This window comes from Streptomyces sp. NPDC014907 (assembly GCF_055562975.1).
The window spans coordinates 1-57,671 of record NZ_JBVHEG010000009.1 but is presented as its reverse complement, the minus strand read 5'-3'; the positions used below and the strand labels follow the sequence as shown (position 1 = coordinate 57,671).

General features: G+C 72.4%; 45 protein-coding genes and 1 pseudogene (1 of these 46 running past the window's edge). 16 read left to right on the top strand and 30 right to left on the bottom strand.

Features of this window, described 5'->3' with window-relative positions; translation table 11 throughout:
- Positions 1 to 291 carry the start of a DeoR/GlpR family DNA-binding transcription regulator gene (locus ACZ3IL_RS22275; protein ID WP_467392582.1) on the bottom strand. 534 nt of this gene lie to the left of the window's left edge, so the window shows 291 of its 825 coding nt (coding positions 1-291); the start codon lies at positions 289 to 291; the stop codon falls past the left edge of the window.
- 134 nt (positions 292 to 425) lie between these two features.
- Here ACZ3IL_RS22275 and ACZ3IL_RS22270 point away from each other — a divergent pair, with 134 nt between their 5' ends.
- Positions 426 to 2,864, top strand: coding sequence for a hypothetical protein (locus ACZ3IL_RS22270; RefSeq protein ID WP_467392580.1), 2,439 nt, complete (start codon positions 426 to 428; stop codon positions 2,862 to 2,864).
- A gap of 14 nt (positions 2,865 to 2,878) precedes the next feature.
- Here the strand turns inward: ACZ3IL_RS22270 and ACZ3IL_RS22265 are convergent, their stop codons facing one another.
- The 5 genes from ACZ3IL_RS22265 to ACZ3IL_RS22245 all read right to left on the bottom strand — a co-directional run bounded on the left by ACZ3IL_RS22265 (position 2,879) and on the right by ACZ3IL_RS22245 (position 9,367).
- Entirely contained in the window at positions 2,879 to 5,308 is a 2,430-nt protein-coding gene (locus ACZ3IL_RS22265; protein ID WP_467392578.1) for a right-handed parallel beta-helix repeat-containing protein, read from the bottom strand.
- A gap of 169 nt (positions 5,309 to 5,477) precedes the next feature.
- Entirely contained in the window at positions 5,478 to 6,086 is a 609-nt protein-coding gene (locus ACZ3IL_RS22260) for an Rv1733c family protein (RefSeq protein WP_467392576.1), read from the bottom strand.
- 132 nt (positions 6,087 to 6,218) lie between these two features.
- On the bottom strand, positions 6,219 to 7,043 hold the full coding sequence (locus ACZ3IL_RS22255; protein WP_467392574.1) for an MOSC domain-containing protein: 825 nt from the start codon (positions 7,041 to 7,043) through the stop codon (positions 6,219 to 6,221).
- 49 nt (positions 7,044 to 7,092) lie between these two features.
- Entirely contained in the window at positions 7,093 to 7,596 is a 504-nt protein-coding gene (locus tag ACZ3IL_RS22250) for a DUF6643 family protein (protein WP_467392572.1), read from the bottom strand.
- 382 nt (positions 7,597 to 7,978) lie between these two features.
- A complete protein-coding gene (locus ACZ3IL_RS22245; protein ID WP_467392571.1) occupies positions 7,979 to 9,367 on the bottom strand; it encodes a glycosyltransferase in 1,389 nt (462 codons plus the stop codon).
- A gap of 58 nt (positions 9,368 to 9,425) precedes the next feature.
- Between ACZ3IL_RS22245 and ACZ3IL_RS22240 the strand changes: the two genes are divergently transcribed.
- The 6 genes from ACZ3IL_RS22240 (at position 9,426) to ACZ3IL_RS22215 (ending at position 16,249) form a co-directional block, all read left to right on the top strand.
- Positions 9,426 to 10,220 carry a glutamate racemase gene (locus ACZ3IL_RS22240; RefSeq protein WP_467392569.1) on the top strand — a complete coding sequence of 265 codons (795 nt, stop codon included), beginning with the start codon at positions 9,426 to 9,428 and terminating at the stop codon, positions 10,218 to 10,220.
- Between the two features lie 61 nt (positions 10,221 to 10,281).
- Complete coding sequence (locus tag ACZ3IL_RS22235) at positions 10,282 to 10,848, top strand: hypothetical protein (protein WP_467392567.1); 567 nt, start codon at positions 10,282 to 10,284, stop codon at positions 10,846 to 10,848.
- Between the two features lie 359 nt (positions 10,849 to 11,207).
- Complete coding sequence (gene lnt, locus ACZ3IL_RS22230) at positions 11,208 to 12,905, top strand: apolipoprotein N-acyltransferase (protein ID WP_467392565.1); 1,698 nt, start codon at positions 11,208 to 11,210, stop codon at positions 12,903 to 12,905.
- Between the two features lie 24 nt (positions 12,906 to 12,929).
- Positions 12,930 to 13,412, top strand: a complete 483-nt coding sequence (locus tag ACZ3IL_RS22225) for an NUDIX hydrolase (RefSeq protein WP_467392563.1) — start codon at positions 12,930 to 12,932, stop codon at positions 13,410 to 13,412.
- 55 nt (positions 13,413 to 13,467) lie between these two features.
- On the top strand, positions 13,468 to 14,289 hold the full coding sequence (locus ACZ3IL_RS22220; RefSeq protein WP_467392561.1) for a 3-hydroxybutyrate dehydrogenase: 822 nt from the start codon (positions 13,468 to 13,470) through the stop codon (positions 14,287 to 14,289).
- 76 nt (positions 14,290 to 14,365) lie between these two features.
- Positions 14,366 to 16,249, top strand: a complete 1,884-nt coding sequence (locus tag ACZ3IL_RS22215) for a helix-turn-helix domain-containing protein (protein WP_467392559.1) — start codon at positions 14,366 to 14,368, stop codon at positions 16,247 to 16,249.
- A 75-nt stretch (positions 16,250 to 16,324) separates the two neighbouring features.
- Here the strand turns inward: ACZ3IL_RS22215 and ACZ3IL_RS22210 are convergent, their stop codons facing one another.
- A complete protein-coding gene (locus ACZ3IL_RS22210; RefSeq protein ID WP_467392557.1) occupies positions 16,325 to 17,692 on the bottom strand; it encodes an MFS transporter in 1,368 nt (455 codons plus the stop codon).
- Between the two features lie 473 nt (positions 17,693 to 18,165).
- Here ACZ3IL_RS22210 and ACZ3IL_RS22205 point away from each other — a divergent pair.
- Positions 18,166 to 18,819 (top strand): annotated as a pseudogene (locus ACZ3IL_RS22205) (transposase); the annotation flags it as partial.
- Between the two features lie 730 nt (positions 18,820 to 19,549).
- Positions 19,550 to 20,239, top strand: a complete 690-nt coding sequence (locus tag ACZ3IL_RS22200) for a DUF1345 domain-containing protein (protein WP_467392555.1) — start codon at positions 19,550 to 19,552, stop codon at positions 20,237 to 20,239.
- A gap of 85 nt (positions 20,240 to 20,324) precedes the next feature.
- On the opposite strand, the gene ACZ3IL_RS22195 is transcribed toward ACZ3IL_RS22200, so the two are convergent.
- Positions 20,325 to 21,386 (bottom strand): zinc-binding dehydrogenase, encoded by a 1,062-nt coding sequence (locus ACZ3IL_RS22195; protein ID WP_467392554.1) that lies wholly within the window; start codon positions 21,384 to 21,386, stop codon positions 20,325 to 20,327.
- A 252-nt stretch (positions 21,387 to 21,638) separates the two neighbouring features.
- Here ACZ3IL_RS22195 and ACZ3IL_RS22190 point away from each other — a divergent pair, with 252 nt between their 5' ends.
- Positions 21,639 to 24,854 carry a bifunctional cytochrome P450/NADPH--P450 reductase gene (locus ACZ3IL_RS22190; protein WP_467392553.1) on the top strand — a complete coding sequence of 1,072 codons (3,216 nt, stop codon included), beginning with the start codon at positions 21,639 to 21,641 and terminating at the stop codon, positions 24,852 to 24,854.
- Between the two features lie 64 nt (positions 24,855 to 24,918).
- Here the strand turns inward: ACZ3IL_RS22190 and ACZ3IL_RS22185 are convergent, their stop codons facing one another.
- From ACZ3IL_RS22185 to ACZ3IL_RS22110, 16 genes are all read right to left on the bottom strand, one after another.
- A complete protein-coding gene (locus ACZ3IL_RS22185; protein ID WP_362317801.1) occupies positions 24,919 to 25,563 on the bottom strand; it encodes a TetR/AcrR family transcriptional regulator in 645 nt (214 codons plus the stop codon).
- A 56-nt stretch (positions 25,564 to 25,619) separates the two neighbouring features.
- Positions 25,620 to 27,803, bottom strand: coding sequence for an ATP-binding SpoIIE family protein phosphatase (locus ACZ3IL_RS22180; protein WP_467392552.1), 2,184 nt, complete (start codon positions 27,801 to 27,803; stop codon positions 25,620 to 25,622).
- 48 nt (positions 27,804 to 27,851) lie between these two features.
- Entirely contained in the window at positions 27,852 to 28,718 is an 867-nt protein-coding gene (locus ACZ3IL_RS22175; RefSeq protein WP_467392551.1) for a phytanoyl-CoA dioxygenase family protein, read from the bottom strand.
- A 252-nt stretch (positions 28,719 to 28,970) separates the two neighbouring features.
- On the bottom strand, positions 28,971 to 29,933 hold the full coding sequence (locus ACZ3IL_RS22170) for an SLC5/6 family protein (protein ID WP_467392549.1): 963 nt from the start codon (positions 29,931 to 29,933) through the stop codon (positions 28,971 to 28,973).
- Positions 29,934 to 30,564: 631 nt separating this feature from the next.
- On the bottom strand, positions 30,565 to 31,665 hold the full coding sequence (locus ACZ3IL_RS22165) for a phosphotransferase family protein (protein WP_467392547.1): 1,101 nt from the start codon (positions 31,663 to 31,665) through the stop codon (positions 30,565 to 30,567).
- The gene (locus tag ACZ3IL_RS22160; protein WP_467392545.1) at positions 31,665 to 32,903 is read right to left on the bottom strand and encodes an acyl-CoA dehydrogenase family protein; all 1,239 of its coding nucleotides are present in this window, start codon (positions 32,901 to 32,903) and stop codon (positions 31,665 to 31,667) included. Before ACZ3IL_RS22160 ends, ACZ3IL_RS22165 begins: the two co-directional genes overlap by 1 nt.
- A gap of 29 nt (positions 32,904 to 32,932) precedes the next feature.
- Positions 32,933 to 33,700: an SDR family oxidoreductase gene (locus ACZ3IL_RS22155; protein ID WP_467392543.1), complete on the bottom strand. Its 768-nt coding sequence runs from the start codon at positions 33,698 to 33,700 to the stop codon at positions 32,933 to 32,935.
- A 3-nt stretch (positions 33,701 to 33,703) separates the two neighbouring features.
- The gene (locus ACZ3IL_RS22150) at positions 33,704 to 35,374 is read right to left on the bottom strand and encodes a class I adenylate-forming enzyme family protein (protein WP_467392541.1); all 1,671 of its coding nucleotides are present in this window, start codon (positions 35,372 to 35,374) and stop codon (positions 33,704 to 33,706) included.
- 42 nt (positions 35,375 to 35,416) lie between these two features.
- Positions 35,417 to 36,973, bottom strand: a complete 1,557-nt coding sequence (locus ACZ3IL_RS22145; protein ID WP_467392539.1) for a long-chain-fatty-acid--CoA ligase — start codon at positions 36,971 to 36,973, stop codon at positions 35,417 to 35,419.
- A 101-nt stretch (positions 36,974 to 37,074) separates the two neighbouring features.
- Complete coding sequence (locus ACZ3IL_RS22140; RefSeq protein ID WP_467392537.1) at positions 37,075 to 38,331, bottom strand: aspartate aminotransferase family protein; 1,257 nt, start codon at positions 38,329 to 38,331, stop codon at positions 37,075 to 37,077.
- 17 nt (positions 38,332 to 38,348) lie between these two features.
- Positions 38,349 to 39,464, bottom strand: a complete 1,116-nt coding sequence (locus tag ACZ3IL_RS22135) for a Zn-dependent alcohol dehydrogenase (RefSeq protein WP_467392535.1) — start codon at positions 39,462 to 39,464, stop codon at positions 38,349 to 38,351.
- 29 nt (positions 39,465 to 39,493) lie between these two features.
- Complete coding sequence (locus tag ACZ3IL_RS22130) at positions 39,494 to 40,852, bottom strand: NAD-dependent succinate-semialdehyde dehydrogenase (RefSeq protein ID WP_467392534.1); 1,359 nt, start codon at positions 40,850 to 40,852, stop codon at positions 39,494 to 39,496.
- Positions 40,853 to 40,878: 26 nt separating this feature from the next.
- A complete protein-coding gene (locus tag ACZ3IL_RS22125; RefSeq protein WP_467392532.1) occupies positions 40,879 to 41,583 on the bottom strand; it encodes a transporter in 705 nt (234 codons plus the stop codon).
- Positions 41,580 to 42,974: a flavin monoamine oxidase family protein gene (locus ACZ3IL_RS22120; protein ID WP_467392530.1), complete on the bottom strand. Its 1,395-nt coding sequence runs from the start codon at positions 42,972 to 42,974 to the stop codon at positions 41,580 to 41,582. Before ACZ3IL_RS22120 ends, ACZ3IL_RS22125 begins: the two co-directional genes overlap by 4 nt.
- Positions 42,958 to 43,893, bottom strand: a complete 936-nt coding sequence (locus ACZ3IL_RS22115; RefSeq protein WP_467392529.1) for an alpha/beta fold hydrolase — start codon at positions 43,891 to 43,893, stop codon at positions 42,958 to 42,960. Before ACZ3IL_RS22115 ends, ACZ3IL_RS22120 begins: the two co-directional genes overlap by 17 nt.
- Complete coding sequence (locus ACZ3IL_RS22110; RefSeq protein ID WP_467392527.1) at positions 43,886 to 45,421, bottom strand: flavin-containing monooxygenase; 1,536 nt, start codon at positions 45,419 to 45,421, stop codon at positions 43,886 to 43,888. Before ACZ3IL_RS22110 ends, ACZ3IL_RS22115 begins: the two co-directional genes overlap by 8 nt.
- A gap of 616 nt (positions 45,422 to 46,037) precedes the next feature.
- On the opposite strand from ACZ3IL_RS22110, the gene ACZ3IL_RS22105 reads away from it, so the two are divergent.
- The 4 genes from ACZ3IL_RS22105 (at position 46,038) to ACZ3IL_RS22090 (ending at position 50,001) form a co-directional block, all read left to right on the top strand.
- Positions 46,038 to 47,507, top strand: a complete 1,470-nt coding sequence (locus ACZ3IL_RS22105; RefSeq protein ID WP_467392525.1) for an APC family permease — start codon at positions 46,038 to 46,040, stop codon at positions 47,505 to 47,507.
- Positions 47,508 to 47,774: 267 nt separating this feature from the next.
- Entirely contained in the window at positions 47,775 to 48,314 is a 540-nt protein-coding gene (locus ACZ3IL_RS22100) for a hypothetical protein (RefSeq protein WP_467392523.1), read from the top strand.
- Complete coding sequence (locus ACZ3IL_RS22095; protein WP_467392522.1) at positions 48,242 to 48,586, top strand: hypothetical protein; 345 nt, start codon at positions 48,242 to 48,244, stop codon at positions 48,584 to 48,586. The genes ACZ3IL_RS22100 and ACZ3IL_RS22095 overlap by 73 nt, the downstream gene beginning before the upstream one ends.
- 50 nt (positions 48,587 to 48,636) lie before the next feature.
- A complete protein-coding gene (locus ACZ3IL_RS22090; RefSeq protein WP_467392520.1) occupies positions 48,637 to 50,001 on the top strand; it encodes an NAD(P)/FAD-dependent oxidoreductase in 1,365 nt (454 codons plus the stop codon).
- A 135-nt stretch (positions 50,002 to 50,136) separates the two neighbouring features.
- Here ACZ3IL_RS22090 and ACZ3IL_RS22085 read toward each other — a convergent pair whose 3' ends face one another.
- Entirely contained in the window at positions 50,137 to 50,745 is a 609-nt protein-coding gene (locus ACZ3IL_RS22085) for a helix-turn-helix domain-containing protein (RefSeq protein WP_467392518.1), read from the bottom strand.
- Between the two features lie 532 nt (positions 50,746 to 51,277).
- Between ACZ3IL_RS22085 and ACZ3IL_RS22080 the strand changes: the two genes are divergently transcribed.
- The gene (locus ACZ3IL_RS22080) at positions 51,278 to 52,309 is read left to right on the top strand and encodes a helix-turn-helix domain-containing protein (RefSeq protein ID WP_467392516.1); all 1,032 of its coding nucleotides are present in this window, start codon (positions 51,278 to 51,280) and stop codon (positions 52,307 to 52,309) included.
- A gap of 1,265 nt (positions 52,310 to 53,574) precedes the next feature.
- Here the strand turns inward: ACZ3IL_RS22080 and ACZ3IL_RS22075 are convergent.
- From ACZ3IL_RS22075 to ACZ3IL_RS22060, 4 genes are all read right to left on the bottom strand, one after another.
- Entirely contained in the window at positions 53,575 to 53,976 is a 402-nt protein-coding gene (locus tag ACZ3IL_RS22075; protein ID WP_467392515.1) for a VOC family protein, read from the bottom strand.
- Positions 53,973 to 54,494 carry a cupin domain-containing protein gene (locus ACZ3IL_RS22070; protein WP_467392513.1) on the bottom strand — a complete coding sequence of 174 codons (522 nt, stop codon included), beginning with the start codon at positions 54,492 to 54,494 and terminating at the stop codon, positions 53,973 to 53,975. The genes ACZ3IL_RS22075 and ACZ3IL_RS22070 overlap by 4 nt, the downstream gene beginning before the upstream one ends.
- A 72-nt stretch (positions 54,495 to 54,566) precedes the next feature.
- Positions 54,567 to 55,709: an MFS transporter gene (locus tag ACZ3IL_RS22065; protein WP_467392511.1), complete on the bottom strand. Its 1,143-nt coding sequence runs from the start codon at positions 55,707 to 55,709 to the stop codon at positions 54,567 to 54,569.
- A gap of 263 nt (positions 55,710 to 55,972) precedes the next feature.
- Positions 55,973 to 56,368 carry a nitroreductase family protein gene (locus ACZ3IL_RS22060; RefSeq protein WP_467392509.1) on the bottom strand — a complete coding sequence of 132 codons (396 nt, stop codon included), beginning with the start codon at positions 56,366 to 56,368 and terminating at the stop codon, positions 55,973 to 55,975.
- Between the two features lie 115 nt (positions 56,369 to 56,483).
- On the opposite strand from ACZ3IL_RS22060, the gene ACZ3IL_RS22055 reads away from it, so the two are divergent.
- The gene (locus tag ACZ3IL_RS22055) at positions 56,484 to 56,990 is read left to right on the top strand and encodes a MarR family winged helix-turn-helix transcriptional regulator (protein WP_467392507.1); all 507 of its coding nucleotides are present in this window, start codon (positions 56,484 to 56,486) and stop codon (positions 56,988 to 56,990) included.
- A gap of 245 nt (positions 56,991 to 57,235) precedes the next feature.
- On the opposite strand, the gene ACZ3IL_RS22050 is transcribed toward ACZ3IL_RS22055, so the two are convergent.
- On the bottom strand, positions 57,236 to 57,671 hold a 436-nt coding region (locus tag ACZ3IL_RS22050), incomplete at its 5' end, for an NADPH-dependent F420 reductase (protein WP_467392505.1).

The window sequence follows — 57,671 nt, the reverse complement described above, 5'->3', positions numbered from 1 at the left end:
CACCAGGGCCGCCGCCGCGCGGGCGATCTCGTCCTTGGCGCCCGGTTCGAGCACCGACTTGGCCTCGAAGCCCGGCTCGTGCGTGCTCGTCCCGTCCACCGGGACGGCCCCGCCGTGCACCTTCGCCAGCACGCCCTGCCGGGCCAGCGCGTCCAGGTCGCGCCGGATCGTCATGTCCGAGACGCTCAGGCGCCGGGTCAGCTCGTTGACCCGTACACCACCGCGCCGCCGTACCTCGTCGAGGATCAGGGCGCGCCGCTGCTCCGCGAGGAGATTCTGATGGTCAGTCACCGCCGGGGCCGGTCCTTCCGCAGAAGACGAGGGAACGAGAGTGAATTTCGGCGAGAGGCCGTGCGCGGCCGCACGGCCGTCCGCGATCCTGTCCCCGACGTCGCATCTTCCCACCCCGAGAGGAAGTCCCCCCAGTGCCCCCTGCCACACCCGCCCCGGAGAGCGGGGGCGCGGCCACCGCGGAGAGGGGGAGCGCGGGCGTCCCGGAGAGCGGGGACGCGGCGCTCGAACTCCTCGTCCACGGCGTCGGCGGAACCACCCCCCAGGACATGCTCGACGACCCCAGGACCGTACGGGTCACCGGCGACCGGACCGCCGCCGTGTACCGGCGCGCCGAGGACGCCGACGCCGAGGACCACCCCGAGCGGTACCACGGACGTCCGGTCCCGGAGGCGTACTGCTGGTCCAACCTGACCTCCGGCGACGGCACCCGCGCCCTCTGGCTGCTGCTCCTGCCCTTCATGGTCGTCAACCTCGCGCACTGGATGCGCCCGCCCGGCCGGGACGGGTCGGGGCTCGTCCGGCTCTACGGGGTCCTCGTCCGGCTCCTCGCCCTCACCCTCACCGTCCTGCTCACCGCCGCCGCCTGCGAGGTCGCCCTCGACCTGACGGCCTGGCAGTGCGCCGCCGCCCCCGCCTGCACCGACAACGCGGCCTGGCTGGAGTTCCTCTCCGCCGGGCGCGCCGGCTGGTGGTCCCAGCCCGGCCGCCGCCTCGCCCTCGCCGCCCTCGTGCCGACCGCCCTCGTCGGCCTGCTCTGGTACCTGTCCAACCGGACCTGGAGCGCGTACGAGGCCCAGCGCCCGCCCACCGGCCACGACGCCCCGTCGGCGGAGCCGCGGACCGGCGGGGAGGGAACGCCCGCCGGGTCCCGCGCCGCTCTCGGCCGCCCCGGATTCTGGTACGGCCGCCGCCTCGTCGCCCGGCTCAGGGCCGCCCACACCGCCGCCGGCCTCCTCACCGTCGCCGCCGCCCTCGTCACGGCCGCCGTCCGTCACGACGCCGCGGCCCCCGGCCCCGGGGGCGCCCCCGGCCGCGTCCTCCAGGCCTCCGTCGCCGCCCTCGGCGCCGTCGTGCTCTGGGTGGTGTGCCGGCGCGGACGCAGCGAACGCCGCCTCGACCTGCGGCTCGAACGCGCCCTGGTCTCCTGGCTGCCCGCCACCGCCCTCGCCCTGCTCCTGCTCGCCGCCCTGTACGCCGGCTGGTCCCGTCCCGGCTGGACCTCGTCCGGAACCCTCCCCGGCGACACCGTCTTCAGCGCCCTCACCGTCGTCCAGGGCGGCCTCGTCGTCGCCCTCGGCGCGGCCGCCCTCCTCGTCCAGCGGTCCAGCCGGGACCCCCGCACCGTCCTGCGCGGACTCGGCGGGCCCGCCGTCGCCATGCTCGCCTGCGCCCTCGGCGGGATCATGTCCGGGGGCGTCGCCCAGCGCGTGGCCGACTGGCTCGACGGACCGGCCACCCCCGGCATGGGCGAGCCCGGCCCCCGGATAAGCCCGCCCGTCCTGCTCAGCTGGCAGGCGTCGGTCATCCCCGTCCTGCTCCTGCTGCTCGTCGTGCCCACCGCCCTCCTCGCCGCGCGCACCGTGCTCGCCGCCCGGCGCCTGCGCGCCGAGGTCGAGGCCGACTACGGGACCGCCGGCGAGAACGACCCGGTCCGCACGGAACGGATCGCGACGTGCAGGGCGAGGGCGGGGCTCACCGACTCCGCCCCCGTCCTCGTCGGCGTCGTCTCCGGCGCCACCCTGCTCCTCGGGGCCGTCTCCGTCGCCGGTGCCTGGGCCAGCGGCAACGTACCCGGCCGGGCCTTCGACGGCGCCCACCCCGCCCTCGCCTCGCTGGCCTCCGCCACCCAGTCCCTCGGCTCGTGGATGATCGGCTTCGGCTTCCTGCTCTTCGTCACCTGGGGCCGCCGCGCCTACCGGGACCCCTCCGCCCGCCGCACCATCGGCATCCTCTGGGACGTCGGCACCTTCTGGCCCCGCGCCGCCCACCCCTTCGCCCCGCCCTGCTACGCCGAGCGCGCGGTCCCCGACCTCACCTGGCGCATGAGTTCCTGGACCCGGCGCACCGGCGGCCGGCTCGTCATCTCCGGGCACTCCCAGGGCAGCGTCCTCGCCGCGGCCGCCGTCTGGCAGCTCAGGCCCGCCACCCGCCGCCGGGTCGCCCTGCTCACCTACGGCTCACCCCTGGAGCGGCTCTACGGACGCTGGTTCCCGGCCTACTTCGGCCCCGGCGCGCTGCGCTCCCTGAACCGCACGGTGCACTGCTGGAGCAACCTCCACCGCGCCACGGACCCGATCGGCGGGCCCGTCCGGGTCCTCGGCGAGGACGGGCGGCCCGCCGTCGACGCGCCGGTCCTGCTCGACCCGGTCGCCTACGGCCGCACCCGCGACCATCCGCTGCCCGAACCGATCCTGGGCCACTCCGACTACCAGGCCGACCCGGCGTTCGTCCGCTGCCGCTCCGCCCTCCTCGACCGGCTGCCGCCCGCCGTGCCCCACCAGCGCGATCCCGGGGAGCCGGACGGCCGGGCGGACCCGGCGCGGGGAGGCCCGGACGGACCGCCCGCGTAGAGCGCGACCGGGACTCAGGGAAGCTCGGGAAGGTCCTCCGGGTGGAGCAGGGTCAGGTCGTCCGTGCTCGGGTCCTCGAGCGCGGCGACCCGGCCCGCGTGCCGCTCCACCATCGACTCGAACGTCTGCCGCGCCGTACGGCCGTTGCCGAAGGCCGGCCCCTTGGGCAGCTTCGTGAAGTAGACGAGCAGCGCCTCGTCCGTGCCCGGCGCCAGCCGGTACTCGTGCTCGTCCGCCTGCTGCCCGACGATCCGCAGCAGCTCCTCCGGCGCGTAGTCGCCGAAGGTGATGGTCCGGGAGAAGCGCGAGGCCACCCCCGGGTTCACGGTGAGGAAGCGCTCCATCTCCGCCGTGTACCCGGCGACGATGACCACCACCGCGTCCCGGTGGTCCTCCATCAGCTTCACCAGCGTGTCGATCGCCTCGCGGCCGAAGTCGCGTCCCGAGTCCTCCGGCGAGAGCGCGTACGCCTCGTCGACGAACAGCACCCCGCCGCGCGCCCGGTCGAAGGCCTCCTGGGTGCGGATCGCCGTCGAGCCGATGTGCTCGCCCACCAGGTCCACCCGGGACACCTCGACCAGGTGCCCGCGCTCCAGGACCCCGAGCGAGGCGAGGATCTCGCCGTACAGCCGGGCCACCGTCGTCTTGCCCGTGCCCGGGTTCCCGGTGAAGACCAGGTGGCGGCGGACCGAGGCCGCCTTCAGCCCGGCCTCCTGGCGCCTGCGCCCCACCTCGATCATGTTGGTGAGGGTGCGCACCTCGTGCTTGACGCTCTCCAGGCCCACCAGGGCGTCCAGTTCGCCGAGCACGTCCTGCGACGACCGGGCCTCCCGGACGGGGGCCGGCTCCGGTACGGCCGCCGGAGCCCGGGAGGCCGGTACGGAGCCGAGCGGTACGGCCGTCCGCGCGGCCGTCAGGACCGCCCCGCCGGCCGGCGGGGCACCGGCCGCGGAGAAGTCGGGCACGGAGGAGCGGACCGCGCTCTCGTCGCTCGTGCACTCCTCGGCGACCGCGCCCTCCTCGGGGAACTCGTAACCGCCGCGCGCGCACCGCTCCGTGCGGCACTTGCGCAGGGTCGTCCGGCAGCCGTCCGTGACGTGGAAGCCGTACCCGCCGCTGCCGGTCACCCGGCAGCCGTGGAAGGAGCCGCGCCCCTCCGCCGACACGTAGAAACCGGCCTCGGCGGGCGAGGTGACCGTGCAGCGGTCGATCGTGGGGTCGGCGCCCTTGGTGACGATGACGCCGGTCTGCACGGAGTCGATGGCGCAGCCGGCGAGGGTGCCGCCGCTGCCGTGGTCCCGGAACCAGGCGCCCGTGGACGCCTCCCGGATGCGGCAGTCGTCGAGCTGGGCCGTCGCCCCGTCGCTCACCGACACCGCCGTGTTCCGCACCTGCGACAGGTCGCTGTCGACCACGTCCACGCGCGAACCCCGGTCCAGGACGAACAGCGCGTCGGGGACGTCGTGCACCCGGCAGGCGTCGAGGACGGCGGTCGCCCCGTCGCTCACCCACACCGCCGGGTAGTCGCCCGTGCTGTCGTGGATCTCGCACTGGTTGGCGTCCACCCGGGTCCCCGGGTCCCACACCGACAGGCCGTTGCGGCCGAAGCGGCGGACGGTCGACCGGGTGAGCGTCAGGACCGAGCGCGAGCGCAGGTCGACCGCGTTCTCCGGGACGTCGTGGATGTCGCAGTCGGAGAGGGTGAGGACGGCGTCGGTGTCGAGGGTGATGCCGTCCGCCGTCGTGCGGTGCACCGAGGAGTCGGTGAGGTGGGCGGTGGCCCGGGACGCGATCTGGAGACCGGCGCCCTTGATCTCGTACACCTCGCAGCCCACGCCCTCCAGGGCGCTGCCCTCGCCGGTGACGGCGATCCCGGCGCCGGAGGCGTGGTGCACCCGGCAGCGCTCCAGACGCGGGTGCGCCCCGCCCCGCACCGAGACGCCCGCCTGCCCGGCGGCCACCACCTCGCACTCCTCGAACACGCCGCCCGCGCCGTCGAGCACCGCGATGCCGATCCCCGCCGGGTTGTCGACGGTGCAGCGGCGGACGGTGGGCCGGGCGGCGCCCCGCACCTCGATGCCGGCGGCCGAACGGGTCGTGATCCGCAGGTCGAGCAGTTCGGGCGTGCCGTCCTCGACGAGGAGCGCGGGCGCCGCCACGTCCTGGCCCTCCACGTGCAGGTCCTGGAGGGTGACGGAGGCGCGGAGGGTCAGCGGGACCCCGTCCGGGGGAGCGATCCGGACCGGGCCCGCGCCGCCCTCGGGGCCGCGCAGGGTGACGGCCCGCCGCAGCACGAGGTTCTCCCGGTAGGTCCCCGGCGCGACGGTGAGCACGTCCCCGTCGCCCGCCGCCTCCAGGGCGGCGGCGAGGGAGGGGTACTCACCCGTGCGGCGCCGCCACCGCGATGTGCCGGTGTGCGTCACCTGGACCGTGCCCTGTGCCATGGGTGTGTCCTGCCCCCGCCTCATGCCTCGCCGCTGATCCGATGCCCCACCGTAGCGCGCGCGACGCCGCGGGGATGACGGGTCGCGTACCCCCGGCCGTACCGGAAACGCACAGGTGCGCGGGGCGCGTCACCGCCGGTCCGGAGCGGTCGGGGTCGGTCGCACCCGGTCAACTGCCGGTGCCGGTGCGACCCCAGTCGGGACCGGCCCCGGCCCACGCGCGGTCGAGGCGCGCGTACCGCGGCAGCACGAGGCGGCGCACCACGAGCCGGCGGACCGTCTCCACCAGGAGGCCGGTGAGGAGCGCGGCCATGAACCCCGCGGTGATCGCGTGCGCGCGGGCGGTCGCCGGGTGCACCGGCGGCGCCACCGGACGGCCGTCCCGGTCCGTCCACAGCGTGAAGGTGTCGCCCGGCGCCGAGTGGCTCCGGGCCGTCACCACCGTCCCCGTGCGGACCGAACCGTCCGGAGCGGTCCAGCGGGCCGGCACCGGGCGGCTCAGCCGTTCCTCCCCGGCGGCCCCGGGGGTCCGGACCACGCGCGGCGGCCCTCCGGCCGGGCCCGCCACCCGGGCCGTCGTCGGCGTCCGCTGCTCCTGCTGGGCGCGGATCGCCCGCTGGAGCGAGCCGTACGCGGACGCCCCGGCGGTCCAGCCGGCCAGGGGCACCGCGACGCAGAGCAGGACGGCGGCCGTCAGGGCGACCCAGGCCTCGACGAGGTCCGTGGTCCGGCGCAGGGGGTTGCGCCGCCAGCGCCAGAGTCCGGTGGCTGCGCGCACGTCGGGTCCCCTCGTTGTCCGCCGGTTCTCCAACGAGTGTGCCCCGGGGGCGGGTTCCCCGCCCGCCGGACCGGCCGGGCGTGACGGGCGACCCTCGCCGTACGGGCGGCGTTCGGTCCAGGACGGCGGCGTTCAGTCCAGGATCTCGACGGGGTCCCCGACCCGGACCGTGCCGGTGCGCTCGGGGACGAGGTTCTGGCCGAAGAGGACCCGGTTGCCGCTCCTGCGGTGCAGGGCGAGGGTGCGCAGCGGCTCCTTGCCCCGCTCGGCGGTGGACTGGTCCGTCGTGGTGACGACGCACCGCCCGGAGGGCCGGGCGACGCGGAGGACGACCTCCCCGACGGCGATCCGGCGCCAGCCGTCCTCCGCCCAGGGGGCGGTCCCCCCGATCACCAGATTCGGCCGGAACCTGCTCATCGGCAGCGGTCCCTCGCCGGCGTGGTCCCCCCGGGCGATCAGGGAGTTGAGGGCGTCGAGCGAGGCGGTGGTGGTGACGAGCAGCGGATAGCCGTCGGCGAAGCTCACCGTCTCGCCGGGCCGGGCGTACGCCGGGTCCACCGGGCGCCGGCGCTCGGGCGCGTCCATGTGGACGAGCCCGAAGTCGCCTTCCAGGTACGCCGAGAGCCAGGCCGCGGCGGCGGGACCGGCCGGTACCGCCTCCACGGGCGTGTCGAAGACCTCCACCGTGACGGTGGCCGAGGGACGCGGGACCCCGACCGCCAGCGACGGGCGGCCGGGCGCGGACAGGACGATTCCGCCGTCCGGCGCCGACTCGGCCGCGGCCAGCGCCATCCGGGGGTGACGGCGCTGGGTCACGACCCTGCCCGCCGCGTCGACGACGGCCCAGCGGCGGTCCCCGGCGGGCCCCCAGGGCTGCACCTCGGCCTCCGCGCACGCCAGCGCGCGCATGGCCTTCACCGGGTGGATGTGGACGGAGCGGAGCACGGGAGTCGGCATGGAGCCATGTTCCCAGCCGCCCCGGCCCCGGCCCTCCGGGGAGGGCCGGTCAGTAACCCCCGCCCTGGTAGGGACGGTTGTACGGGTCGTCGTACGGCGTGGCGGCGGGGACCGGCGCGGGCCGGGGCGCCGCCGGGCGCATCGCCTCGTAGCCGGCGGGCGCCGGGCGGGGCTGCTGCGGGTACGGGCCGCCCGGGTAGCCGCGCGGGGCGGACTGCTGCTGCGGGATGTACGGGGCCGGGGCCTGCTGGAGGGGGGCCGGGGCCATCTGCGGCGCGGACTGCGGGTAGCCGTACCCGCCGCCGTGGTGGACGGGCGGGTGGTGCGGGGCGGGCGCCGCCGGAAGGGCGGGCAGTGCCGAGGGGAGCGCCGGCAGGTAGGAGCCGTTTCCGCTGCCGGAGAAGCTGCTGCCGGCGTCGTAGGCGGCGGGCACTCGGATCGGGGCGATCTGAGGCGTGCCCCGCTCCGCGACCAGGGAGTCGTAGATCGGGGTGTCCGGGAAGGACGGCGCGGTGTGGTAACCGCCTCCATAAGAGGAGCGGGGGGAGGTCATGGCCATAAGTTAAGCCCACGATGTGCCGGATGGGGAGACCGATTTGAGGGTTGTTTGGCAGACTTCGCGAAGCGGCGTGCCGCCAATCCGAGCGAAGGCGGTAAAAACGGGCGGCGCGATGTCTCAAGATCGCGTAAATGCCGAGCTGGGAGGGGGTTACCGGCGGGTCGGCCCCTCCTGGACCGTCCGGAGTCCCCCACATGAAGAACGCATAAAGAAAAAGCGCCGGGAGGGCGGGAATGTGATCATGAACATGATGGGGTGTCAATCCCGGATACCCGTGGACGCGCACGCGCCGAATGGGTGCTGCTACTCCCTGTAATGGGCGGCGCCGCCGTTCGTATCGGCAATGCCATTTCCCCTTCCGCCCGTGAGGGCGTCCTCACCGCTCCGGCGCCGCCTCCGGCCGCGCGTACGTCCGGCCCTTCCACGCCGCGCCCCGGCCCCGGTGGTGCCGGACCGCCGAGTCCACGGTCATCAGCAGGTAGAGGAACGCGGTGCACGGCAGCAGCGGGGCGAGCCACAACGGCTGCCGGTAGTAGCGCAGCATCGGCGCGTACGTCCCCGCCATCACCGCCCAGGCCGCGCCGCCGGCCAGGGCCGCCGGCACGTCCCCGGCCACCACGCCCGCCACCAGGGCCGCCGGCGGCACCAGATAGACGAGCGCGAGACCCGCCACCACCGCCACGAGCAGCGGCGGGCTGTGCCGCAGCTGCGTGTACGCGCTCCGGGCGACCATCCCCCACAGCCCGCCGAGCCCCGGATACGGGCGGACGCTGTCGACCCGTTCCGCGAGCCCCAGCCAGATCCGCCCGCCGGTCCGCCGCACCGCCCGCGCCAGCGACACGTCGTCGATCACCGCCTGCCGGATCGCCTCCGGCACCCCCGCCGCCACCGCCGTCTCCGTCCGCAGCAGTACGCACCCGCCCGCCGCGGCCGCCGTCCGGAACCGCGCCCGGTTGATCCGGCGGAAGGGGTAGAGCTGCGCGAAGAAGTAGACGAACGCCGGCACGATCAGGCGCTCCCAGACGCTCTCGACCCGCAGCCGGGCCATCTGCGACACCAGGTCGAGATCGCCCTCCACCGCCGCCGACACGAGGAGCCGCAGGCTGTCCGGCCCGTGGGCGATGTCCGCGTCCGTCAGGAGCAGGAACTCCGGCTCCCGCGCGCGGGCAACGGCCATGCCGTGCCGCAGCGCCCACAGCTTCCCCGTCCAGCCCGGCTCCGGCTCGCCCGGCGACACCACGGTCAGCGGCAGCCCGCCGCACCGGCCGGCCAGTTCGGCCGCCAGCCTCCCCGTGCCGTCCGTGCTCCCGTCGTCCACGAGGACGACCTCGGCCGTCCCCGGATACTCCTGGGCGAGCAGCGACGGCAGACTCAGCGGGAGCACCCCGGCCTCGTCCCGCGCCGGCACGACGACGACCACGCGCGGCCACGCGCGCGCGTGGCCCCCACCGGCCTCGGGCGGCTCCACGCGTACGTGCTCCCCACCGGCCTCCGGCGGCTCCACGCGCGCGTGCTCCCCGTCCACCCCCGGCGGCTCCCCGTGCGCGTGCTCCCCGTCCACCCCCGGCGGCTCCCCGTGCGCGTCCTGCCCGCCGGGCCCCGGCGGCCTCCGGCCCGGCTCCGTCCGCGCGGGCCCGGCGCCGGACGCGGACGTCCTCCGGACGCGCGGCAGCCGCTGGTCCGTGCGCCAGAAGAAGCCCTGGCCCAGCAGCAGCCAGATCCAGGCGGCGAGGGAGACGGTCGCGAACCAGGCGAGGGTGCTCATTCGCGGCAGTCTGCCCCAGAACGCGGGGGGTACGGGGCTCATCGGCTAGGGTGACCGGGTGAAGATCGCGCTCATGGACTCCGGAATCGGCCTCCTCCCGGCGGCGGCCGCGGTGCGACGGCTCCGGCCGGACGCGGATCTGCTCCTCTCCAACGACCCCGACGGCATGCCGTGGGGCCCGCGCACCCCCGAGGACCTCACCGGACGTGCCCTCGCCGTCGCCCTCGCCGCCGCCGAGCACCGTCCGGACGCGCTGATCGTGGCCTGCAACACCGCCACCGTCCACGCCCTGCCCGCCCTGCGCGACCTCCTCGAACCGGACATCCCCGTCATCGGCACCGTGCCCGCCGTCAAGCCCGCCGCCGCGGGCGGCGGCAAGATCGCCATCTGGGCCACTCCGGCCACCACCGGCAGCGCCTACCAGCGCGGGCTCATCCGCGACTTCGCCGACGGCGCCGAGGTCACCGAGGTGCCCTGCCCGGGGCTCGCCGACGCCGTGGAACACGCGGACCGGGAGGCCACCGACCGGGCCGTCACCGCCGCCGCGGCACTCACCCCGGCCGACGTCCGCGCCGTCGTCCTCGGCTGCACCCACTACGAACTGGTCGAGCGGCGCATCCTCGCCGCCCTGGAGGCACGCGGCCGGGCGGACCTCCCGCCGCCGGTCTTCCACGGCTCCGCCGACGCCGTCGCCGCACAGGCGTTGCGCCGGATCGGCGCCGAACCCGCCCCCCACGCCGACCCCACCGGCACCCTCTCCGTCCTGCTCGGCGGACGGCCCGGACGGCTCCCCGCCACCGCTCTCGCCTACGCCGAGGGCCGCGGCCTCGCGGAGACCGTCCCCGCTCACTGAGCGTCGGCGGGCGGCTCCGCTCCGGCGCGCCGCTCCGGACCGGCCCGAGTACGCTTCCGGTATGAGGGAGCGTTCCCGTTACCTGCGCGAGGACGAGCGGGCCCCCGCCGTCTGGACCGGCCGCGCCACCAACCGCTTCCAGTGGGTGGCCGCGACGGCCGGTGCCGCCTGCCTGGCCCTGGGCGTCCTCCTCGCCGTCCAGCTGCGGTGGACCTCGGGCGTCGCGGCGCTCCTCATGGCGGTGATCGGCTGCGTCACGGCCGGACTGCTCGTCCTCTTCGGCACCCTCGCCTTCGTCCACGTGGCGGTGAAGGTGGACGACCGCACCATGGAGGTCCGCTGCGGCCACATGGGCCTGCCGCGCCGCCGCATCCCCCTCTCCCACATCGCCGGAGCCGACTTCGCCCCGCGCGTCACCCCGCGCCAGTGGGGCGGCTGGGGCTACCGCTGGCGCCCGGAGAAGGGCACGGCCGTGGTCGTCCGGCAGGGCGAGGGCCTGGTCCTGCGCCTGAACGACGGACACACCTTCACGGTCACCGTCGACGACGCGGAGTCCGCCGTCCGCGCCATCCGCGACCGCCTGCGCCACCCGGCCCCGCCGGGCCCGTCCGCACCGACCGGGGCGTGAACGCCGGGGCCCGGACCCCGGCACCCGAACCCCGGCACCCGGCCCCTGACACCCGACCCCTGACACCCGGACCCCGACACCCGACCCCCGGCACCTGGAGCCCGCCCGGCGTCCCGGCGCGTGTCGCACCGCTCCCGCCTCCGCTCCGCGGGTGGCGGGCGGACGCTCCCGCACTCCGCCGGTCCGTCACCCCGCGCCCCCGTCCCGTCTCCCCGGACGGTCGGCGGGCGCCCCCGCACGCCACCGGTCCGCACCGCCCTCCCTCCACCGCGCGTGCCCGCGTCCGCGTTCGCCGGAGGCCCCCGCACCGGGCCGCACCGGGCGTCCGGGGCACGGGAACGACCCGTAGACTCCGCAAGGTGAGCACCACCACCCCTGCCGGCGCGTCCGGAGCCGACACCGCCCCCGCCGAGGCGTCCGGAACCGACACCGCGCCGCCCGCGCGGGGCTCCCGTTCGCGGCGGTTCGCGCGGCCCGCGGCGGCCCTGCTGTCCGGCTTCCTGCTCTACCTGAGCTTCCCGCCGCGTCCCCTGTGGTGGCTCGCGCTGCCCGCCTTCGCGCTGCTGGGCCAGACCCTGCGGGGCCGCCGGCTCCGCGCCGGATTCGGCCTCGGGTACCTCGCGGGCCTCGGTTTCCTGCTCCCCCTCCTCGTCTGGACCGGCGAGGAGGTCGGCGCCGTCCCCTGGCTCGCGCTCGCGGCCTTCGAGGCGCTCTTCGTGGCCGTCGCGGGGCTCGGCGTCGCGGCCGTCTCCCGGCTCCCGTGGTGGCCCTTCTTCGCCGCGGGCGTGTGGGTCCTCGCGGAAGGGGCACGCGCGCGCGTGCCCTTCGGCGGCTTCCCCTGGGGCAAGGTCGCCTTCGGGCAGGCGGACGGCGTCTTCCTGCCGCTCGCCGCCGTCGGCGGCACCCCCCTGCTCGGCTTCGCCGTCGTCCTCTGCGGCTTCGGCCTGTGCGAGGCGGTCCGCGTGCTCCTGGCCCGGCGTGCCGCCCGCGCCGTGCCGCGCGCCACGGCCGCCGGCGCCGCCCCGCGTCCCGCCGGCGCCATCGCGCGCGGCCCGCTCCTCGCCGCCGCCCTCTCCGTCCTCGTCCCGGTCACCGGCGCCCTCGCCGCCCTGCCCCTCGTCGACGACTCCGCCGAGGACGGCACCGCCACCGTCGCCGCCGTCCAGGGCAACGTCCCCCGCCTCGGCCTCGACTTCAACGCCCAGCGACGGGCCGTCCTCGACAACCACGCGGCCCGCACCCGCGAGCTCGCCCGGGCCGTCAGGGAGAAGCGCGAGCCGCGCCCCGACTTCGTGCTGTGGCCGGAGAACTCCTCGGACATCGACCCGTACGCGAACGCCGACGCCGCCGCCGTCATCGACGAGGCCGTCCGCGAGATCGGCGCGCCCACCGTCGTCGGCGCGGTCGTCGCCCCCGCCACCGGCAAGCTCCGCAACACCCTCATCCAGTGGGAGCCGGGGCGCGGCCCGGTCGCCACGTACGACAAGCGGCACGTCCAGCCCTTCGGCGAGTACATCCCGATGCGGTCCTTCGTGCGGATCTTCAACAGCGACGTCGACCGGGTGAGCCGCGACTTCGGTCCCGGCACGAAGATCGGCGTCTTCGACCTCGCGGGCACGCGGGTCGGCCTCGCCACCTGCTACGAGGCCGCCTTCGACTGGGCCGTGCGCGACACCGTCACCCACGGCGCGCAGCTGATCACCGTCCCCAGCAACAACGCCACCTTCGGCCGCAGCGAGATGACCCACCAGCAGCTCGCGATGTCCCGGGTGCGCGCCGTCGAGCACAGCCGGTCGGTGGTCGTGCCCGTCACCAGCGGGGTCAGCGCGGTCATCCGCCCCGACGGCGAGATCGTCGCGCAGACGAAGATGTTCACCCCGGACGTCCTGGTCGAGCGGGTGCCGCTGCGCTCCTCGCAGACCCCCGCGACCCGCATGGGCACCCTGCCCGAAGCCCTCCTCGCGGCGCTCGCGGCGGCCGGTCTCGGCCTGTCGGCGTTCCGCGCGGCGCGCGCCCGCCGCACGCGGACGGAACGGACCGCGGCCGGCCGGGGGTGACCGCCCATGATCTAGGGTCGCCCCATGGCTACCCCTGACTTCATCCGCACCCTGCGCGAGACGGCCGGTCACCAACTCCTCTTCCTGCCCGGCGTGAGCGCCGTCGTCTTCGACGACCGGGGCAGGGTGCTGCTGGGCAGGCGCTCCGACAACGGGCGCTGGGCGGTCATCGGCGGCATCGTCGAACCCGGGGAGCAGCCCGCCGACTGCGCGGTGCGCGAGGTCCACGAGGAGACCGCCGTGCGCTGCGAGGTCGAGCGGATCGTGCTCGTCGAGACCCTCAGCAAGCCCGTCGTCTACCCCAACGGCGACCGGTGCCAGTTCCTGGACGTGTCCTTCCGCTGCCGCGCCGTCGGCGGGGAGGCCCGGGTCAACGACGACGAGTCCCTCGAGGTCGGCTGGTTCGACGTGGACGACCTGCCGGAGATGAAGCGCTTCTCGCATCTGAGGATCGAGAAGGCGCTCACCGATGAACCCGCATGGTTCCGCACCACAGCGAACAGCTGAACTATGGGTCCGGAGCACATCGGTGGGGGAGGGGACCCTCCATAGGGTGCGGAGCATGAGCGCTTCCCCCGCCCCCTCCGACCCCGCCGCACCCCTGCCCCGCGCGGCCGGACTCGCCCTCGACCTCACCGGCCGCACCGCGCTCGTCACCGGCGCGGCCGGCGGCATCGGGCGCGCCTGCGCGCTGCGGCTCGCCGCCGCGGGCGCCCGGGTCAGAGCCGTCGACCGGGCCGCCGAGGGCCTGGAGACCCTGGCCCGGGAGGCCTCCGCCCTCCCCGGGGAACTCGAACCGCGGCTCCTCGACCTGACCGACCTGGACGCCGCCGAGACGGCCGCCGCCGGCACGGACGTCCTCGTCAACAACGCCGGGCTCCAGCTCGTACGCCCCATCGAGGAGTTCCCCCCGGACGTCTTCCACACCGTCCTCACCGTGATGCTGGAGGCGCCGTTCCGGCTCGTCCGGGGCGCCCTCCCGCACATGTACGGACAGGGCTGGGGGCGGATCGTGAACATCTCCTCCGTCCACGGGCTGCGCGCCTCCGCCTTCAAGTCCGCCTACGTGGCCGCGAAACACGGCCTGGAGGGCCTCTCCAAGACCGCCGCCCTCGAAGGCGCCCCGCACGGGGTCACCTCCAACTGCGTCAACCCCGGCTACGTCCGCACCCCGCTCGTCGAACGCCAGATCGCCGACCAGGCCGCCGCCCACGGCATCCCGCCGGAGCGCGTCCTCTCGGACGTCCTGCTCAAGGACTCGGCGCTCAAGCGGCTCGTCGAACCGGAGGAGGTCGCCGAGGCCGTCCTCTACCTCTGCGCCCCCCAGGCCTCGTTCATCACCGGCACCTCCCTCACCCTCGACGGCGGCTGGACCGCCCACTGAAGGGCACGCCCCGAGGGGCCCCGCGGCTGTCCACAGGGGTGGTGCGACCACACGTACGGCAGGTATCCCTGTGTCCATGTCCCACGAACACGTCTCCTACCTGGAACTCCTCGCCCGGGGAGCCGCCGCGGAGGCCTACGACCGGCCCGTGCTGCTCGCCCGCGCGAGCGGCGCGGGCCCCGAGGCACTGGCCGAACTGGAAGAGGCCAAGCAGCTCGCCCTGCGCGTCCGGGCGGAGCTGGAGGGCCGCCGCCGCCGCGAGGCGGAGCTGTCCGCGCTCTTCGCCACCGCCCACGACCTCGCGGGACTCCGCGACCTCGACGCGGTCCTGCGCGCCATCGTCCAGCGCGCCCGTTCCCTCCTGGGCACCGAGGTCGCCTACCTCAGCCTCAACGACCCGGCCGCCGGCGACACGTACATGCGGGTCACCGAGGGCTCCGTCTCCGCCCGCTTCCAGCAGCTCCGGCTGGGCATGGGCGAAGGGCTCGGCGGCCTCGTCGCGCAGACCGCCCGCCCCTACGTCACCGACGACTACTTCGACGACGCCCGCTTCCAGCACACCCGGACCATCGACACGGCCGTACGGGACGAGGGCCTCGTCGCCATCCTCGGCGTACCGCTCAGCCTCGGCAGCCAGGTCATCGGCGTGCTGTTCGCGGCCGACCGCAGGGCCAGGGTCTTCGAACGCGAACAGGTCGCCCTGCTCGGCTCCTTCGCCGCGCACGCCGCCGTCGCCATCGACACCGCCAACCTCCTCGCCGAGACCCGCTCGGCGCTCGCGGAGCTGGAACGCGCCAACGACATCATCCGCGAGCACAGCGGCGTCATCGAACGGGCCTCCGAGGTCCACGACCGCCTCTCCGAACTGGTCCTGCACGGCGGCGGCGTCCACGACGTGACCCGTGCCGTGTCCGAAGTCCTCGGCGGGACCGTGGAGTTCACCGGAACGGGCGCCGGTTCCGCGCGCCACGCCGACGGCCACGCGGTCCGCGAGGGAGACGACTGGATCGCCTCGGTCTCCGTCGGCGGCGAGACCCTGGGCGCCCTCGTCCTGCGCGGGCGGCCCGACCTCGACCCCGTCGACCAGCGCACCCTGGAACGCGCCGCCCTGGTCACCTCCCTCCTGCTGCTGGCCCGCCGCTCGGCGGGCGAGGCCGAGCAGCGGGTACGGGGCGAACTCCTCGACGACCTCCTCGACGCGCCCGACCGGGACCGCCGCCTGCTGCGCGAACGCGCCGCCCGGCTCCGCGCCGACAGCGAGGCCCCGCACGTCGTGCTCGCCGCCCGCACCGACCGGACCGGCGCCGCCCCCGACGCCGGACGCGAGAGCGCCGACCGCCGGCGCCTGTGGTCGGCCGCCTCCCACCTCGCCGCCACCCGCCGCGGACTGGCCTCCGCGCGCGACGGCGGCACGGTCCTCCTCCTGCCGCTCGGCCCCGGCGAGACCGCCGCCGAACTCGCCCGCCAGACCGCCGGGGACCTCGGAGGAACCCTGCGCGAACCGGTCTCCGTCGGCGCCTCCGCCCCCGTACGGGAGCCCCTCGACCACCCGGACCGGGTGGCCGTCGCGTACGGGGAGGCCCGCCGCTGTCTCGACGCCCTCCGGCTCCTGCACCGCTCGGGCCAGGGCGCCGCCGCCGAGGACCTCGGCTTCCTCGGCCTGCTGCTCGCCGACGGCCGGGACGTCGACGGCTTCGTGGACCGCACCGTCGGCCAGGTCGTCGCGTACGACCGGCGGCGCGGCACCGAACTGGTCCGCACCCTGGACGCCTACTTCGCGAGCGGCATGAGCCCCGCCCGCACCAAGGACGAACTCCACGTCCACGTCAACACCGTGGCCCAGCGCCTGGAACGGGTCGGCCGGCTCCTCGGCCCCGACTGGCAGTCCCCGGAGCGCGCCCTGGAGATCCAGCTCGCGCTGCGGCTGCACGCCCTCTCGGACGCGGTCGCGAGGAGGTGACGCGCACCGGCCCCGGCCGCGCTCGCGGGGAGCACGACCGGGGCCGGTGCGCAGGCGGTGCGCGGTGCGCCGGGGTCAGGCGTCGGCGCCGACGCGGGAGTCCCGGGGAGCCCGCTCGGCGACCTCGCCGAGGTCGCGGTCGCGGGTCTCGCGGGCGCAGACCACGGCGACGACGGTGAGCAGCGCGGCGGCGATCACGTACAGGGCGATCGGGGTCGAACTGCCGTGGTCGGCGAGCAGCGCGGTCGCGATGAGCGGGGCGGGCGCGCCGGCGGCGACGGAGGAGAACTGGGCGCCGATGGAGGCACCGGAGTAACGCATCCGGGTCGCGAACATCTCGGAGAAGAAGGCGGCCTGCGGCGCGTACATCGCCCCGTGCAGGACCAGGCCGACCGTGACGGCGAGCAGCAGGCTGCCGAAGCCCCCCCGGTCGATGAGCGCGAAGAAGGGGAACATCCAGGCCCCGACGCCGACCGCGCCGATCAGGTACACCGGCCGGCGCCCGATCCGGTCGGACAGCGCGCCCCAGAGCGGGATCACGGCGAAGTGGACGGCGGACCCGATGAGGACGGCGTTCAGGGCGGTCTGCTTGGAGAGCCCGACCTGGGTGGTCGCGTAGACGAGGATGAACGCGGTGATCACGTAGTACGAGATGTTCTCCGCCATGCGGGCGCCCATCGCGATCAGCACGTCCCGCCAGTGGTGGCGCAGGACCGCGACGAGCGGCGTCTTCTCGGCCTGCCCGGCGACGGCCTTGCGCTCCTCGGCCGCGGCGAGGGCCGCCTTGAAGACGGGCGACTCGTCGACGGAGAGCCGGATCCACATCCCGACGACCACCAGGACCCCGGAGAGGAGGAACGGCACGCGCCAGCCCCAGGAGGCGAAGGCGGCGTCGGAGAGGAGCGCGGTCAGCGCGGAGAGCACACCGGTGGCGAGCAACTGCCCGGCCGGCGCGCCGGTCTGCGGCCAGGAGGCCCAGAACCCGCGCCGCCGGGCGTCCCCGTGCTCGGAGACGAGCAGGACGGCCCCGCCCCACTCGCCGCCCAGCGCGAAGCCCTGCACCAGCCGCAGCACGGTCAGCAGCACGGGAGCGGCGGACCCGACGGTCGCGTGCGTGGGCAGCAGCCCGATGGCGAACGTCGCCCCGCCCATCAGGAGCAGGCTCAGCACCAGCAGCTTCTTCCGGCCCAGCCGGTCGCCGTAGTGCCCGAACACCAGGGCCCCGAGCGGCCGGGCGGCGAATCCGACGGCGTACGTCAGGAAGGACAGCAGGGTCCCCACCAGCGGGTCGGACTCGGGGAAGAAGAGCTTGTTGAACACGAGCGCCGCGGCGGACCCGTACAGGAAGAAGTCGTACCACTCGATGGTGGTCCCGATGAGGCTGGCGGCGACGATCTTCTTGAGGGAGTTGGGTGGCGTGGGGGAGGGAGCTGCGGCGGCCATGTGCACCACTTCCAGGCGGGTACGGGGACGTTTCGGTGTCGCCACACCGTAGGAAGCGGCAGGTCAGGGGCGTATGTGGTGGGACACCATAGTTCGAGTGGGCCGTGTGCGCCCGACCGCCATGACCTGCTGCGGCGACCCTGTCGAAGGCGTTCGAGGGGCCTGGTGAGGGACTGTCCGGGTTGCGCCGATCGAGCACGTTTTGGTTGTGCGGTGCTGACTCCCGTGCTGGTTTCGTGCTGACTGAAATCCCATGTCAGCACCCGTGCCGACCCCTCCCGTGCTGACTTGGTGCTGACTGCGCAGCGTTGAACTCCGGCATCTGTGACGGACCGGGTTCCGGTGGATGCGCCAAGACCGGTAGTGGATTGCGATCCTCCATGTGTGGCGCTGCTGGTCCCGTGGGCCGGATAGCCGTTCGCGGAGGCTGGTTCGAGTCGTAGCCCTTGTCGCCGAGCAGGGCCTGGGGGCGTCGGCGGGGCCGGCCATGGGGGATTTCGCTGGAGGACCGGGTGCTTCTGGTGGCTGCGTACTGGCGCACCAGCCTGACCCTGTGGCAGCTCGCTCCGCTCTTCGGTGTCTCGAAGTCCGCGGCTGGCCGCATCGTCAGGCACGTGGGGCCTCTTCTCGCGTTCCGGCCCCGGAAACGGTTTCGCAAGGACGCCGTGCTCCTCGTGGACGGCACCCTGGTCCCCACCCGCGACCACGCGGTGGCGGAGCGGTCCAGGGACTACCGGTACTCGACGAATCACCAGGTCGTCATCGACGCAGGCACCCAACTGGTGGTCGTGGTCGGCCGACCAGTGCCAGGCAACCGCAACGACTGCAAGGCATGGGAGCTGTCCGGGGCGAAGGCCGCCGTCGGGAACACCACAGTGATCGCCGGCAGCGGCTATCGGGGTACCGGGCTCGTCATCCCACACCGCCGCGCCCCCGGACAGAGCGAACCGCCCGTCTGGAAGGAAGAGCACAACGCCTCCCACCGCAAGGTCCGTGCTCGGGTCGAGCATGCCTTCGCCCGGATGAAGACCTGGAAGATCCTGCGCGACTGCCGCCTCGAAGGCGATGGCGTGCACCAGGCGATGCCCGGCATCGCCCATCTGCACAACCTCGCGCGCCGCGACTGACTGCACCCGGCCCGAAGGACTGTCCGTTCAGGATGCGGCGGGCAGGAGCTGGACCAGGCCGACCCAGTTCCCCTCGTCCACCTTGGTCTGCGTGGCGCGGACCCTCCAGCGGCCGGCGGGCAGTGGAACCGACGCCTCGGCGGGCATCCCCCATCGGGGTACTCGCTCGTCCGCCAGCACCAGCGCCTGCGCACCGTTCTCGTCGGTGCGGAGCACACCGGCCAGCTCGTCCACCGCGCAGGCCCGGTCGTGGTCGTCTGGGGCGGGTGGCGTCTCCCGCCGGAAGTCCGCTCTCCGTACACCCGCCCCAGGAGGCCAGGACGGAGACGGGGACGACGATCAGAGGGCCGCCCATCGACTCCACCCGGGCAAGGGAGGGATCGGAGGCATCGTCTGCGGTGGATGAAGAGGTGATCATGCACGTCAGTGCGCCCTCGCCCACTGACAACGCTCCCGCCCTCATCGGAACTCAGTGCGAGGAAAGGCGCAGCGCCTGTGGCAAGCAGCAGTTACGGGACAGCCCTTAGGTCTGCACGTCTGTAACGTCCGAACCTGTGTCGACGCGAGGTTAGTGCGACGCTACCGGCGAACGTGACGGCAGCAAGCGCAACGGAGCTTTATGTTGGCGTGATCGCGGTCTTTCGTGCGATCGCGCTCTGTTCCCCGCCCCTTCGTCGGGCCGAGCAGTTGTCGCCGCATGCGCGGGGACGCTCGAGAGGAGGTACTGCCGGTGCATTCATGGCTCTCCGAGCGCCGCCGGTCCGTGGTGAGTACGGTCCTCGGGGCCTGCGTCGCCGTGCTCCTCGGCCTGCTGGGGGTTCTCGCGCCGGGGTCCGTGTCCGCCTCCAGTGCCGATCTGGGCGTGGTGGCACTGTTCGCCTACCTGATCTGCTACCTGGTGGTCACGCTGAGAGCCTTTTCGGCCGCGCCGCCGGAACGGATCCGCTTCTGGGCCAGGAGGGAGGAGCGGGGGACGGTGCTGCAGCGCTACCTTCTGGGGACCGCGCCGGGACCCGGGGTGTCGGTTCTCATCGCGTCGGCGGCGCTGGTGGTGTCGGCGGTGTGGCGTCCCGGGCATCTGGGTTCCGCCCTCCCGGCGGGCGCGCGGGTTCTGATGGCGCTCGGTCTCGTCGCCGTGGCCTGGATCTGCGTTCTGGTCGCCTTCACGGTGGCGTTCTACGCCGACAACCTCGTGGAGGACGAGACGGCGCTGGACTTCCCGGGCGGGGAGACGGCGGCTTGGGACGACTACGTGTATTTCGCCCTTTCGGTCATGACGACGTTCGGGACGACGGACGTCACGGTGCTGTCGAGGGAAATGCGCCGGACGGTGGCGGCCAACGCGACCATCGCGTTCGTCTTCAACACGGTGATCGTGGCCGGCATGGTCGCAGCACTGGACAGCGGGCAGGGCGTCTGACAGGTGCCGTCGGTCCTCGGGCGATGGTGGGGCGGTGGCCGGTTCGTCCGCGCGTGCGGAGTGAGCCGGCCACCGCCCTTCGTGCTCAGGGGGTGAGCACGAGGCGGATCGGGTCTCCGATCTTCTTCTCCAGCCGGGCGACGGCCTCCGCGGCTTCCGCCAGCGGTACGCGGGCGCTGACGGAGGGGCCGAGGTCGATCCGTCCGGCGGCGGCCAGTCCGACGAGCTGTTCCACGTGCTCCGGCTCGGAGCCGTAGTGGCCGCGGACCTGGTTGACGTTGAAGCAGAATCCGATGCTGTCGGCGATCGTGACCGGCTCAGGGGTGAGTCCGGCGAGGACGAGCGAACCGAAGGGACCGAGGACCGACGCGGCCTGGGCGCGGGCGGCGCCCACGCCGGCGAAGTCGAACGCGACATCGAGGCCGCGCCCGGCCGTCGCCTCCCGCACCGCCTCCGCGAAGTCCGGGGCGAGGGGGTCGAGGGCGACGTCGGCGCCGAAGAGGAGGGCCCGCTCGCGGGCCGAGGGCAGCGGGTCGATCGCGAGGATCGGGGCCGCGCCGACCATCCGGGCGAGCCGCACGGCGTGGGCGCCGAGGCCCCCCGCGCCCCAGATGCCGACCGACTGGGCGGGGCGGACCGCGCCGGTTCCCACGATCGCGGCGTACGGGGTGGAGACCGCGTCGGGGATGATCGCGGCCTGGTCGAAGGGCAGGTCGTCCGGGATGGGCAGCAGCGTGCCCTCGCGGGCGATCGCGTACTGCGCCCAGCCGCCGTCGTAGTCGAGGCCGCGGGTGATCGGCCGGTGGCACGTCGTCCGTCGCAGGCAGCCGCCGCAGTCGCCGCACGCCTCGCCGGCCTGGAGGACCACGCGCTGTCCGGGCGTCCAGTCGCCCTTCACGTCCGGGCCGAGGGTGTGGACGACTCCGGCGACCTCGTGGCCGAGGGTGACGGCACCCGCCTTCGTGACGGCGTCGGTGGGGAAGAAGGGGCTCAGGCTGCCGTCGATCAGATGGATGTCGGACAGGCAGACGCCGGCGGCCCGCACCTCCACGAGGACCTCGCCCGGGCCGGGGACCGGGATCGGGACCTCTTCGACGGCGAAGGTACGGGTGTCCAGGCGCAGCCGCCCGGCCAGCATGGTGTTCATGCGGAGACCTCGATGTGCTCGGTGGAAGAAGCGCGTGCATAGCTCAGGCGCTCGACATGGTCGACTGACCTTGTCGCCAAACCCTGTCCATTGACGAGGTCGCCTGTCAAGCCGCTCCCGCCAGACGTTCACGGGGCGCTCCGAGTTCCTCCCCATGGTTGTGTCATTCAATACAGTCAAGCGACATGTTCACTCGACAAAGTCGCATGTATGTTGACTGGTGACTGCTGGAGTGCAACGAAAGGCACGCTCATGACTCAGGTGTCCGTAGGCGCGGCACGGGCGATCCCCGAGCGCCCCCCGCTGCCCCTCGTAGGCCACGCGTTCAACGTTCCGGCGGGCGCGGACTTCCTGGCCTACCTGCTGAAGGAGTTCAGGGAATTCGGGCCCGTGTACCGGCTGCGGCTCTTCGGGAGGGACACCGTCATGGTCGGCGGTCTGGACCTCGTGACCGAGCTGTCGGACGAGACCCGCTTCCGCAAGCACGTGCACGCCGACCTGGTCGAGGTCCGGGCTCTGGCCGGGGACGGTCTGTTCACCGCCTACAACCACGAGCCGAACTGGCGCAAGGCCCACGACATCCTGATGCCCGCCTTCTCGCTCGGCTCGATGCGCAGCTACCACGCCCCCATGCTTCGGGTCGCCCGGTCGCTGATCGGCAAGTGGGACCGGCTGGCTGGGGTGCAGTCGGTGGACGTGCCCGACGAGATGACCCGGCTGACCTTCGACACGATCGGCCTGTGCGGCTTCGGCTACGACTTCCAGTCCTTCCGCCGCGACGACCCGCACCCGTTCGTCGAGGCGATGTCCCGGGCTCTCGTCTTCGCCCAGGAGAAGGGCGAGTCCATCCCGGGCTCCGAACTGTTCAAGAGGAAGAAGGTCGAGCAGTTCCGCGCGGACGTCGACCTGATGACGGAGCTCGTCGACGACGTGATCAGGGAGCGCCGTGCCTCCGGCGACACCGGCACGGACGATCTGATGGGGCTGATGCTGCACACGAAGGACCCCGTCACCGGCGAGCCGCTGGACGACGTCAACATCCGGCACCAGGTGATCACCTTCCTGATCGCCGGCCACGAGACCACCAGCAGCGCGCTCTCCTTCGCCCTCTATTACCTGACCAAGCACCCGGAGGTCCTCGCCCGGGCCCAGGCCGAGGTGGACGCCCTGTGGGGCGACACCGAATCCCCGGACCCCCAGTACGGCGACATCGGCAAGCTCACCTACATCCGCCAGGTGCTCAACGAGAGCCTGCGGCTGTGGCCGACGGCGCCCGCGTACGCCGTCGAGCCGATCGAGGACACCGTCATCGGCGGCAAGTACCCCGTGCGCAAGGGCGAGTCGCTGATGGTGATCGCCTCGGCCCTGCACCGCGACGCGGCCTGGGGGGAGAACGTCGAGCTGTTCGACCCCGAGCGCTTCGCTCCCGAGCGGGAGGCGACCCGCTCGGTCCACGCCTTCAAGCCGTTCGGCAGCGGCGAGCGGGCCTGCATCGGGCGCCAGTTCGCGCTGCACGAGGCCACCCTGCTGCTCGGCCTGCTGGTGCACCGCTACCGGCTGATCGACCACACCGACTACCAGATGAAGATCAAGTCGACGCTGACGATCAAGCCCGACGGGTTCAGCCTGAGGCTCGCCCGCCGCACCAGCGACGAACGGCGCCTGCCCGTCGCCGCGGCGGTGGACACCGCCGCGGGCCGGACCACGGCCGTGACGCGCCGGGCGGGCGGGACCGCGCTGACGCTGCTCCACGGCTCCAACCTCGGCACCTGCGCCGGCATCGCCCGCGACCTCGGCACGGACGGCGAGGAGCACGGCTTCGCCCCGGTCGTCTCCCCCCTCGACGCGTACACGGAGAGGCTGGCCGGCTCCAAGGGACCGGTCGTCATCGTCGCCGCCTCCTACAACGGTCGCCCGACCGACGACGCCGCCGAGTTCGTCGCCTCCCTGGAGAACCTCGCCCCCGGCTCGCTCACCGGGCTGCGCTACGCCGTCCTCGGTGTCGGCGACCGCAACTGGGCCGCCACCTACCAGCGGATCCCCACCCTGATCGACGAGCGCCTGGCCGCCGCCGGCGCCGTCCCGCTCCTGGAGCGCGGCAGCGCCGACGCCTCCGGCGACTTCGGCGGAGCGGTCGACCAGTGGACGGAAGACCTGTGGAAGGCGCTCCTGGAGGAGTACGGCGAGGCGGTCGCCGGTGAAGCGGCCGCCCCCGCACATGAGGTGGAGGGGGAAGGGCTGTACGAGCTGGAGGACACCTCGGAGTCGGTCCTCGGAGGTCTCGCCGAGCGCCACGGCGTCCAGCCGATGGAGGTCCTCGAAGCGTACGAACTCGTCGACACCGACCACGAGCTGGGCCGCTCCAAGCGGTTCCTGCGACTGCGGCTGCCCCAGGGCGTCACCTACCGCACCGCCGACCACCTCGCCGTCCTGCCGAGCAACCCCGAGGACCTCGTCCGGCGCGTCGCCGACCGTTTCGGCCTCGACCTGGACCGCACCGTCCGGCTGCGCGCCCGCCGCCGGAGCCGGGGCGCCCTGCCCGTGGACCGGCCGCTGACCCTGCGCCGCCTGCTCACCGACTTCGTCGAACTCCAGGACGCGGCCACCCGGGAGCAGGTCGCCGTGCTCGCCGAGCACACCGACTGCCCGCCCGAGAAGCAGCCCCTCACCGCGCTCGCCACCGCCGATCCCGAGACCTTCCGGGAGCAGGTGACCGTCGCGGGGCTCAGTGTCCTGGACCTCCTGGAGCGCCACCGCGCGTGCGAGCTGCCCTTCGAGCGCTTCCTGGAGCTGCTGCCGGTCCTGCGTCCCCGGCACTACTCGATCTCGTCGTCCGCCGCGGCCCGGCCCGGCGAGGCCGACCTGATGGTGTCGCTGCTCGCAGCGCCCCACAGGGCGGGCGAGGGCACCTTCCGGGGCATCGCCTCGCACTTCCTGCAGACCGTGAACGCGGGCGACGTGATCCAGGCCCGGGTCCTGCCGTGCAGCGAGTCATTCCGCCTCCCCGAGGACACCTCCGTGCCGGTGATCCTGGTCAGCGCGGGCACCGGCCTCGCGCCCTTCCGCGGCGCGGTCCTGGACCGCCACCACACGGGCTCGACCGGCACCCTGCTCTGCTACTTCGGCTGCGACCACCCGGACGTGGACTTCCTGCACCGGGAGGAGTTCGAGGCGGCCGAGGCGGACGGCGCCGTCAGCATGCGTCCCACCTTCATGCACGCGCCCGAGAACGGAGCCCGTTTCGTCCAGGACCGCATCGCCCGCGAGAGCGAGGAGGTGTGGTCGGTCCTGGAAGCCGGTGGGCGCGTCTACGTCTGCGGCGACGGTCGTCGCATGGCCCCCGCCGTACGGGAGGCGTTTATGGCGATCTACCGCGAGCGGACCGGTGAGAGTGACGAGCGGGCCGAGGCGTGGCTCGCCGCGCTCGTCGGGTCCGGGCGCTACGTCGAGGACGTCTGGGCCGGCTGATCCTCACGCAGAAACGGTGGTGGGCGCACTTTCCGGGTGCGCCCACCACCGTTTTCGCGTCGCGTCAGGCCATCGGTACGTCAGGGGCCATCGGTACGTCAGGCAGGTCGAGGTCCCCCTTGGCCAGCGCCACGGTCGCGCCCACGAGCGCCCTGAGCCCCGTCCGCTCGGTGGCCTCGTCCGGCAGGCACTGGAGGACCTGCATGGTGAGTCCGTCGAAGCCGGAGAGGAAGAACCGGGCCACCGTCTCCGGGGACTCGGCCAGTTCCTGCCCCGCCCTCTCGGCCGTCTCCGCGATCACCTGCGCGGTCACTTCTATGACCCGCCGGTAGTGGCTCTGCCGGGCCTCGTTGAGACCGGGCACGCGCAGGGCGAACATGGTCAGCTCGCTGAGCAACTGGTGGTGCGACGTCGGCTCGCGCACCGTGCCCCACAGGGCCCCCGCCAGCGCGCTGAAGGTCTCCTCGAAGCCCGCGTCCTCCGGCGCCGCCCGCCGCACCTGCGTCACCAGCTCGTCGGTGATCTGGTCCATGACGGCTCGGTACAGGTCCTCCTTCGTGCCGAAGGTGTAGTGGACGGTGGCCTGCGCGACACCGAGCTCCGCGGCGATGGCGCGGGTACTCCCCGCGGCGACGCCCTCCCGGGTCATGAGGTCGATGGCCGCCTTGATCAACTGAGGGCGGCGCTCCGCCGCGGAAACATGAGCCATAGGCCCACTATATCGACTTAGTCGATCGATCAAGTCGGTTCGGGTCAGGCGTTACGTCACCTCGGCCCCGACGCACCGTCCGCGGGAAGGGCCTGCTCGGCCCAGATGACCTTTCCCTCACGACCGTGCCGCGTCCCCCAGCGCTCCGCACACTGGGCCACGAGGAGCAGGCCGCGGCCGCCTTCGTCGAAGATGCGGGCGCGGCGCAGATGAGGTGCGGTGCTGCTGCCGTCGGAGACCTCGCAGGTGAGCGTCGACTGGAGGATCAGTCGCAGCCGGACGGGGCTCTTGCCGTAGCGGATCGCGTTCGTCACCAGTTCGCTGACGACCAGCTCCGTGGTGAAGGAGAGATCTTCCAGCCCCCAGGTCGCCAGGACGTCGGAGGCGAAGCGGCGGGCCCCGGACACGGCCGCCGGATCGGACGGGAGGTCCATCGTGGCGACGTGGTTCGGGTCGAGGGCATGGGTCCGGGCGACGAGCAGGGCGACATCGTCGGCGGGGCGGCCGGGCAGCAGTGCGGCCAGGAGGCGGTCGCAGGTCTCCTCCAGCGAGTCCGGCGCCGAGGTGAGGACGTCGTGCAGTGTGGCGAGTCCTCGGTCCACGTCATGCGTGCGGCCGGCGATCAGCCCGTCGGTGTGCAGGACCAGCAGGCTGTCCTCCGGCAACTCGAACTCCGAGGTTTCGAAGGGGAGTCCACCCAGGCCGAGAGGCGGTCCGATCGGTACCTCCGGCAAGGCGTCGCTGATCTCCGAGGGGGTCACCACGGTCGGCGGGACGTGGCCGGCACTGGCCAGCGAGCACCTGCGCGAGACGGGGTCGTAGATCGCGTACAGGCAGGTGGCGCTGGTCTCGCCCTCGCCCGGCGACTCCTCGCGCTGCATGCGGATGACCACGTCGTCCAGATGGGTGAGGAGTTCGTCGGGCATGAGGTCGATGTCGGCGAAGGCGCGGACGGCCGTGCGGAGCCGGCCCATGGTGGCGGCGGCGCGCAGGCCGTGACCGACCACGTCGCCGACGACGAGTGCGACGCGGGCCCCCGACAGGGGAATGACGTCGTACCAGTCGCCGCCCACGCCGGCGCGGGATCCGGCGGGCAGGTAACGCGAGGCGGTTTCGACGGCCGCGTGTCGCACCGTGTTCCGCGGCAGCAGGCTCCGCTGGAGGGCGAGCGCGGTGGAACGCTCATGGGTGTACCGGCGGGCGTTGTCGATGGAGACCGCCGCCCTGGAGGCGATCTCCTGCGCCAGCAGGAGATCGTTGTCGTCGAAGGGGGCCGAGATGCGGTGGCGTACGAACTGCACCAGACCGAGGGTGTCCCCACGGGCGTGCAGAGGCACGAGGAGTACGGAGTGAACCCCGAGGTCGCGCAGCACTCGGCCGTGGGACTCCGACGGCGCCACCCACGTGGGCATCCCGGTCCCCGCGATGTGGTGCAGGACGGACCGTCCGGTGGTCAGTGCGCGAACCGGTTCCGAGTCCTCGGGGTAGGTGTGGGTCCCGCCGACGCGGAGCGGGGACTCCGGACAGCCGTCGAGGACGGAGCGCTGGGCGACGCGGCGCTGCGTCAGGGCCTCCGGCGGACCGGTGCCGGTCTCGTCGAGTGCGGAGTCGAAGAGGTCGACGGTGACGAGGTCGGCGAAGTCCTCGGTGCAGACCTCCGTCAGCTCCTCCGCGGTGCGGAAGATGTCGAGCGTGGTCCCGATCCGCTTGCTCGCCCTGTCGGTGAGGGTGAGCCGACGCCGCAGCAGACGGTCGCGTTCCTCCTGGTAGGCGGCGACGACCTCTTCCGAGGAACGGTCCACGTAGTCGAAACCGATCGCGACCAGTCTCACCGTGGCGAGGTTGATCATGTGCCAGTCGCGGGTGAGGCGGGGAGCTTCGGCCTGGAGTTGTTCGAGCAGACTGAGATGGCTGAGGCGGTAGGCACGGAGGAGCCGGCTCACCGGGATTCCCCGCCGGGCGTAGAGGCGGGCGATGTCCAAGGCGGCCGGAGGAGCTTCCGGCATGCTCGCGCCGGGGCGGGCCTCCAGGAGATCCAGTAGTGCGGTGACGTGCTGGGCCGTCTCCTCCAGGGTCAGGACCTCGATGTCCGCGTTCTCCCACAGCTCGGGGAGTTCGCCGTTCAGGCGCTGGAGCAGCAGGCCGGCCAGCTTCTTCACCTGCGGTCTGAGGTGGCGGGCCAGCTGACCAAGGAACGCATCGACCTCGGTTCCCATAGTGCGAATGTACGGGAAAGCCATGGTGTGCGCTCCTCGGACGGCTGTGGCGGCCTCTGATCGACCCGGCTTTCAGAGACCGAGGTAGTCGCCCAGGTCCGCGTAGTCGACCTGCCACAGGCCGGGAGAGCCCGTGGGGTACTGGGAGCGGAAGCCGAGCATGCGCTGGACGCGCGGCGAGAGCGTCTTGGCGAGCTCCCTGTCGACGAGGAAGGGGTACGCCTCCTCGCCGGTGAGGAAGCCCGCGTTGAACGTGAAGGCGAGGCCCCGCCGGTACTCGTCGCCGGTCCGGTTCGCCCCGCCGCCGTGCGCGGTCTTGCCGCTGATGAGGAGGACGTCCCCGGCGTTCATGACGGCGGGAATCGTCTGCTCGGGGGTCCCGCGGTCCTCGAAGTCGCTCCAGTGGTTGCTTCCGGGGATGACGCGGGTGGCGCCGTTCTCCTCCGTGAAGTCGGTCAGGGCGACCAGGAAGTTGATGGTGACTTCCGGCCCGCCGGGCCCCATGCCGATGAACGGGAACCAGTTCTCCAGGTCACGGTGGAGCATCTGCGCCTTGTTGCCGGGGCCGATCTCGATCACCTGGGCGGTGGTCATCCAGTACGTGCCCGACTCCTGGAGGAAGACCAGGTCGCTGACCTCGTGGACCAGGGGGTGGTCGATGACCTCGCCGCGGAACGTGGCGCTGTGCGTCACCAGGTTCGTGAGGCGCTTGGTGTTGCTGCCGTGGAACGCGGCCACGATCTCGTCCTCGTGGGTGGACCCCGGGGCGAGCGCCCGCAGCGGCTGCTCGATCTCGGCGTTGAAGCGGACGATCTGCTCCTGCGTCAGGAAGCCCTTGATGATGACGCCGCCGTCACGGGTCACGATCTCGAGGATCTCCTCCGCCGGCGTGTCGTTCGCCACGGACGTCAGCGACCGGGTCTTCTTCTGTGTCGTCATGCGTGTCCTCTTCCTCGATCCGAAGCACGGTCGACCGGCTGTTCGATCAGCTGCGGACGTGCCGTCGTCGGGGGACTCCCGCGCGGCGTCCTCGCGACGATCAAGTGGGTCCGGTGGTCGGGCGTTTCCGCGGTGTTCCTGTGGTGGTCGTCTCACTGTCGCCAGCCGGTACCGCAGGCGAGAACGACAGCGGGCACCTGCTTCGCCCGGGCCCGGTGCACGATGCACCGTCCGGTCGCGGGCACGGCGGAGCTATCCGCTCACGGCGTCCTTGCCGGAGCCGACGCGAGCCGCGGGGGCGCTACGGGCGGAAGCCGGTCCCGACACCGTGTGCCGGCGGTGTGTGGCCCGCTCCCAGGGACGCGTGCTGCCGAGCCATCCGAGGAGGAAGGCCACCGGTACGGAGACCAGACCGGGGGTGTGGAGCGGGAACAGGTTGAAGTCCTGCTCCGGCAGCAGCGCGTATTTCGTCCCGGACACGGCGGGGGAGGTGAGGGTCAGGAGGGCGCACAGGGACAGCCCTCCGTGGACGAGCCACAGCAGCCCGTGGCGGTTGAATCCGGTCCAGGGGAAGGAATGGACGACCGCGGGGAACACGCACGTGGCCGCGAGGCTCGGCGAGAAGGCGAGGAGGAACTCGATGGGATAGCGGTGTACGGCGGTGGCGAGGAGAAGACTCACGACGCAGAGCACGACGACGGACAGCCGCAGGACCGCCGGCTCTCCGATCCCGATCCGGGCACGGCCCTTCCGCCCGAGCAGGTCGCGGGTCACGGAGACGGCGGCGGCGAAGGTCACGCCCGCCACGGCCGTGAGCACGGCGAGGAAGGCGACACAGGCGTGGTAACTGAGCGTGCCGAGCGGTCCGCCTCCGGCTGAGTGCTTCCACAGTCCAGGGCTGAGGTACTCGTCCGGCGACACGCTCTTGTCCATGGCCGCCGACAGCAGGGATCCGGGACTCCAGTCGAAAAAGCGGAGCGCCGGCAGGGTCACCGCGGCGAGCGTCACCAGGGCCACGGGCACTTTGGCGGCCTGCACGAAACCGGTGCCGCGCAGATCGGCCACCCCTGCGAAGCACGTGACCAGGAAACCCATCAGCACCGTGCACACCACCTGGGCCCGCTCGCTCGGCATGCCGATCAGCAGGGCGGTGGTGATGCCGCCGGCCCGCAGTTGCACCATGAGCAGGGCCACGGCGATGCACAGTGTCACCACGGCGCCGGCGGTCCGTACTCCCGGCCCCCCCGGCGCGCAGGGAGAACAGTTCGCCCAGGGTGTAACGGCGGGTCGCGCGAATCCTGGAGGCGAGGAGCAGGAAGACGCCGAGTGCGAGGGCGCTGTCGACGGAGGCCGGTTCTCGTACCACCAGGTCCCGCCGACGAGGACGACCAGCTGGGTGAACGCCCACGTGATGGCGAGGGTGAGACGGCCGTACACGGAGATCTCTCCGAGAGTCGTGGAGCAGGAGAGCAGGAGAGCGGGAGAGCGGGACGCCGACGGCGAGCGGCAGCGCGTTGACGGTGACCAGCATCCGTGTGTCACGGGGGGGAATGCCGGGAGGAATCGGAGGGCACGGGACCTCTCTCCGGAAGGACAGGGAAGACGGACTCGGTGCGAGGGGGTGCGGGACGGTCGCAGCCGTTGAGGACGGGCGAGGGAGCCGGGCAGCCGTGCTCCGTGCCGGTCGGAAGCCATGCCCGTGGCCGCCGGGGTTCGACGGTGGCGCGGCGCCCGCGGGGAAGGCGCACCAGTTCTACGGCGAACGACGGCCTCGGCGTGACGTCGGAGCAGGACGGCCCGCCCGCGGTGAGGCCGGTGAAGCGCCTCGCACCGCGGACGTCGGGCGTCAGCGGCGGCTGGTCGCGGTCAGGCCGGCGTAGTGCCCGGCCCGCTCCAGGAGCCGGGGGACGCCCGTTTCGAGCGACGGTCCGAAGGTGGTGTCGTGGGGACGCTCGCCGCGCAGCCAGCGGGTGTGGATGGCCTCGCAGAAGATCGCCGCCTTCCACAGGGCGAGGGTCTGGTACCAGGGGAGCGGGGTGAGATCGAGGCCCGTGCGGCGCTGGTAGCGCTCTGCCAGTTGGCGCTGGGTGAGGTAGCCGGGTGAACGGGTCACCTCGGTGAGTTCGAGCGGGGTGGCAGGGCTGCCGGCCTCGGACCAGGTGGCGGTGAGGTACCCCAGGTCCGCGAGCGGGTCGCCGAGCGTGGCCATCTCCCAGTCGAGGATCGCGAGGACCTCGGCCGGGGCCCGCGGGGCGAACATGAGGTTGCCCATGCGGTAGTCGCCGTGCACCACCGAGGCCGCCTGGCTCGTCGGCAGGTTCTGGGCGAGCCAGTCCGCGATGCGCTCCACCGCGGGCAGGCTGCGGGTGGTGTTGACCTCCCAGAGGCCGCGGAACCGCTCGACCTGCCGCCGGAGGTACCCCTCGGGGCGGCCCAGGGAGGCGAGTTCCCCTTCGGTGACATCGATGCCGTGCAGGGCGACCAGGGTGTCGACGACCGCTTCGCTGGTGGCCCGGCGCTGTCCGACGGAGGAGAGGTGGGGCGGGATCGTGTCGGTGATGACCGTGCCGTCGAGCCGGTCCATGAGGTAGAACGGCACGCCCAGGACGTCCTCGTCCTCGCAGACGGCGATGATCTCCGGGACCGGGACTCCGTGCCCGTGAAGCATCCTCTGGATCCGGGCTTCACGAACCATGTCGTGCGTCGACTTCGGCAGCGGCGGGCGGGGCCCACGGCGCAGGACGACGGACTGGTTGCCGCGTTCGATCAGATAGGTGACGTTGGACTGCCCGTCGCCGATGCGCTGCCATGCGATCGGCCCGCTGCCGACGCCGTGCGCGTCGAGGAAGCCGGTGACCGCGTCGACGACGAGCAGGGGAGGGCTGTCGAGACGGCGGGCCTGGTCCCAGCTCGCGACGACCTCGACCCCGTCGGGGACGGAGACCATCACTCGGCCCCGTCCCTGCCGACGACGGCGTCGCCCAGGTATCGCTCTCCGGCCTGGACGGCGGCCCGCCGGCCGGCCGAGGCACGGCGTGCGATGGCCCACCGGTGGGTCTCGTTCGAGCCGTCGTAGATGCGGAACGGACGCACCTCGTTCAGGTACTGGGCCAGCGGGAGTCCGTCGGAGACGCCGTCGCCGCCGCAGATCTGGACGGCACGGTCGATCACCCGGTGGATCGCCTCCGAGCAGTGGACCTTCGCGACCGAGGACATCGCCGAGCCCGCCTTCGGGTCGCCGTGCAGCAGCGCCGCGGTCTTGGTGATGATCGCGTCGGAGGTCTCGATGTCGATGACGGACTCGGCGATCAGGTGCTGCGCCAGGCCGAGCGAGTCGATCGGACCGCCGAACAGCTCCCTCTTCGCGGCCCGGTCCAGCGCGATGTCGTGCGCCCGGCGGGCCAGCCCCAGCCACCGCATGCAGTGCGTGAGCCGCGCGGGCCCGAGCCGTACCTGCGCGTAGCGGAAGCCGAGGCCGACCTCGCCGAGGACCGCGTCGTCGGGGACGAAGCAGCCCTCCAGGTACAGGTGCGGGTGGCCGCCGTCGATGGCGCGGTCCACGGTGTGGATCGCCTCGCCGATCCGGATCCCGGGGTTCGTCAGGTCGACGAGGAACATGGTGGCCCCCTCGGGGGAGCCGTCGACGGCCGGGGTGCGCGCCATGACGATGCAGAACGCGGCACCGGCGGCTCCGCTGGTGAACCGCTTGTGGCCGTCGATGATCCAGCCGCCGTCGGCGCGTACGGCCGTGGTCCGCAGCGCCGCCGGGTCGGATCCCGCTCCGGGGTGGGGCTCGGTCATCCCGAAGCACGACCGGACGTCGCCGGCCGCCAGAGGCGCGAGATAGTGCTTCTTCTGCTCCTCGGTGGCGATGAGGTGGAGCATGTGCATGTTGCCCTCGTCGGGGGCCATGCAGTTGAGCACGCTGGGGCCGATCGGCGAGTACCCGGCCTCCTGGAGTATCGGAGACCAGTGCTCGATGGGCAGGCCCTGCCCGCCGTACTCCTTCGGCACGAGCGGCGCGAAGACACCGGCCTCCTTCGCGGCGGTCTGGAGCCGGTCGCGGGTGGCCCGGTCGAGACGTCCGCCGGGGGCGGGTTCGGCGTCGACGACGGTCTCGCGGATGAACCGGCGCGTGCGCTCACGCAGCTCCGCGAGCTCCGGCGGAAGGTCAGAGGTGGTCATGGCTGTCCTTTGTGGGAGGAGCGAGGTCGTTACGCGGTGCCGCCGGCGACCGTGAGGCCGCCGTCGACGGTGAGGACGTGGCCGGTGACCCAGGAGGAGTCCTCCGAGGCCAGGTACGCCACGGCGGAGGCGATGTCGGACGGCACGCCCAGGCGCCGCAGGGGGTAGTCGGCGGCCACCTCTGCCTCCTTGCCCTCGTACAGGGCCTCGGCGAACCGGGTTTTCACCACGGCGGGGGCCACCGCGTTGACGCGGATCTCCGGGCCGAGTTCGGCGGCCAGGGTCCGGGTCAGATGGGACACCGCCGCCTTGCTCACGCCGTAGAGGCCGATGCCGGGTGACGGGGTGTCGCCGGTGACGGAGGAGAGGTTCACGACGGCGCCCCGACGTTCGGTGAAACCGAGCTTCGGGTGGGCCACGGCGTCCTGCACCCAGGCGAGGGTGGCCAGGACGTTGACCTCCAGCACCTTGCGGGCGACATCGAGGTCCAGGCCGACGACGGGGCCGTAGGCGGGATTGATGCCCGCGTTGTTCACGAGGACGTCGAGCCCGCCGAACTCGCGCGCGACGGTGTCCAGGACCTCGCGGCGGTGGTCGGGATCGTCCGCCCTGCCGGCGACGGTGACGACGCTGCCCGGGGGAAGCGCGGCGGCGGCCTCTTCGAGGGGGCCGGCCTTGCGGGCGGTCAGACATACGCGCGCCCCTTCGGCGACGAGCCGTTCGGCGACGGCGAGACCGATGCCCCGGCTCGCCCCGGTCACGACGGCAATGCGTCCGGAGAAACGATTCTGGCTCATGTATCAGTCCTTCGAGGGGGATATCGCTCCGGTGTCGCGGAGTTCGGCGCGCCGGATCTTGCCGCTCTGGGTCTTGGGCAGGTCGGCGAGGAAAAGGATCGTGCGGGGGCACTTGTAGGCCGCCAGCCGCTCGCGGGAGAAGGCGATCAGCTCCTCCGCGGATGCGGTCAGGCCCGCCTTGAGGGAGACGTAGGCGACGACGGTCTCGCCGCGGTACTCGTCCGGCCGGCCGACGACCGCGGCTTCGAGGACCGAGGGGTGTTCGTACAGGGCGTCCTCGACCTCGCGCGGCCAGACCTTGTACCCGGACACGTTGATCTGGTCCTTGAGCCGGTCCACCAGGTAGACCCAGCCCTCCTCGTCGATCACCGCGACGTCACCGGTACGCAGCCGGCCCTCCGGCATCGCCCGGCGGGTGGCCTCGGGCTTGTCCCAGTAGCCGGGTACCACCTGCGGCCCGCTCAATTCGAGTTCGCCCTGCTCCCCGCTCGGCACCGGATCGCCGTGCGGGTCCACGACGCGCGCGGTGAGACGCGGCAGGGGCTTGCCGATGGACAGCGTCCCGCTCGGAGCGTGCACCGGCGCCCGTTCACCCGGCGGCACGGCGATGACGGCGGACGTCGTCTCGGTCATCCCGTAGCCGTTGTGGAGGTAGACGCCGAACCGTTCCCGGAACCGCTCGACGGTCGCCGGCGGGATCGGAGCGCCCCCGGAGTACAGGGCCTTCACCGACGCGAAGTGCTCCGGTCCGGCCTGCGGCAGCTGGAAGATCGCGTTGTACGCGGTGATGGAGCCGATCGTGTAGGTCACCCCGTACTCGGCGAAGGCGTCCAGGGCGACCTCGGGGTGGAACCGGCCCGCCAGGACGAGCGTGGTGTCGGTGAGCAGGGAGATCGTCGCGTTGACCACCGCGCCGGTGATGTGGAACAGCGGGGCCATGGCGAACACGACGTCCCCGTCGCCCACGCCCATCCACGACGCGCAGGTCGCCACCACGCTCAGGACGTTGCCGTGGGTGTTCATGGCACCCTTCGGCGGCCCCGTCGTCCCCGAGGTGTACGTCAGGAACGCGACGTCGTCACGGACCGGCTCCACGGGCGAGGGGCCGCGGCCCTCGAACTCGCCGATCAGGGCCACCAGGTCGCCGTCCGGCGCGGGGGCCAGGCGTTCCGTCGTCGCGAAGACCCGTGGATCGTTCCGCGACTGGTGGTCCAGCGCCGACGTGCTGACCAGCCACCGCACCGAACTCCCCGCCAGCGTGCCGAGCGTCTCGTGGACGTCCTCGTCCGCGCAGACGACGCCGACCGCCCCGGAGTCGTCGACGATCCGGCGCAGTTCCTGGCGCCGGTACATCGGGTTGAGCCCCAACACCGTGGCGCCCAGCTTCCACAGGGCCAGCAGCACCAGCGCGTACTGCGGAACGTTCTGCAGGTACACCCCGACCCGGTCGCCCCGGCCGGTCCCGCGTGCCTCGAAGGCGGCGGCCAGGGCGTCCGACGCCTCGTCCACCTCCCGCGCGGTCAGGGCACCGTCGAAGTAGCGGAGCGCGGTGCCCTCCGGGTTCTTCGCCACGCGTGCCCTCCAGGCGGCCACGAGCGAGCCGGGTGTCGTGTCCGGCCCCGTACCGGACCCGTCGGGGGACGTGCCCCGCCGCCCGCCGTCATCCACTGTCATCTGCCGTCCTTCCCGTCCGTGTCCACGCGCTCGGCGCGCCGGTCACGTGAGTTCGCGCTTGAGGATCTTTCCGGTGGAGGTCATGGGCAGCGTCCGTACGACCTCGACGATGCGCGGGTACTTGTAGGCGGCCATCTGCTCCCTGCTCCAGGCGACCAGCTCGTCGGGGCGGGCCTCGGCGCCGCGCTCGAGGATGACGAACGCCTTGATCTCCTCGCCGTGACTCTCGTGCGGCACGCCGACGACCGCGGCCAGGCTGATCGCCGGGTGCGTCATCAGGACCTCCTCGATCTCGCGCGGGTAGACGTTGAAGCCACCGCGGATGATCAGGTCCTTCGCCCGGTCGACGATGTAGTAGAAGCCGTCCTTGTCCCTGCGGGCCAGGTCGCCGGTGCGGAACCAGCCGTCCCTGACGGCTTCGGCGGTGGCCTCGGGGCGGCCGTGGTAGCCCTTCATCACGTTGTGGCCCTTGACCGCGATCTCGCCGACGGCGCCGCCCGTGCCGTCGTCCTCGACCTCCGACCAGTCCGCGTCGACGAGCTTGACCTCGACGCCCCAGATCGGCACTCCGATCGACCCGGGACGGGGCTCCCGCGCCGGATCGCTGAAGGTCACCACCGGCGAGGTCTCGGAGAGGCCGTAGCCCTCCAGGACCTGGACGCCCAGTCGCTCCCTGACCTGCTTGATGAGTTCCGCGGGGAGCGCGGCGCCGCCGGAGACTCCGACGCGCAGGTTCCTCGCGATCCTCTCGACGTCGACGTCCTCGGTGAGCGCCTGCAACAGGCCCCACCACATGGTGGGGACACCCGCGAAGACGGTGATGTCCTCCCGCTGCATCAGGGACACCGCCTGCCGGGCGTCGAACCGCGGCAGCAGCACCAGCGTGCTCGCCGTCGAGAAGCCGGCGTTCATCTGGACGGTCGCGCCGAAGGAGTGGAACAGCGGCAGCACGACCAGATGGGTGTCCAGGGCCGGCCGGTTCTCCAAGAGCCGGTTGACCGCGAGGGCGTTGAGCACCAGGTTGGCGTGGCTGAGTTCGGCGCCCTTCGCCTGCCCCGTCGTACCGCTCGTGTAGAGCAGCACGGCCGGTTCGTCCCCCGACGTCCCGATGCCGTCGAACGTCGCCGCGGTGCCCCGCAGCGCGGCGCCCATGGTCTCGACGCCCTCGATCGGGCTCTCCGCCGCGGGATCGGCGGTGATGAGGAAGAAGTGCTCGCAGGCAGGGGTCTCGCTGAACCCGGCGTGCCCCTCCGCCCCCATCGGCAGGCCCTCGCCGCCCTCGAAGCAGAAGTACGCCTTCGCCTCGGAGTCGGCGAGGTGGTAGGCGACCTCCCGGCCCTTGAGCAGGATGTTGAGCGGTACGACGACGGCGCCGGCCTTGAGGATCCCGTAGTAGACGATCGGGAACCAGAGCACGTTCGGACAACTGAGCGCGACCTTGTCGCCGGGCCGGACGCCGCGGTCGACCAGGAGGTTGGCGACCTGATTGGCGGCGGCGTCGATCCGGGCGTAGGTGAGACGCGTCGTGCCGAGGACGACCGCGTCCCGGTCCGGGTGCGTGCGGGCGGAGTCCTCGAGCAGGACCGAGAGGTTCAGCATGGTGCCATTTCCGGAAAGGTGGACCGGGCCGGGCCGCGGAGGAACAGAACACGCGGCCCGGCTCGGAGCGGGTGGGGGTAACGCGTGACTCGATGCGGGCGTCACAACTTCCGCAGGAGCCGGTCGAGGGCCTCGGCCGTCGCCTCGACGTCGGCGGTGGTGTGCGCCGTGCTGAGGAAGACCTTGCCGGACGGCATGAACAGGAAGCCCTGCCGCAGCATCCCTTCGAGGATCACCGCCCAGAGCCCGCTCGTTCCGTGAAGCCCCGTCGTGCCCCCGGCGGGGACGTACTGGAGGAGCGAGCCGACCCGGTTGAGGCCGCCGAAGTCGGGCGACGAACCGAGAACGGCGCCGACGAGGGCTTCGAACTCGGACGAGATCCGTTCGAGTTGCTCGTAGACCTCGGGGTCGGCCAGGACGCGCATCGTCGCCGCGACGGCCGCCAGTGCGACCGGGTTGGCGTTGAAGGTTCCGGCGTGCACGACCCCGGACGTCACCTGGTCGATCAGATCGGACCGGCCTACGACGGCGCTCTGGGTGAAGCCGCCGGCCATCGCCTTCCCGAAGACGGACAGGTCGGGAAGGACGCCGTACTTCTCGGCCGCCCCGCCCCGGGCGATCCGGAATCCGGCTATCACCTCGTCGAAGACGAGGACGACGCCGTGCCGGTCGCAGAGGGCCCGCAGCGTCGACAGGAACTGCGGTGAGGGTGCTTCGACGCCCGCGTTGCTCATCACCGGGTCGACGAGCACGGCCGCGATGTCGCGCTCGACGGCCTCGCTCAGCAAGCGCTCGGCCAGCCGCACGTCGTTGAAGCGCGCCACGACCAGGTCGTCGAGGACGCTGGCCGACTGCCCCGCCCCACCGGGGGTGGCGGGGCGGTCGCAGTCGTCCTCGGACATCCCGGCGTACACGGTGTCGTGCCAGCCGTGGTAGCTCTTGGCGAACTTGAGGACGCGGCGCCGCCCGGTGGCGGCGCGCGCGAGGCGCAGCGCCACCTGCACCGCCTCGGTCCCCGTGTTGCTCCACAGCAGCCGCTCGCCGTGCGGCACGGCCTCGAGGACCGCTTCCGCCGCGAGGTACTCCAGCGGGTGGCCGGTGCCGACGACCTGCATCTTCGTCGCGACCTCGGACACCGCTGACAGCACGCGCGGGTCACCGTGACCGAGGAGGAGCGGCCCCCAGGCCATCACGTAGTCGACGTACCGGTCGCCGTCCAGGTCCCAGACGTGCGCGCCCCGCGCCTCGCGCACGAAGAGCGGATGGGGTGGCATCGCGGCGCGCAGGCCCGACCCCACACCCCCGCCGACGCTGCGGCGGGCTCGCTCGAAGGCCGAGCGGGATGATTCCAGGGCCATGAGATCGCCCCTGCCTTTCAGTACGTGATCACCGAGCGGATGCCGATGCCGCGCTTCATCCGGTCGAACGCCTCGTTGACGTCCTGCAGACCGATCACGCTCGTCACCAGGGAGTCGAGGTCGATGCGGTCGTTCATGTAGTGGTCGATCAGCAGCGGGAAGTCGGAAGCGGGCTTGCTGGAGCCGTAGTTCGAGCCGATGAGCGAGAGCTCCTGATCGGACATGACGAAGGGGTCGATGGAGACCTTCAGGCCGTCCGCCACCTGCCCGGCGACCACCGCCGTGCCGCCCCGGGCCAGGACCTCGTAGGCCGCCTCGATGGTGCGGGGCAGCCCGATGGCCTCGATGGCGATCTCCACACCGCGTCCGTCGGTGAGCTGTCGCACCCGGTCCGCGAAGTCCTCGCGGCCGTTGTTGACCAGGTCGGTCGCGCCGAAGGTGCGCGCCTGCTCCAGCTTCTCGTCGGAGATGTCCGCGGCGATGATCTTCCGTGCGCCGGCGAGCCGGGCCCCCTGGACCGCGTTCAGGCCGACGCCGCCGCAGCCGAGGACCAGTACGGTGTCGCTCGGCCGCACCTTGGCGGTGTTGACGGCCGCGCCGACACCGGTCGTGACGGCGCATCCGACCAGAGCCGCCTGCGGGAACGGGGCGTCGTCCCGGACGGCGATCGCACCCGACTCGGGCACGAGGGCGTATTCGCCGAACGTTCCGAGGCCCGCGAAGCTGAGGACGTCGTCCCCGCCGGCGGACGTGATCCGGGGCCGGCCGTCGAACGACAGGTGGTTCGCCGAGTGCTCGCTCACCATGTCGCAGAGGACGGGCCTGCCGCTGACGCAGTAACGGCAGCGGCGACACGAGGGCGTCCAGGACAGCACGACGTGGTCGCCCTTCTTGAGCGTCGTGACGCCCTCGCCGACGCCCTCGACGATCCCGGCTCCCTCATGGCCGAGGATCATCGGCGTAGGAACCTCCCATTCGCCCAGGAGGACGTGGAAGTCGCTGTGGCACACCCCGCTCGCCCGGAGCCGCACGAGCACCTCGCCGGGCGGAGGCGTCGAGGGGATCGTCACCCGCTCGACGGTCAGCGGTTCGTTCGGCGTCCTGAAGACGGCGGCGTCGAACTCGATCGTCATGAAGGTCTTCCTTCCGTGGTGTGGGGCGGTCACGTCCGAGCGGTGCGGATGAGCTTCTTGTTGGCGAACTCGTCGATGCCCGCCCGCCCCAGCTCGCGGCCGAAACCGGACAACTTGACGCCACCGAAGGGCAGTTCCGCGCCTTCGAGGCCGACGCCGTTGATGAAGACCATGCCGGCCTCGATCCTGTCGGCGACGCGCAGCGCCTGCTCGGCGTCCGTCGTGAACACGTAGGAGCCAAGCCCGTACGGCGTGTCGTTCGCCAGCTCGACGGCCTCGTCCTCGGAACCGACCCGGTAGACGGTCGCGACGGGACCGAAGAGCTCCTCGGCGGCCGACGGCGACGCCGGGGAGAGGCCCGTCAGCACGCCGGGCGGGAAGTACGCCCCCTCGCGCTGCCGTGCGGAGACGAAGGTCGCCCCCTCGTCGACGGCTCGCCCGACCTGCTCCTCGACGTACTCGGCGGCGGCGACCGAGGAGAGCGGCGCCAGTCCGTCGGTCAGCGCGAGCACCTTCTCGGTGAACCTGTCGAGGAAGGCGTCGTAGAGGTCCTCGGCGACGATGAAGCGCTTCCCGGCGTTGCACGCCTGCCCGGCGTTCTCGAACCGCGCCTCGACCGCCGCCCGGACCGTGGCGTCGAGGTCGTCGGTCGACAGCACGATGAACGGGTCCGAGCCGCCCAGTTCGAGCACCACCTTCTTGAGGCTGCGTCCGGCCTTCTCGGCGACCTCCGCGCCGGCCCGCTCCGAACCGGTGAAGGAGACGCCCTGCACGCGGGGGTCCGCGATGGCGCGGCCGATCTGCTCCCCGGTGGCGCGGACGTTGACGTAGCAGCCCTGGGGGAAGCCGGCGTCCGTGAACAGCTCCTGGAGAGCCGCGGACGACTCCGGACACTGCGACGCGTGCTTGAGCACGATGGTGTTGCCCAGCGCGAGGTTGGGCGCGGCGAACCGGGCCACCTGGTAGTACGGGTAGTTCCAGGGCATGATCCCGAGCAGCACGCCGACCGGCCGGCGGCGGACGAAGGCGGTGCCCTCGCCCTCCAGGAGCTCGATCGGCTCGTCAGTGAGGAACTTCTCCGCGTTCTCGGCGTAGTACCGGTAGATCGAGGCACTGAACTCGACCTCCCCGACGGCCTCGTCCACCGGCTTGCCCATCTCCCGGTGGATGATCTCGGCGAGCTCCCGGCTGCGCTCGTCGTGCAGGGTGGCGACGGTGTGCAACAGCCGGGCGCGCTGTGCCACGGAGGTCTGCCTCGACCAGTGCGGGTAGGCGTTCGCCGCCGCGTCGAGCGCCGCGTCGACGGTCTCGTCCGTCGCGGTGGGGTACTCCTTGACCAGCTTGCCGGTGGCGGGGTCCACCACCGCGTACACGTGCCTCTTCGCCATGCTGACTCCTTCGCCGTGATTCGGGTTCATGCGGGGGCCCCGGCCGTGCGGGCCGGGTACGGGTCCAAGGCCGCGTTGCGGTCGTGCAGCGCGCGGTAGGCGCGGAAGTAGACGAATCCCTGGGTGCCCCAGGTCGCCAGCGCGGCGGTGTAGAAGACCGTGCGGTTCGCGTCGTCGAACGGCAGGGGGAAGAAGTCGTACGTGATCGCGATGGTGGTCCCGGCGGCCGTGGCCAGTCCGGTCCAGACCGCCGGCCACCTCGCGCCCGCGCTCCAGAGCCGTTTGACGAAGTAGCAGAGGAACACGGTCGTGAGGAGGTTGACGACGACGTAGAACACGGAGACCCAGAACGCGCCGCGGTCGGTGTGGAGATCCGCGCCGTGGAAGGGGCGGAGGAACAGGGCGGCCACGATCGCGACCCCGAACACGGCGACGTCGACGCCGCGGCTCGGCTTGTAGCGATGGGTGACCTTCATCAGGCCCAGGACCAGGATGAGGGTGATGCCGACCGACCTGGAGAACGCGTCGAAGAAGTACGCCACGTCGTACAGGACGCTGTCGCTCTTGGCCCCGAGCAGCGACCAGAGCAGGAAGTTGGTGCCCGACGTCGCGACGACCATCCACTCGAGACCCAGGAGGTGGTTGCCGTAGCGGCGGATGAATTTCCAGCCGTAGAAGTAACCGGCGAAGATCATCCACAGGTCGGCCAGCAGGAACAGCGTCTCCTTCATCGGGACGCCCCCTCTCGGACGTCGCGAGTCAGCAGGGTGAGGACGCTCTCGGCGGTGCGCTGGCCCGTCAGAACCGCGCCGTTCATGGTTCCGGCCCATTCGCCGGCGGTTTCGGAGCCCGCCCAGTGGACGCGCCCGTGGGGCTCGCCCAGCGCCTTGCCGAAGCTCGTGGTCGCGTAGGGGGCGACGGCGGGGTTGGGGCCTCCCGGGGCGAAGGGCTCCGCTCCCCAGCAGTGGTCCACGTAGTCGATCGGGGTGAGCGCCTGCGGACCGTAGAGGTCGGCGAGCTGCCGGACCACCCGGTCGCGCCGGGCCCCGGGGCCGAAGCCGTCGAAGACGCGCGGATCGCAGAAGGCCATCAGGACGCCCGGCCCGCCGTGAGCGGGGGACACGTCGAAGGTGATGAACACGGTTCCGGTGTCGGTCACCGCCTCGCCGGAGCATCCCTCCGCCCTCCAGAACGGCCTCTCGTAGGCCACGAACGCCTTGCTCAGCACGCCCATGCGCCAGGTCCGCGTGAGCCCTTCGCCCTGCTCGGACAGGGCGGGCTCGAAGGCGATGGCGGCGCGGTGCGCCGGCGAGGCCGTGACGATCGCGTACCGGGCCCGGATCTCGCCGGAGTCGGTGCGGACGGTGACGCCGTCGTCGTCCTGCGCGATGCGGCGCACCGGCGTCTCCAGGCGCACGCGGTCGCCGAGCCGCTCCGCCACCCGCTGGGCGATCTCCTGGGTGGTCTCGACGATCCGGTCCTGCTGCTGGCCGCCCTCGACGTCCAGCATGTGGTCGAGCCCGCCCGCCGAGCGGATGTAGCGCAGTGCGTGCAGCAGGGAGACGTCTCCCGGGGTGCAGCCCCACTGCACCTTGCTGATGACGGTCATCAGCGCACGGGTGCCGGGCAGCGCGTTCTTCCGGTCGAGCCACTCGCCGAACGAGACGGCGTCGAGCCGGCCGGCCCCCGGCGTCTCCCACGCCGCGTCCACGTCGACGGTCGCGACCAGCTTGTTCACCGCCGCCTGCATGCGCGCCATGTCCACCAGGGCCGCGGGGGAGACCTTGGGAATGGTGCCGCTGTAGGTGCGGCGCCGGCCCGCCATCCACAGCACGTTGCGGCCCTGGGCGAACTGGTCGGTGGTGGTGCACCCCACCCGGCTCGCGAGGTCCCGGACGGCGGTGTGGCGCCGGGCCACCCACGTCGCTCCGAGGTCGACCTTCACGCCGGCCACCTCGCCGGAGAGCGAGCGGCCTCCGACGCGGTCGCGGCCTTCCACGACCAGGACGGACCGCCCCGTGCCCACCAGTCGCTCCGCCGCGCTCAGACCGGCGAAACCGGCACCGACGACCACGACGTCGACCGTGGTGCTCCCGGAGCGGGGCTCACGAGATCCGGACATGGCTGCCTCCTTCACCCACGCGGTTCGCGTGCTGCGCGATGTAGGTCGTGACGGGGCCGACGAGGGACTCGGGGAGGTGATGGCCCATGCCGGGAATGACCACGTGCTGTGCCGAGCGGATCGCCTGGACCGTCGCGGCGCCGCCGCTCGGGTTCACCAGTGGATCCCGGTCGCCGTGGATGACCAGCGTCGGGGCGGTGATCCGGCTCAGCTGGGCCGTCCGGTCCCCGGAGCGCTGGATGGCCTGGATCTGGCGTGCCGTGCCGGCCGCCGGGTCGCCGGCGCTGCGGTCCCAGCCGCGCGCCGCGATGGCCGCCTCGGCCGCGTCGTCGATGGGATGGCCCATTCCGGCGACGTGCCGGGTGAGCCTCAGGTGGGCACGGACCGCCGCGGTTCTGTTCCTCGCGGGCGGGGCGGCGAGGAGTCTGATCGTCGACAGAGCGGGCTGACCGACCTTGCGCGCCCCGGTCGTGGAGTAGAGGGAGGTCAGCGACAGGACCCGCTCGGGCGCCGTGGCCGCGATCGTCTGCGCGATCATCCCTCCCATCGACCGCCCGACCAGGTGCACCCGCGCGATCCCGAGATGGTCGAGTACGCCGACGGCGTCCTGGGCCATGTCGGCCAGCGTGTACGCGTCGCCGCGCGGACGCGCGGCGATCTGACGCCAGAGCCCGGGAGGGGGCGCGGCGACGAACGTCGACTGGCCGACGTCACGGTTGTCGATCGCGACGACCCGGAAACCGTGGGCGACGAGGGAACCGACGAACGGGTCGGTCCAGAAGGTGAGGTCTTCGCCCAGTCCCGCGATGAGCAGCATCGCGGGGGCGTTCTTGTCTCCGTGGTCCCGGAAGCAGATCGTCATCCCGGACGGCAGGGTCGCGTACTGGTCGGCGCTCTCGACGGCGCTCGTCTCAGGCACGGGTGGTTCGCCTCCCGTCGGACGCCGGCGCGGCCGCCCGGCGGGTGCCGAACCGGAGGTTCTCGTCGGCCACCGGGCCGCGCAGCGCCCTGGCGTCCTCGGGGTAGGACATCGCCATCCGCCAGGGCTTCTCGGGTCCCTGCTTGGGCAGGAGCTTCTCGCCGCGCTTGGCGTATCCGGCCTGGAGGTCCATGACGGGCCTGCGGTTCGTCCCCGGCGGTGCGACCGGGACCACCGTGTCGTATCCCCGGGCGTCCATGTGCCTGACGAGGTCGATGAAGTAACGGCACATCAGGCTCACCTTGAGCGTCCAGGACGAGGTGGTGTAGCCGATCGCCATCGCCCAGTTCGGCATCCCGCTCAGCAGCATGCCGCGGTAACAGAGCGCGTCCGCGATGTCGACCTGGTGCCCGTCGACCACGAGGGGCATGCCGTCGAAGAGCCGAAGGTTCAGCCCCGTCGCGGTGACGATGATGTCGGCTTCCAGCTCCTCACCCGACGCCAGGACGACTCCGCGCTTGCTGAACCGCGCCACGGCGTCGGTGACGACGGAGGCCCTTCCGTCCTTGATCGCGTCGAAGAAGTCGCCGTTCGGTGCCACGCACACCCGCTGGTCCCACGGGTCGTACGGCGGGTTGAAGTGCTTGTCGACGTCGAACCCCTTGGGAAGGCGCTTGACGTTCTCGCGCCGGATGAAGGCCCGTCCTGCCTTGGGGAAGGTCCGCAGGCCCTTCACGACGGCGTGTTCGGTCCAGATGTTCTTGAACCGCGTCACGGCGTACCCGCGCTCTTCCCCGAGCAGCTTCGTGAGCGCCAGGGCGACCTTGTCGACGCGGGGGAGCGCCATGACGTAGGTGGGGGTGCGCTGCAGCATCGTCACGTGCCGGGCGGCGCCCGCCCCGGTGGTCATGGCCGGCACCAGAGTGATCGCGGTCGCGCCGCTGCCGATGACGACGACCTTCTTGTCGCTGTAGTCGAGTCCCTCGGGCCAGTGCTGCGGATGGACGATCTGGCCCTCGAACTCGTCCCGTCCCTGGAACTCCGGGGAGAACCCCTCGTCGTACCGGTAGTAGCCGGTGGCGGCGAAGACCCATCCCGCGTGGATCGTCCTGGTCCGGGTCGCTCCCGTCGCGGGGTCCGACGTCTGGACGGTGAGGGTCCACCGTGCGTCCGCCGTGGACCACTCCGCGCGGACGACCCGGTGGCCGAGCCTGAGGACGCGCTCCAGGCCGTTCTCCTCGACGGTCTCGTGGAGGTACTCCTTGATGAGGGGGGCGTCGGCGATCGCGGCTTCGTGGCGCCAGGGCTTGAACGCGTATCCGAACGTGTGGAGGTCGGAGTCCGAGCGGATGCCGGGGTAGCGGAACAGGTCCCACGTGCCTCCGATGTCGTCGCGCGCTTCCAGTACGGCGAGCGACTTGTCGGGCAGCTCCCGGCTGAAATAGGTGGCCGCGCCGATCCCGGAGATCCCGGCTCCGATGATCACCACGTCGAACTCCTCGACGGCGTCCAACACCTCAGCTGTCATGGCGTTTCCTCGCTGTTCCTGTGGCGGTTGCCTCACTGTCGCCAGCCAGGACCGCTTGCGAGAACGACAGCGGGCACCTCCTTCGCCGGGGCTCGGTGCACGATGCACAGGCGGGCCGGGCCGCTGCGCCCCTACGGTGTCCGACGTTCGGGCGGGGGCCCCGACCGAGCCCGCGGCCCGGCCCTTCCGGGAGGGCGGCCGGAGACGGCCGTCCAGCGGCGTCTTGCTGGCGCACCATCGCGGGAGCAAGAGCGGGGTGGTAGAGGTTTGCACCCGCTGTTTAGTGGTACTAAACAGCGGGGTCGGGGTCGGGGTCGTGTGCAGAGGTCGAACCCGCTGTCGTCACGACCTCGCCGCGTAGCAGGGCCCACAGGCGTATCGAGCCGCAGAGGGACCGCCGCCGTCACTCCCGCGATCGCCGCCGTCGCTCCCGCGATCGCGGCCGAGCGGAAGCGGCCGGTGACCCGGAACCCGCACGGGGCCACGTCTTCTCGGGCGGGAGGAACCACCTCCTGCCGCTCCGGCCCAGCCACCGCGAGGGACCCGCACCCGTTCGTTCGCGCAGGCGCACCTTCACGCACCCCTTCACCCACCCATGACGAGCCGGTACCGGCCCATGAGCCGAAAGGTGATCGCGATGACCGACCTCTCCAGAACAGGGCACGCCGAAGCACCCGGCGGTGAAGCGGGAGCGGGCAACCCGCTCCACCGTGGGCTCGGCGTGTCGCAGATCGTGTTCATGGTCGTCGCCGCTGCGGCACCGCTCGGCCTCGTGGCCGGCGGGGTGCCGCTCGCCTTCGCCGTGAGCGGCAGCCCGGGGATGCCGCTGTACTTCGCGCTGTCCACCGTGCTGCTGCTGGTCTTCGCGGTCGGCTTCACGCTGATGGCCGGACGGGTACGCGACGCGGGCGCCTTCTACGCCTACGTCCGGGCGGGGCTCGGCCGCATACCCGGCCTCTCGGCCGCGACCCTCGCGCTCTTCTCCTACACGCTGCTTCTCGTCGGGGTGAACGCCTACGTCGGGGTCGCGACGAGCAACGTCATCGAGCGGTACGCCGACGTCGGCTCCCCGTGGTGGGTCTGGGCACTCGTCTCGCTGGGCGTCATCGCCTTCCTCGGCTACCGCGACATCGAGCTGAGCGCCAAGGTGCTCGGTGCCGTGCTGGTGCTGGAATTCCTGCTGCTCCTGGTCCTGGACCTCGGCATCGTGGGCCACGGCGGCGCCCACGGCCTGACGGCCGAGCCGGTGTCACCCTCGATCGTGGGCACCGGCTCCCTGGGCCTCGGCGTCATGTTCGCCCTCTTCGGGTTCATCGGCTTCGAGGCGACGGCCGTGTTCCGCCACGAGGCGAAGGACCCCGACGTCACGGTCCCGCGGGCGACGTACGTCGCGATCCTGGTGATCGGAGCCTTCTACTCGTTCACCGTGTGGGCGATCGTGGTGGGGGCCGGCGTCGACTCGGTGGTCGGAGCCGCGCAGGCCGACCCCGAGGGCCTGGTCCTCACGCTGACGCGGAGCTACGTGGGGTCCGTCTGGGCCGACGCCATGCAGCTCCTGCTGATCACAAGCCAGTTCGCTTGCGTACTGGCCTTCCACAACGTCGTGACGCGCTACCAGTTCGCGCTGTCCCGGGCCGGCGCGCTTCCGGCGCCGCTGAGCGTCGTCCACCCCCGGCACCGCGCGCCGTCGGCGTCCTCGGGCGTCGCCTCGGCGGTCGCGTTCGTCACCACAGTGGTCGTCGCCGTGCTCGACCTCGACCCGATCGGGGACCTCTACACCTGGTTCTCCGGCGCCGCCACGCTCGGCATCGTCCTGCTGATGGCGGCCACCAGCCTCGCCGTCGTCGGCTTCTTCCGGCGCGCCGACGGACGGCAGCCGGTGTGGCGGACGGTCGTGGCCCCGGCCGTCGCCTTCCTCGGCCTGGCCTGCGTGGTCTGCATGATGGTCGCCAACTTCCCGCTCCTCGTCGGCACCACCACGGGTGCCTGGGTGATCGGCGGCCTCGTCGCCCTCTCGGCCGTGGCCGGCGCGGTGCAGGCCCTCGTCCTGCGCGCGCGCCGGCCGGCTGTCTACGAGCGCCTCTGAGCGACGTGCCGGTCAGCTCACGAACGGCAGGGGCGCGGCCGGTCTGTGCACCGTGCACCGTCCCCGGGGGAAGCCGGTGCCCAGTGTCGTTCTCACCACGCCCGTTGCCCGTGACAGTGGAATACCAGGCAACCGCCACCGGCGAAGTCCGGTTCCGCCGAGCACCGTGTCGTGGGCGGGCCGACCGTGGCGCCCAGGGGAGTGACGTTGAAGAATCGGACTGTCGTGGTGGGGCTCGGTGCCACTGGCCGGGCCATCGCCTCTTCCTTGCTGCGACGCGCGGACGTGGAGATCGTGGGAGCGGCGGACCGGGACCCCCGCGTGGTCGGTCACGACCTCGGAGTGCTCCTCGGTGGCGTCGCGAACGGTGTCGTCGTCGTGAGCGACCCGGCCGAGCTGCCCGCCGCCGACCTCGCGATCGTGGCGACCGTCTCGGATCTGCACGGGGCGGCCGACGTCCTGCTGCCGCTGCTGGAACGTTCGTACAACGTCCTGAGCATCTGCGAAGAGCCGGCCCATCCATGGCGGAGCCACCCCGATCCGGCCCGGCGGCTCGACGACACGGCGAAGGCGCACGGCGTGACCGTCCTGGGCAGCGGGGCGAACCCGGGCGTCCTGATGGACACCCTTCCTCTCCTCCTGACCGCACTGACCCAGCGTGTGGAGAGCGTGCGGATCCGCCGGCGGAGGTCGAACCCGCTGTCGTGGCGACTTCGCCGCGCGTCGGGGACCACATGCGCATCGAACCGGGGCGGATCGCGGCGGTCACTCACGCCGCCCGGGGCGTGCTCAAGGGCGAGGTGGTGATCGATCTGGAGATCACGTTCGGGTTCTTCGAGCCGGCCGCGGGCGACGACTACCGGATCGTCGGAGAGGAGCAGATCGTCGACCTCCGTTCCTCCGTGGGCTTCGATTCCTTCCTCAGCACCGTCGCGGCGGCGGTCAACGCCTCCACCGCGGTCGTCGAGGCGCGTCCCGGGTTCCTGACGACGGGGGACCTGTCCGCCCGTTCGGTCGCGGCCAAGGGAGAGCGGCGAGCGGACCGGGCCTCACTCGGGGCCACCACTTCTCAGGACTGAGAGAGCACGAAGTGGGGCGGACGCCCCACCTGGAAGGAGATCGGGACAGCATGAGGACCGACAACACGAAGTACACCAGCTTCACCGGCTGGATCGACCCGCCGGACGACGTGCGGCCCGCGCTGGACGGCGATCTCACCTGCGACATCGCCGTCATCGGCGGCGGCATGGGTGGCATGGCGGCCGCCCTGCGCCTCGCGGAGCGCGACCAGGACGTAGTCCTGCTGGAGGCCGAGTTCTGCGGCTACGGCTCGGCCTCGCGCAACGGCGGTCAGATCGCCGGGGCGCCGGGCGGCGACCTGCGGATGCTCAGCCTCCAGTCGCCGAAGAAGATGCCGGTCATGGCCAAACTGGCGGAGCACGCGGGCCGCTATGTGGAAGACCTCATCAAGAGGCACGACATCGACTGCGACTACGTGGCGAACGGCCTGGTGTGGGGTGCGGTCTCACCCCTCATGATGCTCAGGGTGCGTACCCAGGCGGCGATCCTGCGCGCCTTCGGTGGGGGCGGGACCGTCGGCAGCAGGGAGGAGCTCGGCCTCCCCGCCGGCTTCGTGGGCGGGATGCGGGAATCCATCGGGGGGATGCTGAACCCGGGCAAGCTCGCCCGTGGCGTGCGCCGCGCGCTGCTCGCCTCCTCGGCCAGGGTCTTCGAGCAGTCGCGGGTGAGCGATGTCCGGCGCACGGGCGGCATCGTCGAGATCACGACACCGCACGGCACCGTACGGGCCAACAAGGTGCTGCTCGCGACCAGCGTCTACGGCGGCGAGTGGGACATCACGCCCAAGAACCTCGCGACGCCGCTGTACGTCATCGAGATCGAGTCGGAACCCATCGCGCCGGAGCGGCTCGCCGCACTGGACTGGACCAGTAGGTCCGGCATCATCACCCAGCACCAGCTGATGACCCACTACCGGCTCACCGAGCGCAACACCATCGTCTGCGGGGTCCGCAAAGCGCAGCGAGGCCAGACCTACCCGCTCCCGGACCGGGTCCCGGACCCCGCTGTCGTGCGGGACATGGGAAAGGACCTGGCCAACCGGTTCCCGTCGCTGTCCGACGTGGCCATCGAGCGGGCCTGGGGCGGTTGGATCGGCATCAGCCCGGACTGGCTGTCGGTCGCCGGGAAGGTGGGTGACAACGTCTTCTACGCGATGGCCTGCAACGGTCACGGTCTCTGCCAGGTGCCGTACGTGACCCATCAGCTCGCCGACTACATCGTCGACGGCGAGATGCCGGAGGACCTCGCCGGCATCTGGTCGGACGCCTCGAAGTACTCGCCGTCGATGTCGCTGCTGTTGCAGCCGTTCGTCCTCCGGGCCGTCTGGGGGCTGGACCGGTTCAACGACTTCTTCAACGGCAGCAGGACACGGGCCCGGCGGGCGCTCCGCCGTGGCAGGCGCGGGGGTTCCTGAGGGCGGGCGACGCCTGCTCCGTCACGACGCGGTGTGAGATCGCCACCCGCTACGACAAGACCGCCGGGTCCTGCGCAACAGCCACCGCCCCCCCCGCACCACTCCTGACGCGGGCCCGGGATGCGACGACAGGATCTAGGCGGGCCCTCGCGCGGCGCGCGGCAGGGGAGGCGACAGGACCCAGAGGACCTCGCTCACCGTCGTACCCGGATTGTCGAACTGGTGAAGCGTCTGGCCGGAGAACGACGTGGACGCCCCTTCCGGCAGCATCCGGGTCTCGCCCCCGACGATCAGACGGGTCGAGCCGCTCAGCCCCATCGCGAAGATCGTGGCGGTGTCGAGCCGGTAGGGGCCTCCGGTGCCCCCGCCCGGCTCGATCACGGAACGGAAGACCTGGAACGCCGTGGTGCCGGCGGGCGTGAGCAGGTACTCGGCCACGCCCTCACCGCCCATGCCGATCCGGCTTCCGCCGTCCACGACCTGCTCGTCGGGGTACGCGAACAGCTCCCCGACCCCGATCCGCAGCACTTCGCAGACGCGCAGCAGCGTCGGGACGGACACGCTGGTGAGCCCACGCTCCAACTGGCTCAGAAAGCCCTTGGTGACCTCTGCCCGGTGCGCGACCTCCGTCAACGACAAGCCGCGGTCGAGCCTGATCTTCCGCAGCTGCGCGCCGGTGGACGCTTCGGGGGCGGCGGCGCCCCGTTCCGCTCCGTCTGCTGTCCCGCCGTCACCGATGGACATGGTGTGTTCACCGCCCGTCCCGAGGCCGGGGTCGTGTGCCTGTCAGGTGACGGGCCGACCCGGACGAGTCCTCTCCGTGGCACGAGGCTAAGGCATGCGTACCAGGGGCGGCCGGTGCGCCCCTGCGGAAGGGGAGGGGCGATGGTGTCGAGCTCCTTGTGGTGCCGACGGAAGCATGGTAAATCTGCCGCCGTTTAGTGAGAGTAAACAGTGGCGGAGGGCTGGCGACGCCTTCGCCGTCGGCCAGGCCGCCGACGAGCCCTTCATCGGTCTGGGACACGGCACGTCGGGAGCCTCGGCTCCCCGAGAGCAGAGGGACACTGAGAACATGGAAGAGCTGTGGCCCCCACCCTCGCGTGAGGTCGCCGATGCGATCAGGTCCCTGTGTCAGCGCCTGCTGACGCAAACGGACGCCCTGATCGACGCCTTCGCAAGGCCCTCTCTCGTCGCCCAGAACGATCCCGCTCTCCTCGCGGACGCATCGCTGGTCGAGGAGGATCGCGCGCTCAACCGCTCCGAGGTGGTCCAGTGGTTGACCGCAAACGTTCAGCAACCGGGGCGGAGGGTAGAGCCCTACGTCAGTCCGAGGACCACGGCGTACATCAACGACCTCGTCTCCCGGGGCATCGCGCCCGACTTCGCCGGTGCCTGGCGCGTGGCCCTGGGGATCGGCTGGCGGCGATGGCTGGAGGAATGCGTGGCGGACTGCGCGGACCCCGATCTTCTCGTGGGGATCCTGGACGTGACGGCGCAGTCGCTGGTGCAGTACGCCCTCGACTCCGTCGCGGCCCTGCGGCAAGCCGGCCTCGCCGCGGCGATGGGGAACACGGATGCCGAGGGGATCGCACTGATCCAGCTGATCGCCAGTGGGGCGCCGATGGCGGAGGACCTCGCCGAAGGACGCCTGCGCTACCGGATGGCGCGGTGGCACGTGGGTCTCGTCCTCTGGGTCGACGATCCCCAGCAGGCCGGTGCCCTGGACGAGGCGATCGCCGCCGTCCGCTCCTCCGCCGGCGGCCGGAGCGCCCTGGTGGCGCGCGCCAGCGCCACTTCGCGGTGGATCTGGCTCTCGGGGGAAACCGTCCCGGACCTTCACCACGTGGAGAAGGACCTCGCGGCGACCGACGAGGTCCGCGCGGCGGCGGGGAGGCCGGGACGCGGTCTCGAAGGATTCCGCTCCAGCCACCAGGACGCCCTCGCGGCGCAGGCGCTCGTGATCCGGCTGGGTTCCGACCGGCGGTTCACCGCCTACGCCGACGTCGAGCTGATCGACGCGCTCACGAAGGACCGGTCCGGCGCACGCCGGTTCGTCGTCAACACCCTGGGGCCATTGGCCGAAGCCGACACGGCCCTGCGACAGGCACTGCTCACCTATGTGCAGTGCGGCTTCAGTACGACCCGGGCGGCCGCCGACCTCTACGCGCACCGCAACACCGTCGAACGGCGCGTCTCACGCGCCAACGAGCTCTCGGCCGTCAAGGTGGAGGAGAACCCGACCCATGTGGCGGCGGCGCTCCTGGTGCTGGACATCGCCCCTGACATCGTGACGGTCGTTCCGAGCTGAGCTCACACCACGCATCCGCGGTGCTCGAGCTTCCTTGCTCGGGGAAGAGCCCGGAAGGGCGGGGCGGGGAAAGGCGGGCAGAACCCCGCGGGCGCCCGGACGGCCTGCCTCCGCCAGTGGCATTCCTTCCGGAACGTCTGCGATCCACGGCGGGGGCGACGGTGACACCGCCGCCCAGAGGCCGACGTCGCATGCCGGCATGCGGGCGCAGAGCGCCCCTGAACCCGCCGCGCGACCTTCCCGGCCCGTGATCTCCGGGCCCGGTGAACACACCGCCAGGCGATTCCTTCTCTCGGTGCCTATCGTCAGGCTGGCAGTCAGTCCGGAGTGGGCACACTTTCGTTCGCCACCCGGCACGAGATTTTCCGGTGCTGGTCCGGTGCTGACTTCCGAGGGTGAATGAGGGGAAAGCCGCAGGTCATGGCTCTGAGCGAATGAGTTGTCGTACCACTCGACGGTGGTCCCGATGAGGCTGGCGGCGACGATCTCCTTGAGGGAGTTGGGCGGAGTGGGGAGGGTGTTGCGGCGGCCATGTGCACGACTTCCAGGCAAGTGCGGGGACGTTTCGGTGTCGCCACACCGTAGGAAGCGGCAGGTCAGGGGCGTATGTGGCGGGCCACCACAGTTCACGGCGGACGAGTGCGCCCGGCCGCCATGACGGCCCCTCCCTGCCCCTTCCGGAGGGTCCGGAAGGGCTGGGGGAGCGGCTGTCTTTTTGCCCTGGTCCGGGACGACTTGACGGTGCGGTGCCGACTCCGTGCTGGTTCCGTGCCGACCGAAGACCCGCGCCCCCACGCCCCTTCGCCCCTCCCGTACTGGCGTGGCGCTGACCACCGAGAGCGGAAAGGCCGTGTGGGCGACGGACCGGGCGCGGTGGCGGTCGTGGGGCGCCCCGTGCCCGAGGAGTCGCTCACGGCCCCGGGCCGCGCGGCGCCTGAGCGTCAGCCGGCGGAACGTCCAGCGCGCTGCCAACGACCTCGTGGAGCTCGGGCCGGCCGGCCCCACGGTGAACCCGGACCACCGTCCGTGTCCGCGATTCCACCGTCGGCAGAAGATCCAGAACTCGCCGTCGCAGACCTTCCGCGAGGCCGCGGCGGCGTCCCCGCGGCGGCCCGGCGGTGTTCGGCGCGGTGCTCCCTCTCGTTCTGGTCCGCTCCTGGGGGGACCCGCGTGCCGGGCCGGCTGCTCGCCGCGGGGCGGGTTCCTCCGCGCCGGCCTTCGCCACCGAGGTCCGCGCGTCCGCGGGCCGCTTCACCCGCGCGGGCTCAGATGTCCCAAGTGCGCGAGCACAGCACCGGGCGGTAGCCGTCCGGGTCGGTGATCGTCACCCCGTGTTCGTCCCAGTACGGGTTGTGCGCGTGGCTTCGGGTGCCACCGGCCGCCACGAGACGGCCGATCAGGGTTTCGCCCACCGGCTTGCCGAGGTGGACGACGAAGAGGTCGTCCACCGTCGGGGTCGGCTCCAGCGGGTGGTCCGGATCATGTGTCAGCTCGAAGTGCCAGGTGCCGCCGGTCGGGCCGAGCATCAGGAGGTCGTGCTTGCCCGGCACGCGCTCGGTCGTCCGCCACAGGACCTCCAGGCCCAGGCCCGCCACGTAGAAGCGTTCCGCGGCGGTGAGATCACGCGAGGGCCGGGCCACCCGGACCCGGGTCGTGGAGTCGATCACGCGGAACGCTCCAGGGCGGCGCGCCAGACGGGACTGTCGACGTAGTGGTTGTCGAAGCGCTCCGAGGACTCGGCGATCTCCTTCGGGTCCGCCTCGCCCCGCATCACCCGTCCGAGCAGGCGCAGGTAGTCGAACCTGTCCATGCCGGGGGTGAAGACGAACAGGACGTCCGCCTCGCAGCCCGGGGCAGCGGCGAAGGCGTGCGGGGTGCCGGGCGGCACCGAGAGGAAGTCGCCTTCGTCGAGGACGGTGATCTCGTCGCCCACCAGAACCTGCAGAGACCCGCTGATCACGAAGAACAGTTCCGCTGCTCGGGTGTGGAAGTGGGCCGGCGCCCCTGTCGCGCCCTTTGCGAAGGTGGATCGGTAGCTCGTGCAGCCGCCGGCGGTGCCGTCCGAATCGGCCAGCAGGGTCATCACGCTGCTCGGGTCGGAACAGGTCTCGGCGTCCGCGTGGCGGGTCAGTACCACTGCGGGCGGAGTCGTGGTCGTGGACGCGACGGGGCTTTTCTTGTTCATGGTCGTACTCCTGGGATGGTGAGTGAGGGGCATGCAGGTCGTTGTTGGCCCGCGCTCATGACGAGGGACGTTTCAGTCGCCCGGGGCGATCAGGGCCGCGATCGCCGGCCCGAAGGCGCCGCCGAGCTGGTAGCAGAGGTTGAACAGCCCTAGGTTCGTGGGGCGTTGAGCGGCCGGCGCGGCACGGGTCGCGTACACCGCGAGCGCCGCCTGGCCCGCACTCGCCGTGAAGGTGGCCAGTGCCGCGACCAGCAGGAGCAGCGGCGGCCAGGGACTCAGCGCTGCGGTGAGCGGAGCCAGGGCTCCGGCCGTGAGCAGGACGGCCAGGAGGCACGGGCGTCCCATCCGGGCCGAGGAGGCGGCCAGCGCCATGGAGAGCGCCGAGCCCGCGAGGAGGGCGACGAGCTGACCGGTGCCGATCGTGGCGGTCGACCAGCCGGTACGGTCGCGCAGCAGCTGCGGGACGATGAGGAGCAGCGTGAAGTACGACGTCGCGAAGGTGCAGGCGAGCGCGGCGGAGAGGACGAACGCCCTGGTGCGCAGCAGCGATGCCGGGACGAAGCCCGTGGGGTGGTACCGGATGTGCGCGGCCAGCAGCGCGGCCGTCACCGAGGAGGCGGCCACGGCCGGGAGCGGGTAGCGCGGGACGAGGACCAGGGCCGTCGCCGTCAGGGTCAGCAGGGCGGCGCCCCGGCCGTCGAAGGGGCCGCTCTGCCGCGGTGCGGACAGATCGGCGCGGTGCCCGACGGCCGGCACGGCGAGGAGCGCGACCGTGCCGACGGCGAGGGACGCCCGCCAGGAGGCCGTGTTCGCGATCGCGGAGCCGAGGAGCGGCCCGACCGCGCCCAACGTTCCGAAACCAGCCGTGATCACGCCCATGCGGCGGACCGTGCCCGCCAGGCTCATCGCCGCGGTGACCAGGCCCGCGCCGCCGACCGCCTGGGCCGCCCGGCCCGCCATGACCAGCGGCAGCCAGGGCGCCGCGGCGACGACCGTGGTGCCGGCCACGATCAGGCTCGCGCTCAGCCGGAGCGTGCCGCTCAGCCCGCGGCGGCGCAGCAGGCCCGCCATCAGCGGGGTGCCGACGGCCATGGCCCAGGCGAAGACCGTGACGAGCCAGGTCGCCGTGGCCGTACGGATGCCGAACGACTCGGCCATGTCGGGAAGGATCAGGACAGGGCTGTTGGCGCTCGCGGCGAGCGGAGTGGCCAGCAATGCCAGCCATGCGACCGGGACTCGGTGTGATGCCTGCGTGGTACCGGGGATCGGTGTTCGCCCGGTGCGGTGGGGGCGGGTTCGGTCGAGCAGAGACATGACGGCCCCGGGAGGTGAGGTGGTTGACACGGAAGGCATGGTGAGGAGCGAGGCCGTGGGGACGGTCCGGGGCTCCGGCGTCCGGGCGGCCCGGGGGCTTCGGCGGTCCGGGGCTCTGTGGCTCCGGCGTCCGGGCGGCCGGGGACTTCGGCGGAGCGGGTCGCTCAGGCCGTGGTGACGACCTCGTCGTAGGCGAGCCGCGGCGCGCGCGGGTGGCAGGCACTCACGCCGGGGCGGCCGATGTCCACGACCGTCAGCGGCGTGTGGTCGCCGTCCGGGAACTCCTCGTCGGCGGCAAGGATCGCGACCAGCGGCGCGGCCGGGGTCTTCGACCGGTTGCCCTCGGTCAGGTGCCGCACGAGCCGCTCGCGGACTTCGTCCGAGCGGACCGGGACAACCCTCGGCGGCGACCGATCGCAGGCGGTGGGGGCGTACTCGAGCAGGTCGTAGATCGCCCGGACCTGCCCCTCGGTCACCGGCTCGCTGATGAAGGCGTGCGCAGTACGGACCTCACGGAAGAGGAGGTCCTGGGAGGCGGGATCGAGGGCGAGCGCGGACATCGGGTACTCCTGTCGTTCAGCCTTGATAATCTCAACGTTGAGATAAAAGCAGCTCGACTCTCTCAACGTCAAGCATCTCAACGTTGAGAAGATGTCCATTGAGAGGAGTGCGGCGATGAGCGATGCCGTGGACGTGATCATCGGTCAGTGGACCAAGGAGCGCCCCGATGTGGCGGAGGAGCTCTGGCCGGTGGAACTCCTCGCCCGGATCCAGCGGCTGGCCAGAGTGGTCGACAGGTCCGCCAAAGCCACGGCCGCCGCGCACGGGGTGGAGCACGGCGAGTTCGACGTTCTCACCACGCTGCAGCGCTCCGGGCCGCCGTACGCCCTCACCGCCGGGGCCTTCCTCAAGGCGTCCATGGTGACCTCCGGCGCGATCACCAACCGCATCGACAAGATGGAGGCCAAGGGCCTGGTCGAGCGGGTGCGCGAAGGCGACGACCGGCGCACCATCAAGATCCGCCTCACCGAGCACGGACACGAGGTCGCCCGGGCCGCCTTCGCCGACCATCTGGCGAATTACGCGCGGCTGCTCGCCGGTGTGGACCGCGGCTTGGTCGAGGAGACCGCCGGGGGCCTCCGGCAGGTGCTCGAGGCTCTGGGCGACACCACCGTCGAATGACGGCCATCCGGTTGTCGCGAGAGGGACGCGACAGAACGCCGCACTCGTCACCCGCTTGCGTCCTGAACCCCGGCCTCGGAGGGATTCCCGCCAAGCGGGGGACCGGACGCCGGCGAGCGGCGTCCGGAGTTACGCGACGACTCCCGGGTGCCCGCGCCGGAACGCGGTTGTGCCCACGTGCGCGACGCGGCGGGCCTGGCAGGACCCCATCGATCACGGCCCCTACGAGATCGGCCGGACAAGTCCTAGTCGTCGATGGCCCCTGGGGCGAGGGCCGGGGTGGGGAACGCGAAGCGGGCTTCGGCGCCCGACCACCAGACGCCGATGGCGAAGACGGCGGTGGCCTCCAGCAGGGCGGCGCGGTCGAGGCCGCCGCAGGGCAGGGGCGTGCAGCCCATGGAGGTGATGATTTCCGTCGTCCGGGTGGCGGCGTCCGGCCGGTCGGTGCAGAAGGGGACCGCCAGGGGGGTTCCTTCGAAGGCGGGCCGGTCCAGGGTCCAGATGCTTTCGTGGCACATTCCGAAGGCCTTCACGACATGGGATCGGGGGGCGGCGTCCGCGATGAGCCGGGCGACGGAGGCGGTGCCGTCCGTGGTCGGGGCCGGGCCGTCCTTGCCGGGCGTCATGGGAACGGTGCAGTCGATCACCGTCCGTCCGGCGAGCAGGGGGGCCAGGTCCCCG

Coding starts and splice junctions, on each gene's coding strand:
- ACZ3IL_RS22125 (WP_467392532.1), bottom strand. CDS start 41,583: ATGAAGGAGACGCTGTTCCTGCTGGCCGACCTGTGGATGATCTTCGCC.
- ACZ3IL_RS22220 (WP_467392561.1), top strand. CDS start 13,468: ATGAGCGCTTCCCCCGCCCCCTCCGACCCCGCCGCACCCCTGCCCCGC.
- ACZ3IL_RS22060 (WP_467392509.1), bottom strand. CDS start 56,368: ATGTCCGCGCTCGCCCTCGATCCCGCCTCCCAGGACCTCCTCTTCCGT.
- ACZ3IL_RS22135 (WP_467392535.1), bottom strand. CDS start 39,464: ATGACGATCGAGTTCGACGCCGCCGTCTTCAGGACGCCGAACGAACCG.
- ACZ3IL_RS22150 (WP_467392541.1), bottom strand. CDS start 35,374: ATGACAGTGGATGACGGCGGGCGGCGGGGCACGTCCCCCGACGGGTCC.
- ACZ3IL_RS22265 (WP_467392578.1), bottom strand. CDS start 5,308: ATGGCACAGGGCACGGTCCAGGTGACGCACACCGGCACATCGCGGTGG.
- ACZ3IL_RS22225 (WP_467392563.1), top strand. CDS start 12,930: ATGGCTACCCCTGACTTCATCCGCACCCTGCGCGAGACGGCCGGTCAC.
- ACZ3IL_RS22250 (WP_467392572.1), bottom strand. CDS start 7,596: ATGACCTCCCCCCGCTCCTCTTATGGAGGCGGTTACCACACCGCGCCG.
- ACZ3IL_RS22165 (WP_467392547.1), bottom strand. CDS start 31,665: ATGGTCTCCGTCCCCGACGGGGTCGAGGTCGTCGCGAGCTGGGACCAG.
- ACZ3IL_RS22160 (WP_467392545.1), bottom strand. CDS start 32,903: ATGACCACCTCTGACCTTCCGCCGGAGCTCGCGGAGCTGCGTGAGCGC.
- ACZ3IL_RS22195 (WP_467392554.1), bottom strand. CDS start 21,386: ATGAACACCATGCTGGCCGGGCGGCTGCGCCTGGACACCCGTACCTTC.
- ACZ3IL_RS22215 (WP_467392559.1), top strand. CDS start 14,366: ATGTCCCACGAACACGTCTCCTACCTGGAACTCCTCGCCCGGGGAGCC.
- ACZ3IL_RS22055 (WP_467392507.1), top strand. CDS start 56,484: ATGAGCGATGCCGTGGACGTGATCATCGGTCAGTGGACCAAGGAGCGC.
- ACZ3IL_RS22155 (WP_467392543.1), bottom strand. CDS start 33,700: ATGAGCCAGAATCGTTTCTCCGGACGCATTGCCGTCGTGACCGGGGCG.
- ACZ3IL_RS22085 (WP_467392518.1), bottom strand. CDS start 50,745: ATGTCCATCGGTGACGGCGGGACAGCAGACGGAGCGGAACGGGGCGCC.
- ACZ3IL_RS22210 (WP_467392557.1), bottom strand. CDS start 17,692: ATGGCCGCCGCAGCTCCCTCCCCCACGCCACCCAACTCCCTCAAGAAG.
- ACZ3IL_RS22190 (WP_467392553.1), top strand. CDS start 21,639: ATGACTCAGGTGTCCGTAGGCGCGGCACGGGCGATCCCCGAGCGCCCC.
- ACZ3IL_RS22105 (WP_467392525.1), top strand. CDS start 46,038: ATGAGCCGAAAGGTGATCGCGATGACCGACCTCTCCAGAACAGGGCAC.
- ACZ3IL_RS22235 (WP_467392567.1), top strand. CDS start 10,282: ATGAGGGAGCGTTCCCGTTACCTGCGCGAGGACGAGCGGGCCCCCGCC.
- ACZ3IL_RS22175 (WP_467392551.1), bottom strand. CDS start 28,718: ATGACGACACAGAAGAAGACCCGGTCGCTGACGTCCGTGGCGAACGAC.
- ACZ3IL_RS22145 (WP_467392539.1), bottom strand. CDS start 36,973: ATGCTGAACCTCTCGGTCCTGCTCGAGGACTCCGCCCGCACGCACCCG.
- ACZ3IL_RS22090 (WP_467392520.1), top strand. CDS start 48,637: ATGAGGACCGACAACACGAAGTACACCAGCTTCACCGGCTGGATCGAC.
- ACZ3IL_RS22095 (WP_467392522.1), top strand. CDS start 48,242: ATGCGCATCGAACCGGGGCGGATCGCGGCGGTCACTCACGCCGCCCGG.
- ACZ3IL_RS22255 (WP_467392574.1), bottom strand. CDS start 7,043: ATGCCGACTCCCGTGCTCCGCTCCGTCCACATCCACCCGGTGAAGGCC.
- ACZ3IL_RS22185 (WP_362317801.1), bottom strand. CDS start 25,563: ATGGCTCATGTTTCCGCGGCGGAGCGCCGCCCTCAGTTGATCAAGGCG.
- ACZ3IL_RS22245 (WP_467392571.1), bottom strand. CDS start 9,367: ATGAGCACCCTCGCCTGGTTCGCGACCGTCTCCCTCGCCGCCTGGATC.
- ACZ3IL_RS22130 (WP_467392534.1), bottom strand. CDS start 40,852: ATGGCGAAGAGGCACGTGTACGCGGTGGTGGACCCCGCCACCGGCAAG.
- ACZ3IL_RS22070 (WP_467392513.1), bottom strand. CDS start 54,494: ATGAACAAGAAAAGCCCCGTCGCGTCCACGACCACGACTCCGCCCGCA.
- ACZ3IL_RS22120 (WP_467392530.1), bottom strand. CDS start 42,974: ATGTCCGGATCTCGTGAGCCCCGCTCCGGGAGCACCACGGTCGACGTC.
- ACZ3IL_RS22180 (WP_467392552.1), bottom strand. CDS start 27,803: ATGGCTTTCCCGTACATTCGCACTATGGGAACCGAGGTCGATGCGTTC.
- ACZ3IL_RS22110 (WP_467392527.1), bottom strand. CDS start 45,421: ATGACAGCTGAGGTGTTGGACGCCGTCGAGGAGTTCGACGTGGTGATC.
- ACZ3IL_RS22140 (WP_467392537.1), bottom strand. CDS start 38,331: ATGGCCCTGGAATCATCCCGCTCGGCCTTCGAGCGAGCCCGCCGCAGC.